Raw genomic sequence first — 56,698 nt, 5'->3', positions numbered from 1 at the left:
TGACCTTGCCGGCAAGAGTGTAGCGAATGGGGAAGGCCTTTGCCGTACCCGAGGGAGAATTTCGATGATGCAATTTCTGGCCAAGGCCGGCCTTGCGACGTTGCTCGTTGTCGGCACGGTTGCCGGGGTGACTGCGCCGGCTTCCGCCCAGGTAGACGTCTATATTGGTAGTGGCCGCCCGCCACCGCCTCCGGGTTACTACCGCCCGCCACCGCCCGACTATAACCGCCCGCCGCCGCGTGGCCGCGGCTGTGACCCGCGGCTGGCAGAAGACATCGCACGTGACTACGGCTTCCGTCGTGCACGTGTGGTCGACGTCACGCCTCGCCGTGTGATCGTCGAGGGCTGGACGCGCCGCGGCGCGGACGAAATCAGCTTCGCCAACGCCCGCGGCTGCCCGGTCCTGCGCCGCTGACGGCGACGATCGCCAGACCCTGAGAAAATAGAAAACCGCCTTCGCAAACGTCTTTCGACTTCGGCAAGGGCGGTTTCTTTTTAGGCTTGAGGAATCGCGTGCGAAGCCGTTTGAGCCGGTTGCTCAATGTCGCCGGTCTCGTCGGTTGAGGTCGCAAGCGACGCCTGATTGTCAGCGGAAACGACCGCCCGCGGCAGCGGCGTGCCGCGTTTCTTTTCACGAGCCAGCGTCAGCAAGCCCGAGCAGATGATGAGAACGATGCCGGCAGCCATAGCAAGGTCGATGGCGTCGTCGAAGATCAAATATCCGAACGCGATGGCCCAAAGCATCTGGCTATACTGCGGAGGGGCAACGAGATTGGCCGGCGCTAGCCGGGCCGCGGTCATCAGCATGACGTTGCCCGCCCCACCGAGCAGGCCGTAGCTTGCAATGAACAGCCATTGGCGCGGAGTTGGAACGACCATCTCCGAGAGCATCAATATGCCGCTGACGGCAAGTGTGCCAAGCAGCGCTGCACCGTACAGCGACAGGCGCTTTTCGGCGGGCCCCATCTTTCGCATGATGACGATCGAGATTGCCGCAACCAGGCCGCCGATTGCCGCCGCAAGGTGACCAGCGGACAACTCGCGAAAACCCGGACGCAGCACGATCAGAACGCCGATGAAACCGACGACCACGGCCGCCCAGCGCTGCCAGCGCACATCTTCGCCGAGAAAGATGACTGACAGAATAGTTACGAAGGACGGCAGAAGAAACAGCAGACAGAAAGCCTCGGCCATCGGGAGCTTTGTGAATGTAATGATCGAAGCTATTGCTCCTATCGCGCCGCAAAAGAATCTCATCAGCCACAGAGTACGGTTCGTGCTCCGGACGATATCGAGCCAGGAATCGTCCCTGCCTTTGATGAAGGGGAGCGCGGCGCAACCGAACAGCGCGCCGATGAAGGCGATCTGATAGGCGGGTACGCCGCCATGCAGGATCTTGATCGATGCGTCACTGAACGCGAACACGGCATAGGCGCCAAACGCGATGAGAACACCGCGCGTTGCTGAAGAGAGGGCTGTCATGAATCAGATTCGTCCGGGAGGAGAGTCTTCCAACTTTTACGGACAGCTGGCGGCAAAGCGATTGCCGATTGCGAATAGCTGCCATGCGCAATCGCAAGCCCAGGCTCTCACCGGCCTTCAGGTCGCATATACCTCCAGCGGGCTCTGCAACCGCCGTCGAAGGAAATCCGCGAGCAGCGGTTGCTGCCCTTTCAGGATCTTTTGCTCCGCATCCGGTAGTGTGAACCATTCGGCTCGGTCGACTTCGGGAAATTCCGCCATCACGCCGGAGCGCGGCGGCCACTCCATCTGAAAGTGATTGCTGGCAATGGCTTTGAGATCGGTGTCGGCCTCGATGGCCCAGGCGACGACAATCTTGCCACCGGGTTGTTTGTATTCCCCGAGATGGTGAAAACTGCCTTCGACGTCTACGCCCAACTCCTCGCGGGTTTCACGTCTTGCGGCATCAAGCTCATCTTCGTCCTCTTCCACGAGGCCCTTGGGGATCGACCACGCGCCGATGTCCTTCTTAGCCCAGTAGGGGCCTCCGGGATGAACCAGGAGGACCTCGTAGCTACCATCGCGGAGGCGGTAGATCAGCAGGCCTGCACTCCGCTTGGCCATCTCGACTGCATCCTTTTGCTCTGGGAGGAACGCTGGGCGTGAAGGCCCAGCGTCCTGCTTTTAATTTGGGGTCTGGCGAAGGGCCACGCCATAGTCGCGGTAAACGCTCAGGCAATCGGTATAGCTAAGCGAGCCGTTCTCGCCGTAAATGACATGGGCGCTGGACGCGCTGGTTGCCGCTTCCTCCGATACGAAAAGGATCGCCTCGCCAAGTGATTTTCCCGTGATCGGGAGTTCGGTGCCATCTTCCTGCATGATACCTTCAATGATTGCCGCTATCTGGCGGTGGCTAAAGACCGCCCGTCTGTCTTCCGGTGTCATCGTTCTTACCTCTGCTTGAAATCAATGGATCTATCTGCCCAGCCGAAGCGGTTTCATGACTTCGTGCGCAGCTCTGGTCGACATAGCTGCTCCGCTCGTCGGAATGCCCTAACAATGAGGGGCGGCAGGCGCGTTACCTGACCATCGCCCGATATCGCCGTGTGCGCAAACCGCAGCTGCCGGCCGACTTGGGTCACGACCGCAATAGGTCGTGATAGGGAACTAGATAGAGTCGGATCATCGACCGACAAGGTGGCTGGCGATAACTATCACCATCTAGTGACACAGTGCTCCGTCCCGGCCATCACGATTGCGTTTGGCAATCGGCATGCGTGTCACTATATCGACGCTCACCACAAAAACAGAAGCGACACGGACATGTTTCAACCTGCGACCATTAATTCCGCCAGCAAGGCCGATTTTTACGGGGAGCTCAGCCAGCAACTGAAGGGCTTGCTGCACGGAGAAAGCGATACGATCGCCAACGCCGCGAACACCTCGGCTCTCATGTTCGAAATGATGCCGGATCTGAATTGGGCTGGCTTTTACTTCCTGAAGTCGGACAGCGAGCTGGTCCTCGGGCCGTTCCAGGGTAAGGCGGCATGTGTCCGCATTGCCGTTGGCCGGGGAGTTTGCGGGTCGGCTGTGGAGAAGGGGACTTCGATCCTCGTGGAGGACGTGCATGCATTTCCCGGGCATATCGCCTGCGATGCTGCGTCCCGTTCGGAACTCGTCGTGCCGCTCCATCACAACGGCAAGATCCTCGGTGTCATCGACCTCGACAGCCCGACTGCGTCCCGCTTCGACGCTGAAGATCAGGCCGGTGTCGAGGCTATAGCGCGGATTTTCGTCGAGGCGAGCTACTGAACCCTTTCGGGCTCAGTGATATTTCTCCCGCTCGCGAACGAGGATTGCCGGAGCATTCAGCCCGGCAATCGATTGGTTGACATCCGCCGGGATATCTCCTGTCAGCTGGAGATCGAGGTAACGCGCGCAGCACACCCTCAGGAAAGACGTGAAGTTCCCGAGATCGTGGCCGGCATCGATGGATTCGTGATGCAACCTGGTAATCAGCTGCGTAACGTTCATGCGGTCTCGCCTGGCGATCTCTTCCAGTTTCGACCAGAAGAAGTTTTCCAGTCGAACGCTTGTCACCATGCCATCAATCCGCAACGATCGAGTCGTGCTCTCCCAGAGCTTCGCGTCCGCCTTGATGAACAGCTCGCACATCTCGTCTCTCCCTCCGTCTCCTCAGGCGGCGTCCGTTTGTAGCAGCGCCGATGCGTCCAGCACAGCCATGAATTGCCGTAACCAGGAGGGATGTGCCGGCCATGCCGGTGCGGTGACGAGGTTGCTGTCCGAGACCGCGTCGCTGATGGCGATATCCGCGTAAATGCCGCCGGCGAGTTCGACTTCCGGGCGGCAAGCGGGATAGGCCGAGCAGGTGCGGCCCTTGAGGACACCGGCTGCGGCAAGGAGCTGAGCGCCGTGGCAGATCGCCGCTACAGGCTTGCCGGCCTCGAAGAAGTGCCGGACGGCTTTGATGACATCAGGGTTGAGGCGCAGATACTCGGGCGCGCGACCGCCAGGGATCACGAGCGCGTCGTAATCTTCAGCGCGAATACTGGAGAAGGTTGCGTTGAGCGCGAAGTTGTGACCGCGCTTCTCGGAATAGGTCTGATCGCCTTCGAAATCATGGATAGCGGTCGCGACTGTCTCGCCGGCATTCTTGCCGGGGCACGTAGCGTGAACCGTATAGCCGCAGGCGAGCAGCGTCTGGAATGGGACCATCGTTTCATAGTCCTCGGTGAAGTCGCCGGTAATCATCAGAATCTTCGAAGCTGGCATCTGTTTCCTCCCAAAACCAACGGGAGGAGCTTAGCAAGGCAGGCGAGCGAACGGGTACTAAGAGAATACTACAGCCGAGATTCCGATGAGGCCGCGCGCGCAAAAAGCAAAGGGGAAGCACCGGTCGAGCGCGTCCCCGTCTGTTCTATTGCCAGGCAGACAAAAAAAGTCGCTATTGCTTCTTCTTTTTTGCCTCGTCGTCCATCAGTTCATACCACATGGCGTTGAGGACGGCGAAGGCGGCGGCCAGAGGCAAGCCGAGGATCCATGCGAAGTACCACATCGTCTTTCTCCTTTAATAAGCGTGGCCGCTCTTGTCGTTGACCGTCCCTTCATCGACCTTGCCCCAGAGAACTTTGTAGACCCAGGAAGTGTAGGCGATGATTATCGGTAGAAAAATCAGCGACACGACAAGCATGACGAATAGCGTCGTGTGGCTCGACGAGGCATCCCACACCGTCAGGCTCGAGTTTGGCTCGAGCGAGGAGGGCAGGATGAACGGGAACATCGAGAGACCGACGGTCGAGATGATTCCGAAGATCGAGAGCTTGCTGAAAAGCAGCGTTGCGACTTCCCACTTCGCCCGCATGGCGACAAAGGCTGCCGCGGCTCCAAGGAAGCCCAGGACCGGCGCAATCATCATCCACGGATAGGTGCCGTAGTTGGCCAGCCACGAGCCGTCATGCGCTGCCGTCTTGAGGAGCGGATTCGACGGACCGGCCGGATCGATCTCGCTGGTGATGTTGTAGCCGTTTACACCAAGCGCCAAAAAGATTCCGCCGAGCGCGAAGAGGGCGATCACGCCAAGCGCGGCCAGGCTGCCGTAGCTTCTTGCACGCTCCGCGACCGGATCGCTGGCTTTCAGGACCAGCCAGGCTGCACCGTGCATGACGAGCATGGCGACCGAAAGCAGGCCGCAAAGCAGCGCGTATGGGTTCAGCAACCCGAAGAACGACCCCTCGTAGAAGATGCGCATGTCAGCCGGATCGAAGCGGAAGGGTACGCCCTGCAGCACGTTGCCGACGGCTACCCCGAAGATCAGCGACGGAACGAAACCGCCGATGAACAGCGCCCAGTCCCAGTTGTTGCGCCAGCGGGCGCTCTCGCGCTTCGAGCGATATTTGAAGCCGACCGGCCTCAGGATGAGCGCGAGGAGGATCGCGAACATCGCGAGGTAAAAGCCGGAGAACGAGACCGCGTAAAGCGGCGGCCAGGCAGCGAAGATCGCGCCGCCGCCGAGGATCAGCCAGACCTGGTTTCCTTCCCAGACAGGGCCGATCGTGTTGATGGCGATACGGCGCTCCGTATCCGTCTTTGCGACGAAGGGCAGCAACGTGCCGACGCCAAGGTCGAAGCCATCCGTGGCGGCAAAGCCGATCAGGATCACGCCGAGAAGCAGCCACCAGATCAAGCGCAGGATTTCGTAGTCTATGAGTTCGTGCAGGATCATGATCGTTACTCCGCGGCTGGAACGAGGGTTTCGGAGATCAGCTCGGCTTCCGGCTCATTGTCCGGCTCAGGTCCCTTTTGGATGGCTCTGATCATCAGCGTCATCTCGACGACGATCAGCACTGTATAGAGCGCGGCAAAGCCGCAGATCGTCAGCAGAACCGTGCTTGCGCCAAGGCTCGACACGGCCATTGCGGTCGGCAGCACACCTTCAATGACCCATGGCTGGCGGCCGATCTCGGCGACGACCCAGCCTGCTTCAATGGCAAGCCAGGGAAGCGGGATGGCGAAGACAGCGATCATCAGCAGCAGTGGATACTTATCCAGGTGGCGCCGTGCCGACAGCCAGAAGAAGGTCGCCGTCAGGACGATGAAGAACATGCCGAGCCCGACCATGACGCGGAACGACCAGAAGAGCGTCGGCACATGCGGAACGGTGTCGCGCGCGGCCTGGGTGATCTGGGCATCAGTCGCCTGGCGCGGATCGTCGACATAGCGCTTCAGAAGAAGGGCATAGCCAAGCTCATGCCCCAGTTCCTCGAAGGAGGTGCGGAGTTGAGGTGCAACCGCGTCCGGCGTTGCGGCGGCACGGATCTGCATCAGCGCGTCGTAAGCCTTGATGCCGTCGCGGATACGCCCTTCAGACTCCCGTTCCAGCTGGTCGATACCGGGTATTTCCGTCGTCAGCGAGCGTGTGCCGATCAGACCCATGACCCAGGGAATGTGAACGGCGAAATGTGTCTCGCGCGCGTCCTGATCGGGGAAGCCGAAGGCGGTGAAGGCGGCAGGCGCCGGTTCCGTCTTCCACATTGCCTCGATGGCGGCGAGCTTCATCTTCTGGTTTTCGGTTGCGAGGTAACCGCTTTCATCGCCGAGGACGACGACCGACAGTGCCGAGGCAAGGCCGAAGGAGGCGGCAACCGTCATAGAGCGCTTCGCCATTTCGAGGTGGCGGCCCTTGAGGAGGTACCAGGCCGAAACACCGAGAACGAAGATCGACGCGCAGACATAGCCGGCCGAGACGGTATGGACAAACTTCGCCTGGGCGACGGGGTTGAAGACCACGTCGAAGAAGCTGGTGATTTCCATGCGCATTGTCTGCGGATTGAGCGCCGAGCCGACCGGGTTCTGCATCCAGCCGTTGGCGACGAGAATCCATAGCGCCGAGAAATTGGAACCGAGTGCCACACACCATGTCGCCATTAGGTGACCGACCCTCGACAGCTTGTCCCATCCGAAGAAAAACAGGCCAACGAAGGTTGCCTCAAGGAAGAAGGCCATCAGCCCCTCGATTGCGAGCGGGGCACCAAAGATATCGCCGACATAGTAGCTGTAATAGCTCCAGTTCATCCCAAACTGGAATTCCATGACGATGCCGGTGGCGACACCGATCGCGAAGTTGATGCCGAAGAGTATGCCCCAGAACTTCGTCATCTGTCGCCAGATGTGGCGGCCCGTCATGACGTAGACGGTCTCCATGATGGCGAGCAGCACGGAGAGTCCGAGCGTCAAGGGTACGAATAAAAAGTGGTAAAGCGCGGTCAGCGCGAATTGGAAGCGCGATAGCGCGACGACGTCTAGTTCCATTGTTTTTCTCCCACGGCCCCATGGGGTATGAAGAGTTTCCGCCAAACCGGATTGCCTGGCGGCCATGTCGTGTGACTCAGTCCGGTCTCAGCCGGTTCAAAGCCTTTTCGAACGCCGTCTCTCCACGGCGTGAAACTTCTGTGATGCGACCATCCTCCATGACCGCGATGGCATCGGCTATCGCGGCTTCGCGACGGATATGTGTGGCGATGACGAGCGAGCGTCCGTTCGCCTTCTCCACCAGACGGCGGATGACGTCGCGCGCGGTGGCGCCATCGAGACCTTCCGTCGGCTCATCCAGCAGCCAGAGCGGCGTGTCGCGCAGGAAGAGGCGGGCGAGGGCAAGGCGGCGCGACTGACCACCCGAGAGCCCCATGCCGCCTTCGCCAAGCGGCGTGTCGAGGCCGCGCGGCAAAGCTGCGACATCCTGCAAGAGGCCCGCCGCGGCGAGCGCCTCGCGCAGGGCGGTGTCTGGTGCATCGGGGCTTGCAAGCAGGAGATTGCCGCGAAGGCTATCTTGGAAAAGCTCCGTTCGCTGCGTCAGCAGGGTGGCGTCGAGGCACTCGACGCTTCCTTGGCTGGCGCGCATTTCGGCTGCGAGGAGGGAAAGAAGTGTTGATTTTCCGGCGCCGCTGGTGCCAACTAGGGCGAGCTTCTCCCCCAATTGCAGATCGAGATCGATATTGTGAAGCACGGGTGTTTCCGTGTCGTGTCCCGCGCTGACGCGGCTCAGGCGAAGCGCAAAGCCGGGAAGTGGCGCGGCGCTGTGGTGTAGTTCTTCAGCATCTGCCGACAGGCGGGGCGCGATGCGGCGGGCAGCAATAAGCGTACGGCCAAGTTCCATCGCCCCACGGCGCAAGGCACCAAAGGGCTCGACAGCGGCGAAGGCGATCAGGATTCCAAGCACGGCGACTGGTGGGCTGACTGCGCCCCCATGGGCCAATGCCGCGACTGCCAGCAGCGCACCGGTCAGCAACGCAGTGGCGGTGAAACCAAGGCCGATTGTGATGCCGGCTTCGATGCGGTTTAGGCGGTCGTCGGTGGCCGCGGCGTAGTGGTCGGCATCGGCAATCGCCGTACGCTGCGCGTCGAGGCGTCCGGCCATCAGCAAGTCGGTCTGCCCGGCAACGAGATCGATGGTGCGGGCGCGAATGGCTTCGATGCCATGGGTGCGTCGACGGGCGTGCTTCGTTGCCCGGCGTCCAGCAAACAGCGGAATGCCGAGACCTGCGACGAGCAAGACACTGCCGGCAGCCAGTCCAAAAAGCCGATCCATGAGACCAAGCGCGACGCTTGTTGCAAACGCTGCGACAATAGCGACGCCCGCGGGTACCAGCACGCGTAGGTAAAGGGAATCGAGTGCATCAATGTCGCCCGTCAGGCGGAAGAGCAGGCGGGCCGGTCGGCGTGCGAGCTCGCGTGCGGCACCGGGCGCGGCCCATCCACGGAACAGCCGTTCGCGCAGAGCTGCGAGGACGCTCAGCGTTGCGTCATGAGTGGCCAGCCGTTCGCCGTAGCGTGAGGCGGTTCGGCCGAGTGCAAGCAGGCGAATGCCGGCCGACGGCATGAAGATGTCGAAGGTGGCAATCGTTGCGGCCGAAAGTCCGGCGATGCCGGTTGCGGTGATGAACCAGCCGGAGAGGCCGAGCAGGGCAATCCCCGCGGAAACGGTGGTCGCGGAAAGTGCGGCCCCAAGAAGCAGACCGCGGCGGCGTGCGGTCAGGAAAAGCCTAACGATCGGCTTGAGGCTGGAAAGCGATGTGCTCACTCGGCGGCCTCCCGTGCAATTTCGCGATCAAGGACGACCGTCCGGCCCATGCGTGCGGCAAGCTGTGGGTCATGGGTTGCGACGACAAGGGTGCGGCCCTTGGCCAGAGCGAGCAGGCTCTCGGTGATGTCGCGTGCGGTTTCGGCGTCGAGATGGGCGGTCGGCTCGTCCGCAAGTACGATGCAGCCCTCCGCATTACAGGCGGCGCGGGCGATGGCGATGCGCAGGGCTTCGCCGCCGGACACTCCCGTGCCTCCATCGCCAAGCGGACGGCGAGCGTGGCTGCGGGCGAAGCGGCCGAGCTTTGCGAGATCAAGGGCTCTTGCCACGGCCTGCATGGAGACGCCGGGCCGGCCGAGCGAAATGTTACCGGCGACCGTGCCGGCAAAAATATGCGGCTTCTGGCCGACCCAGGAGATCTTGGCCTGAAGGGCGGGGCTGGCTGGTTGTCCGTCGAGGGTGACGCCGCCGGTCTCACAGGCGGCGTGGCCGGCGATCAGTGCGAGCAGGGTCGATTTGCCGGAGCCGCTGGCGCCGAGCAAAGCAACATGCTCGCCGGGGCGAATGCTCAAATTGAAGGTATCGATGGCGGCGTTGCTGCCCTCGCTGTAGCGGAAGCCGATATTCTCCAGGCGGATGGCACCAGCTGCAGTTTGGGGTGCGGATGTATCGCTTACGATGGGCAGTTGGAGTCCATCCGCGCTCAGCGCTTCGATCGCCTTGATCGCCGCTTCGCCGGCGGCACGGTCATGCCAGACAGCCGAGAGCTCGCGCAGCGGCTCGAAGAAGGCGGGTGCAAGCAGCAACACGAAGAGACCGCTCGTCAGGTCGAAACCACTGGCCCAGGCACCGAAACGGATCTCGCCGAGCAGGGAGAAGCCGACATAGACGGCGACCAGCGCGACGCCCAGCGCAGCGAAAAGCTCGAGAACCGCCGACGACAGGAAGGCGATTTTCAGAACGGCCATGGTGCGGGCCTTCAGCGAGTCTGCATCGGCTCTGAGCCTCGTCGCGGTGGCATCGACGGCACGAAGCGAACGGATCGTGGCCATGCCACGCAGGCGATCGAGGAGGAAACCGTTAAGGCCGCCAGTCGCCGCCAACTGCTTCTCACTCACCGCCTGCGCACGCCAGCCGATCAATGCCATGAAGATCGGGATCAGCGGCATGGCAAAAAGGAGAATGAGAGCTGCAATCCAGGAAATGGGGAACACGCAGGCAAGGATGACGAGCGGCACTGCACTCGCCTTGAAGCGGGCGGGTTGGAAGCGCGAGAGATAGGGAACGATCATATCGGCTTGCTCGCCGATGATGCTTGCGGCTTCGCCGGAGCTAGGTCTTTTGCTGTCGATCGGCGAGCGTCGGGCGAGGGCTGCGACGGCCAGTTCACGCCGCATCGACAATTCGGCGCGCGCTGCGCGAAATGCCATACGGCCACCGGTGGCCTCGAGGCAGCTTTTTACTATCCCGAGCAGTGCAATATAGATGGCGAGCCACAAGACGTCGTTGAAGCCGCCACCGTTCGCGATGCGGCCGACTGCCGTTGCGAGAAGCGCTGCCTGCGGGATCCAGATGAGCGATGCCAGGGTCTGGACAGCCGCTGCCTTGCGTAGCCCACCATGTCTGGGCACAGGTTTCGACGGCTTGCCGAAAGCCTGCTTTCCGTTTGCGTCTAAGCAAGCACTTGCCATAGCGCTAACTCTTGTTCGCAGGATTGGGCCGGCGGCCGCGGCCGAGCGAAACGACTCGGTCCTTGGCCTCTAGCAGCTTCGTCACTTTCGCACCTAAGGAGAGTAACGTTGCAAGCCGCTCTGTTTCAAGTTGTTTTACGTCTTCGTACCAATGCGTTAGCTGCTCGATCAGGGCGTGCATCTCGCTCATGCGCTCTTGGGCATGGCGCTCGGCATCGCTTGCCGGGCGCTGCATCAGGATTTCCCGCAGCACCGAGAGCGTCGGATCGACCTCGCGTTTCTTGCGCTCTTCCGCCAGCGTTCGCAGGATCTGCCAAACGTCGTCCGGGGTGGTGAAGAAGTCGCGCCGGTCATCCGGTTTGTGTTTCAGCAGGACGAGGTTCCAAGTCTGCAGTTCGCGCAGGCTCATCGAGACGTTCGAGCGCGAAATGCTGAGGGCATCGGCAATTTCCTCGGCACAGAGCGGTGAAGGCGACACGTAGAGCAGGGCGTAGATCTGGCCGACCGTGCGGTTGATGCCCCAGCGCGAGCCCATTTCACCGAAATGCAGAACAAAGGATTGAACCAGTGGTGGGAGATTCATATCGGTCTCCGTAATGTCTGTAATTTCAGAAATTTCTGAAATCACTATAATCCGGTCGGCTGTCTGGGCAATCGGCAAGTGAGGCCTGCGGCAATTTGGTGCCTCGATAGGGGTCAGGAAGCAGAAGCCGGCCGATCGCTGGGGAACGGCGTAGCGCGCCGCTGCATCGTGACACTTTGACCACGATCAAGAAATTGCTGTTCTCTCGCCATGGCCGTGGTCTATGCTTTTGCGCGGAGCTGATTTTGATGCGCAAAGACATACATAATTCAAACATACCAGTGCGTTGCATGAGCTGTGAGATCCGCCACAAGGGCGTGTGCGGTGCGCTCAGCGCTGAGGAGCTGCTGATGCTTTCCGCGCATACACGCCTGGTCAATTATCAATCCGGCGACGAGCTCGCTGGCGAGAAGATGCCGGCCGAATCCTATGCCACCGTGATCCGCGGCGTCGTGAAGCTTACTAAGAGGCTGGAAGACGGACGACAGCAGATCGTCGGCCTGCAGTTCGCTCCTGACCTTCTCGGCAGGCTCAATGCGAATGAGAATGCCGTGTCGGTGGAGGCTGCCTCCGACGTCAACCTCTGTCGCATTCCGAAGGCCGCGCTGGAGCGCATGGTCAAGAGTAATCCCGCACTGGCCGAGCGGCTGATGGCGCAGGCGCTGCGTGAGCTGGACGAAGCGCGGGACTGGATGGTAACGCTCGGACGCAAGACGGCCGCCGAGAAGGTTGCTAGTTTCCTGTTGCTGATCGCCACCCATCTCGATCCCGAAACTGTCGGCGAAAAGCGCCGGTTCGAGCTGCCTTTGTCGCGGGCCGACATTGCCGACTTCCTGGGGCTGACCGTCGAAACGGTTTCCCGCCAGCTGTCGAAGCTGAGAACCGACGGCGTGATCTCGATCGTCGCCAACAGGCATATCGAGGTGCCGAAGCTGTCAAAGCTCAAGGCCTGTTGCGGCTCCTGACGATCCCTGTGCGGCATTCTTGAATGCAGGTTGCCGAGCAAGCCCATTCCGTGCAGGAGTGATGGTTCACCTCGTTCGAGAAGAGATCTGCATGTCTGCCTTGGCCAATCCGCTTGTTTCCCGCCTGTCTCCGCCACCCATTCCCTCGGTTCTCGCCTGGGCTCGCGAATACAAGGGCGGCAAAGGTCCACTGGTCGATCTCTCGCAGGCGGTGCCCGGTTATCCAGCCCATCCCGAAATGTTGCGGCTGCTCGGCGAAGCGGCATCTTCGCCGAAGACGACGGGCTATGGGCCGATCGAGGGCGAGGGCGTGCTGAGAGACGCCTATGCCCGGCATATGTCTGACGTCTATGGGGCGTCCGTTGCTGCCGCCAATATCCATATCACTGCGGGCTGCAACCAGGCCTTCATGTCGGTGGCCATCGCGCTCGTCGGTTCCGGCGATACCGTGGCGCTGACCAACCCGTTCTATTTCAATCAGGAGACGACGCTGTCGATGCTCGGCATCAAGCGCGTTCTCGTCGACTGCAATACGGAAAATGGCTTCCTGCCTGAGGTGCAGCCGGCCGAAAAGGCGCTCGCGGCCGGCGCCAAGGTCTTGGCGGTGGTCACGCCGAACAATCCGACGGGCGCTGTCTATCCGCCTGAATTGCTGCTGGAACTGTTTAACCTCTGCCGCAAGCATGGGGCGTGGCTGATCGTCGACGAAACCTATCGCGACTTCCTTCCCGAAGGCTATGGCGCCCCGCATCCGTTGCTTGGCATCCCCGGCTGGGAAGACACGCTGATCCTGCTCTACAGCTTCTCGAAGTCCTTCTGCATTCCCGGCCATCGTCTCGGAGCGATCACCGCCGGCGTTAACGTCGTTGCCGAGATTACCAAGGTCATGGACAACATGCAGATCTGCGCGCCGCGCGCTGCGCAGGTTGCCGTTGCCGAGGCAATGCCGATCCTTGCGGACTGGCGGGCGGGAAATCGCCTGGAGATTGCGCGCCGCGCGGATGCGTTGCGGGCCGTCATGTCCGGATTGCCTGGCTGGGAGATCGGTGCGCTTGGCGCCTATTTCGCGTTCATCCGCCACCCGTTCGCGGAGCTCAGCTCAGCCGCTGTCGCAGGGCGTCTGGCGAAGGAGGCCGGTGTTGTTTGCCTACCTGGGAGCTATTTCGGGGAGGGGCAGGAGCACTATCTCCGCCTGGCTTTCGCCAATGCCGATGCGGCTTCGATCAGTTTGCTCGCGGATCGTCTTCGGTAGTTTTGAAATGATGAAGGCCCGCGCTAGCGGGCCTGCATTGTTCAACTCCTGTGGCGTATCGAAGCGGATGTCCCATCCGTCGTCACCCCGGCCCATGAGCCAGGGTCCAGCGCGCGCAAGTCCTTGCGCGCGAAAGATCTTTTCGCACCGCGGACGCCGTGCGGCTGGATGCCGGCTCAAGGCCGGCATGACGGAGACAGTCGTATGAATGTCCGCATCAAGGTGCCTGGCTTTTTCGCAGGTGCCTTTGTCAGACCACGACGGTCAGCGGCGGTATCCGCTTGTCTGCCGGGCTATCCTGCTCGGAGGCCTCCAGCAGATTGAGCTCCCGCCGCTCCTTCTCCGACACGATCGCAAGGTCGAGGACCTTCTGCAGATTAGCGGCGTGGCGGAAGGTCGGGTCGTCCTGCTTTCCGGTTCTGACGGCTTCCGCAAAGCGCTGATAGTTGGTCAGAACAGCCGGGACCTCGATGTCGCGCCAGGTGGCGGTCTCGATATCCTCGCCGAAGCAGCCGCGCAGTTCGGAACCGTCAGGGCGATGGATGACCTCAAGGCTGCCCTTTTCGCCATAGACGCGAAGTTTCAGCTCATTGAGATGGCCGGTTGCCCAGCGGGTCGCATGGATGACGCCGAGTGCACCATTGGTGAAATCGACCGACATGGTGAAGCTGTCGTTGGCATCCAGCAGGTACTCGCCGATCTGGCCGCCCGGTGCCTTGTTAAAGGTCTTAAGGCGGGCAAAGACGTGGTCGATATCGGTCGCCGCGCCATAGGCGGCGAAGTCGAGGATGTGGATGCCGACGTCGCCGAGCACGCCGTTCGAGCCGTGACCGGTCGACAGGCGCCACAGCCAGCGCGATTCCGTGCGCCAGTCGCCCCAGGCGCGCGAGACCAGCCAGCTTTGCAGGTAGGAGGCCTCGACGTGCCTGATGGTGCCGAGTTCTCCCGCCAATACCATTTCGCGGGCCCGCTGCAGCGGAGCGACGTTGCGATAGGTGAGGTTGACCATGTTGATGACGCCGGCAGCCTCTGCCGCTTCCGTCATCTCCAAGGCGTGGTCGTAATGCTCGGCCAGCGGCTTTTCGCAGAAGACGTGCTTGCCGGCTGATATCAGCGCCAGGCTCGTCGCGTGGTGGATGCGATCAGGCGTGACGTTGGTGGCCGCGTCGAATTCACCCCATGCGATCGCTTCCTCGAGCGTCTGGAAGCGCTTCTCGATGTGGAAGTGATCGGCAAATTCGGTGAGGCGCGCCGGGTCGGTATCGACGGCGCCGACAACTTCCACGCCGTCGATGGCGAGGAAGTTGGCAACCTGGTTTCTGGCCATCGAGCCGGTGCCAAGAACGAGTAGTCGCATATGTGTGCTCCTCAGCGGTAACCGGCTTCGCCGGCCTGATGCAGTCGCGGGCCGCGTTCGACGATCGGCTCGAGAGCCTTTTCGACCGGAACATTCGGGGCATCGGTGATGTTCTTCAGATCGCCCTGTGGGTTATAAGCCCATTTCACGCCGTTGATGAGTACCTTCTGAACGTTGGCATCATGATAGGTCGGATAGGTTTCGTGGCCAGGGCGGAAGTAGAAAATGTTACCGGCGCCACGACGCCAGGTAAGTCCCGAACGGAAGACTTCGCCGCCCTGGAACCAGGAGATGAAGACGGTTTCCAGCGGCTCCGGCACGGAGAACTGCTCGCCGTACATTTCCTCGTTCTCGAGAACGAAGTTTTCGTCGATGCCGGCTGCGATCGGGTGGCGCGGGTTGATCGTCCACAGACGCTCGCGCTCGCCGGCTTCGCGCCACTTCAGCGCGCAGGGGGTGCCCATCAGACGCTTGAAGATCTTCGAGAAGTGGCCGGAGTGCAGGACGAGAAGGCCCATGCCTTCCCAGACGCGCTTGGCGACGCGCTCGACGACAACGTCGGAGACCGCGCCGTGATCCTTGTGGCCCCACCAGGTGAGGACATCGGTTTCGGCAAGGCGGGCTTCCGTCAGGCCGTGCTCGGGCTCCTGCAGCGTGGCGGTCGTCGCCTGGATCGCCGGATCGGTATTCAGCGCGTTGGCGATGGTGGTGTGCATGCCTTTGGGATAGATGCCCCGAACGATGGCATTGGTGGTCTCGTGGATGTTTTCACCCCAGACAATGGTGCGAATAGGCAAGGTCTTGCTCCTTCATGCAGATGGTGGATCGACCTCGATGGGAGGCGAGGCGGATCCTGTGGTTTTGGGTAGATGTCAGGCCGCGCCTTTAAGGAACACCCTCTCGAGCGCGCGTCCGGATTGGTCGAAGCGATGAACACGGTCAGCCATCGGGGAAACCCCGAGTTTCTGGCCGGGCTGGTGGCCGGAGACGCCCGTTTCCCGCACGACAAGCGGCTCTGATGTGCCGATGTCGAGATAAACGAAGCTGTCGGAGCCGAGAATTTCGGAATGAATGACGGTGCCGCGCCAGGCGGCGTCCTGCTGAACGATTTCCATATGCTCGGCGCGAACGCCGATGGTGTGGGCATTGTAGGGTGCCGAGAACTCACCGGTCAGGAAGTTCATCTTCGGCGAACCGATGAAGCCGGCGACGAAAACAGAATTCGGCGTCTCGTAGAGTTCGAGTGGCGTGCCGACTTGTTCGACGACGCCGTCCCGCAGAACGCAGATGCGGTCGGCGAGCGTCATCGCCTCGACCTGGTCGTGGGTGACGTAGATCATCGTCGTGCCGTGCATGCTGCGGTGAAGCTTGGCGATCTCCAAACGCGTCGCGACGCGGAGGGCTGCGTCGAGGTTCGACAGCGGCTCGTCGAACAGGAACACCTTGGGATCGCGGACGATGGCGCGACCGATCGCGACACGCTGGCGCTGGCCGCCCGACAGTTGGCGTGGCAGACGCTCCAGGTAGGGCGACAGCTGCAGCATGCCGGCTGCTTGTTCGACACGAGCCTTGCACTCTTCCTTCGTGCGTCCCGAGAGCTTCATTCCGAAGGCCATGTTTTCGAACACGGTCATGTGCGGATAGAGCGCATAGGATTGGAAGACCATGGCGATGCCGCGCTTCGACGGCGCGTAGCGGTTGACCGCCTCGCCATCGAAGGAAAGCGTGCCCGAGGTGATGTCCTCCAGCCCGGAGATCAACCGCAGCAGTGTGGACTTACCGCAGCCGGACGGGCCGACGAAGACCATGAACTCGCCCTTGCGGATATCGAGCGAGACGCCCCTGATGACTTCAAGCGCACCGAAGCTCTTGCGGATATTGTCGAGTCGAATCTGTGCCATATCGTGCTTTCTTCAACCTTTGACGCCGCCGGCGGTCAGGCCGGAAATGATGCGCCGCTGGAATATCAGGACCAGGACAACGACAGGGACCGTAACAATGACGGATGCTGCCATGATGTTGCCCCACGGGATTTCGAACTGGCTGCCGCCCGAAAGCAGGGCAATGGCAACCGGCACCGTTCGCTGAGCGTCCGATGAGGTGAATGTTAGGGCGAAGAGGAATTCGTTCCAGGCTGTAATGAAGGCAAGCAGACCGGTCGTGACTAGAGCCGGCCACATCAGCGGCATGAAAACCTGGGTGATGATGACCCACGGCGAGGCGCCGTCGACGATCGCCGCTTCCTCGATTTCGATCGGCAGATCGCGCATGAAGGTGGTCAGAACCCAGACCGTGAAGGGCAGGGTGAAGATCATATAGGAGAAGATCAGCGCGAAGGGCGTGTTGAAGATGCCGATCCAACGGATCAGCTCGAACAGGCCAGCGAGCACGGCGATCTGCGGGAACATCGAGACCGACAGGATCGTCAGCATCAGCAGCGCGCGGCCGCGGAAATTGACGCGGGCAAGCGCATAGGATGCTGTGACGGCCAGCAGCAGCGAGGCTGCGACAACGAGGATGGCGACGAGCAGCGAGTTTCCGAGGCTGCGGATGAAGCTGCCGGTGGTCAGCACCGACGTGTAGTTGGTGAGCGAGATCGAGGTCGGCCAGTAGTTGACCTCGAAAAGGGCAGTGCCGGCTTTGAAGCTCGTCAGGATCGCATAGTAGAACGGGAAAACCGCGATTATGACGATGACGGTGACGAGCAGATAGAAGAGCGTGTTCTTGGTCAGGGTCAGCAGCATCAGCGGTCGCTCCCACCGAGTTTGACGCGACCGAGCCACATGTAGAGCACGGTGATCGTCGCGATGATAAGGAAGAGCACGGTCGACGCCGTCGCCCCATAGGCGAACTTGTCGAAGTCGAAGAGGTTTTCGCGCGCCATGACGGACATGGTCTTGGTCTGAGCATTGTTCGGCGTCAGCACATAGATCAGGTCGAAGATGCGCAGAGCGTCGAGCATGCGAAAGATCACGGCGACCATGATGGCCGGGCGGACCAGCGGCAGGGTCAGGCGCCAGAATACCTTGATCGGATTGATGCCGTCGATCTTTGCCGCCTCGTAAATATCGGCAGGTACCATCTGCAGACCGGCGAGGATGAGAAGCGCCATGAAAGGCGTCGTCTTCCAGATGTCGACGATCAGCACCGCGATCATTGCCGTCTCGGGATTGGCGGTCCAGGCGATCTTCTGGCTGATCAGGCCCATGCCGAGCAGGATGTCGTTGAGGATGCCGAACTGGTCGTTGAGCATCCAGGCCCACATCTTGGCGGAAACGATTGTCGGGATTGCCCAGGGAATGAGGATGGCGGCCCGGACGATGCCACGGCCAGGGAAATTCGCGTTCAGTACCAGGGCGACGATGAGGCCGAGGATGGTTTCGATGGTCACCGACAGGAACGCGAATTTCATCGTGTTCCAGACCGCCTTCCACCAATTCGGGTCGGCGAGCAGGCCGCTATAGACCGTGCGCCCGCTCTTCAGCGTGATCCAGGAGAGGTAGTTCTTGAAGCCGACGAACTCGGCGCCGCTGAGGTTGGTGAGCGATGCGTTCGTGAAGCTGAAATAGATCGTCCTGAAAAGGGGCCATCCGGCGACGACGGCAAGAATGAACAGGGTGGGGGCCAGGAATATCCAGGCGGAACGGATGCGCTCGGCGCGCAAGTCCGACGAGGTATTGACGGCGCGCGCTCGCGATCCGACGCTTTGGGAAACTGCGGCTTCAGTCATGTGGTACCCGCTTCTTGAGGCGATTGACGGTGGCGTCTCAGGGAAGGGCAGCGGCGGGACGTCCGCCGCTGCCGATGCCTTCGATTACCAGTTCTCGCCCTTCAGCGATGTCAGGTCGGCCTCGAGAAGCTCGAGGTTTTCTGCGGACGTGCCGTTGCCCGAAAGCGAGTTGTGAACGGCGGTCCAGAACTTCGAGGAGACTTCGTTGTACTTGACCTTGGCGGATGCCGACGGACGCGGAACGGCGTTCTGGAAGATTGGTTTCCAGTTCGGCATGAACGGCTGTGCCGTGGCGATGTCCTTGTCGTCATAGAGCGCCGACAGCGTCGGCAGGTTGGAGAGCTCGATCGCCCGCTGTTTCTGGCTCTCCTTGGAGGTCAGGAACTTGGCGAGCGCGATCGCGGCGTCCTGGTTCTCAGAGTATTTGGAGACTGCGAGATTCCAGCCGCCGAGCGTCGATGACGGCGAGTCGCCTTGCTTGGCAACCGGAAGCGTCATTACATCGAACTTGCCCTTGACGGCACTGTCTGCGCCATTGCCGAGGGAATAGGCATATGGCCAGTTGCGCATGAAGACGGCATTGCCGGTCTGCCAGACGCCGCGGGACTCTTCTTCCTGATAGGCGAGGACGCCGCCGGGCGAGATCGTCCCGATCCATCCCTTGGCGCGGTCAAGCGCTGCCGCGGCATTCTCGTTGTTAATGGAGATCGTGCCGTCCGGTTCGATGATCTGGCCACCGCCCGACGACTTCACCCATTCGAGCGCGTTGCAGGTCAGGCCTTCGTAGGCATTGCCCTGGAAAACATAACCCCAGAGGTCTTTCTGGCCGGCGGCGCGTTCCTTTTCCTGGATTTCCTTGGCGGTTGCCGCCATTTCGTCCCAGGTCTTCGGCGGCTGCTTGCCGTATTTGTCGAGCAGGTCCTTGCGGTAGTAGAGCGCCGGCGCGTCGGTGTAGAGCGGTAGCGCCACGAGGCGACCGTTCACGGTCTGCGAAGCGATGATCGACGGGAAGAAGTCGCCGACGACATCCTTGGCGGCATCCTTCAGGTCGACGAACTGATCCGCCAGCTGCGGCGCCCAGATGACGTCGGTCTGATAGATGTCGACGTCCTTGTTGCCGGCGGCGAGCCACAGGCGGTATTGCGAGAACTGCTCGGTCGAGGAGGACGGCATGGTCACGATGCTGACCTTGTTGCCGGTCTCCTTCTCGAAGGCGTCGAGCTGCTTGCGGAGGAGCTCCAGGTTCTTGCCTGTGGAGCTGGCGGAAATGCTGATATTTGCGGCGAAGGACGGTTGTGCGACGCCAATCAACGCGGCCGCGACGGCGACCGCTGTGAAACGAAACTTCATATCTTCCTCCCAAAAGAACCAAACATTGGAAAAATTGAAAACGGTTTGGCTGGAAAAAGTTGTCAGAAGGTCGATATTGAGTCAAGCGGGCACTCGTGCCAAAGTCGCACAACCGCAATCACATATTGATAACAAAGCAAAATCATAGAGATGCTGCTCAATTTGGTTGTGGGTAAAGGTCGAAATACCTCTTCGGGGAATATCCAAAATTGAAAACGGTTTGGTTGCTTGTAAGCTGCTATGCTTAGGCCATAAGCAAGACCAGCACTTGGCGGCGATCAGCCAGATGGACCAGCACGAAAGACGCAATGTTGAATGAAGCTTAAAGAGTTCGCGAAACAGGTCGGATTGTCTCCAACGACAGTCAGTCGTGCGCTGAGTGGTTATCCTGAGGTGAGCGAGACCACGCGTGCACGCGTTGCGGAAGCCGCCGTCAGACTGGGCTACAGCCCGAACGTCAACGCGGTGCGGCTGAAGACGGGTCGGGCGGGCGCGATCGGCGTAGTGATGGGGCGTGCCGGCGAGTTCCACTTCGCCGAATTCATGGCCGGCATGGCGGAGCGGCTGGTGGCGGAAGAAACCGACATTCTCGTCATCCCGATGGCGGATCCGAACCAGGAAGACGAGATGCAGCTTTACCGCCGACTTGTGGAGAGCCGGCGCGTCGACGCGATCATCGTGCATTCGCCGAAACCGAATGACGAGCGCATCGCGCTGCTCCACGAGCTCGGCATGCCCTTCCTCGTGCATGGCCGGTCGGCCATTGACGTGCCGCACGCCTGGCTTGATATCGATAACGAAGCTGCGATCATGCGCGCGACCTCGCACCTGATCGATCTCGGCCATCGGCGAATTGCGATGATAAACGGTCGGCCGGGCGCGACCTATGCCCTTCACCGGGACAGCGGCTTCCGCAAGGCTCTTCAAAGCCATGGCATCGAGCCCGATCCGCAGCTGATGGCGAGCGGGAATTTCACCGACGAGCTTGGCTTCCGCTTCGCTCGATCTTTCCTCGAACAACCCAACCCGCCAACTGCCTTCGTCGCCGGATCCATGATGACGGCGCTCGGCGTCTATCGGGCGGCCCGCTCGCTCGGGCTGCAGATCGGCCGGGACGTTTCGGTCATCGCTCACGACGACGTCTTTCCGTATCTGACGGCGGACAACATGGTGCCGTCGCTTTCGGCAACGCGGTCTTCGATGCGCGCGGCAGGAACGCGATGCGCCGATCTTGTCCTGCAATTGCTGTCAGGACGGTCTCCGCTGGAGATCCACGAATTGTGGCCCGTCGAACTGATCCTGCGCGAGTCGACGGGGCCGGCCAGGCAGTCTACGTCCTGACGTCATAACTACGGATGCCGCTTCCCCCGGGACGGTTGCTGGTAGAATATCGCGCGTTTTTCCAAAACGATGGAAAGATGATTTCCGCCTCAGCGGAATTTCGGTGCCTAGTTGATTGAGCGGACGGCGCCAAAATCGCATATTGACGGCAGTTGCTCACGCATGTCGACCATCCTCCCGGTCGATGGGCAACTGTTCCCTCTGGAGGTTTTGACCTTCGAACTCCCAGCCACCGTGAATAGCGGTGGCTTTTTTTTGCCTATCGCGCCGTCGACGTGCCTCGGAACATTCGGTTGCGGCCGCTCGTTTCCTCCGGAAGAAGAGTTGAAGGAGAGCGTCATGCAGGTCGTCGGCACGCAGGTCATTCCCGAGAAGGGTGGCAAACTCGGTTTCACAATTGAATTCGTGGGCGATGGAGGGGAGATCGTTTCCGTCCAATTGCGCAATGACGAGAAGCAAACCCTCAACTCAAGGAACGCGGTTGAACGAGCCCAGGCTGTCATGGCGGAGATGGCTACGGCCGACACGGAAGAGGCCAGCGTCGGCCGATTGAAGGCACGGCCGAGCGCTCGTGCCGCCGGCGATCAGACCGCAATGGAAGAACAGCTGGACGAGGGATTGGAAGGCACATTTCCAGCCAGCGACCCAGTCTCGGCAACTGGTTCCAGCATTCCGACCAGATCGGCAAAACACTGAGGACAGCGCCTGAAGGGCGTCGGCGGTTCCGCTTTGGCCCGATCAGGTTGCAAACGAGGAAAAAATCTGGCGCTCGCGGCGGTGCGCCGGAACTTTTTCGCTTCCAATCCATTGAATCCCTTCGTTGCCGAAGCAGGCGGGTGATCAGGTGCCTCAGATCCGGAAAATTGATCGCAAGAGCAAGCAGGTGGATGCCCGGGATAGGCTGATCATCGCGCTTTATGCTCAGCTCAAGGCCGAGCGTCAGACTCGCGAGACGCTGGAATGGGTTATTCGGAATGGGGGACTCTCGGACGAAGTCCTGGAGGCGATCGCGTCCGATCCGGTTCCAGTCGTCACCAGCGACGACATCGCCTCCGTCGAGAAGATCATAGCCATTGACCAGCGACGCAAACGCAAACTGCAAAACGACAACTGAGGGGGAATGTCATGGCAGCGCGGGCAAGCTGGAAAGGCCATCTCAAGGTCGGAGACCTTGTCTGCAGCGTAGGATTATATACGGCGGTTTCGACCTCGGACCGCATCTCGTTCAATATCATCAACCGGAAGACCGGCCATCGGGTGGAACGGCAGTTCGTCGATAGCGAGACGGGCAAGGCGGTTGAGCGGGATGACCAGGTCAAGGGATACCAGCTGGACAATGGCGAATACATCGTCATCGAGGGCGAGGAGATGGCTGGCGTCATGCCGGAAAGCGACAAGGTCCTCAACGTCCAGAATTTCGTACCCTACAGCGAGATCAACAAGCTCTATTTCGACAAGCCCTACTACCTGGCGCCCGTCAGCGAGGATGATGAGGAGGCGCTCGGTCTGATCGCCCGCGCCATGCGCGATCAGAAGGTCGCCGCGATCGCGGAAGCAGTGCTCTTCCGCCGCAACCGTACCGTCCTGATCCGGCCGCAGGACGACTATATCATCGCAACGACGCTGAGCTTCGATTACGAGGTGCGCAAGCCGGAGACGGTCTTCAAGGACATTCCGGAGATGAAATTCGACAAGGAAATGCTCGAACTGGCCGGGCACATCATCGGCACAAAGAAAGGCACCTTCGTTCCACAGGAATACGAGGATCGATACGAGATGGCGCTCTCGGAGCTGGTCAAGGCGAAGATCGAGGGCAGGGAGCTACCGAAGGCCAAGCCGAAGCCGCAGGGCAAGGTCATCGATCTCATGGACGCTCTGCGCCAGAGCGCCAAGCTGAGCGCCAAGCCGCGAGCCCGAAAGGCAGCGCGGGCAGATAGCGGACAGACGAAGGCGAGCTGACGATGGCTCTGCAGGCCTATCAAGCCAAACGCAATTTCAAGGTAACACCGGAGCCGCGCGGGAGCAGGCGTGTCGGCAAGCCTCCAGCGCAGGCCGCGCTCCGTTTTGTCATTCAGAAGCACGACGCGTCGAGGCTCCACTATGACTTCCGGCTCGAGCTCGACGGCGTGCTGAAAAGCTGGGCCGTTACGCGCGGTCCAAGCCTCAACCCCGATGAAAAGCGCCTTGCCGTCCATGTCGAGGACCACCCGCTTGATTATGGCGACTTCGAAGGCATCATCCCGAAAGGCCAGTACGGAGGCGGCACGGTGCTGGTTTGGGATCGCGGCACATGGACGCCAAATGGCGATCCGCACAGGGGCTATAAGAAGGGCCATCTCGAATTCGACCTTGACGGCGAGAAACTGAGCGGCCGCTGGCATCTGGTCCGCATGCATGGCAAGCCGGGTGAACGCCAGGAAAACTGGTTGCTGATCAAGGCTGAGGATGCCGAGGCCAGCCACAAGGGCGACATTCTCAAGCAGCGACCTGAATCGGTGAAAACGGGCCGCAAGATCGAGGAGGTGGCGAAGCACCCTGACGCCACCTGGAACTCCCATCCCAAGGGAGCGTTAAAGTCCGCCTCTTCAAAGCCCGCAGCGAATCAAGCAAGACCGAAACGTCAGGTGTGGCCGAAGGGGGCCGAGAAGGCGGCGTTGCCTGCCTTCATCGAGCCTGAACTTGCCAAGCTCAAGGCCAAGCCTCCGTCGGGAGAAGGGTGGATTCACGAGATCAAGTTCGATGGGTACCGGTTGCAGGTTCGGCTTGAGAAGGGCAAAGCCACTCTGCTGACCCGCAGCGGGCTCGACTGGACCGACAAATTTGGCCCGGAAATCGTCGCGGCCTTCACGGCACTGCCGGCGAAGGCGGCGATCCTCGACGGTGAAATCGTCGTCGAGCGTGAAACCGGCGCCTCGGACTTTTCGGCCTTGCAGAATGACCTTAGCAAAGCCCGGCACGATCGGTTCGTGTTCTATGCCTTCGATCTGCTTTACCTCGATGGATACGACCTGCAGCAAGTGTCACTGACCAATCGCAAGGCCTTGCTCGCGGACCTGCTCGCCGACGTCGACGCGCGACTTCGCTATAGCGAGCATTTTACCGAGAAGGGTGCCGTTGTGCTGGAACACGCGCGCCAGCTCGGGCTCGAAGGCATTATCTCGAAACTGGCTGACAGCGAGTACGTGTCGGGACGTACCAGCGACTGGGTCAAATCGAAATGCCTGCAACGGCAGGAGCTGGTGATCGGCGGCTATGTGCCTTCGAGTGCGATGAACAACGCGATTGGCTCGCTGGCAATGGGCGTTTACCGCAAGGGAAAGCTGGAGCATGTTGGCCGGGTCGGAACGGGCTTCAGCGTCAATGTCGCGCACGAACTCTATGACACGCTGTCGGCGATGGAGCAGACGGAGAGTTCTTTCGACGACGAGCTCACCCCCGAGGAGCGTCGCGGGCTGGTCTATGTGAAACCGAAGCTTGTTGCCGAGGTTGAGTTTCAGGCATGGTCGGCGGACAACAATTTGCGGCACGCCGCGTTTCGCGGGTTGAGAGAAGACAAGGCGCCAGAAGAAGTTATGCCCGAAGCAACAACGACGACTGCGCAGGAACTGCCTCAATCCAGCGTCACGCTCACCCATCCCGATCGGATCTATTGGCCGGAGGAGGGGATCACCAAACAGGGACTGGTCAGCTATTACGCACGGGTATGGCGCTTCATTGAGCCCTATGTGACCAAGCGGCCATTGGCATTATTGCGTTGCCCCGACGGCATTGCCGGCCATCAGCGGTTTTTCCAGAAGCATGCCTGGAAAGGCATGAACGCCAATATCGAGCAGATCACCGATCCGAAGGACAGGGGCGGCGAGAAGTTGCTGCGCATCACCGACTTCGACGGGATGGTCGCGCTCGTCCAATCGGCCGTGCTGGAGATCCATCCCTGGGGGGCGACGACGGCGAGTTGGGAGCGACCGGACATGATCACGATGGACCTTGACCCGGCCGAAGACGTTAGTTGGGCCGAGGTGATCGCCGCTGCCTACGAATTGAAGGAGCATTTGGAAGCCGCGGGCCTGGCGGCCTTTGTCAAAACCTCCGGCGGCAAGGGGCTGCACGTCGTAAGCCCGCTCAAACCGAAGGCCGGCTGGGCGCCGGTCAAGGCTTTCGCCAAGGCGCTGGCCGACGGCATGTCCAGGGATCACCCCGACAAGTATCTCGCGACCGCCACGAAGGCGAAGCGGAACGGCAAGATCTTCATCGATTATCTGCGCAACGGTCGCGGCAACACGGCCGTCGCCGCCTATTCGACGCGTGCGCGGCCCGGCGCTGCTGTTTCGATGCCGCTTGAGTGGAACGAACTGACCGATGAAATCGGTCCGGCCTATTTCACGGTCGACAACGCTCCGGCACGTCTCGATGCCTTGCGCAGCGATCCATGGGCGGATTTCTTTGCCGCCGCCGTTCCCCTTGAGAAGCGAAAGTAGCGGAGGCGGCTGCGGTCTCTCAATGAGATTTCGGGCGTCCCGTTTCCTTGGCGAGGCTCTTTTTCAGGGCGTCCATGATGTTGACGACATTGCCCGTCGGCTTGGATGCCGGCCGCTTGGATGAAGGCGGTGTGGCTTTGACAAGGCTCTTCTGCTTCGCACGGATCATGGCTCGCAAGCGCTTCTGGATCGGATCCTGCACCATGGCGGGCTGCCAATCCTCCGTTCGATCCTTGACCAGCTTCTTCATCATGGAGAGCACCGTGTCATCCACTTTGCCGTGGCTATCAAGTGTCGCGGCCGGCGGGCGAACTTCGTCGCCGAAATGCAGTGTCCAGAGGATGATGCCCTTGCCCTGCGGCTCCAGGAGGACGGCGCGCTCACGTCGGTAGAGAACAAGTCGCGCAACGCCGACGACATCGTTTGCCTTCATCGATTCGCGGATCACGCAGAAGGCTTCGGTGCCGACCTTGTCCTCCGGCGTCAGAAAATGTGGTTTGTCGTACCAGATCCAATCGATCGAGCCGCGCGGCACGAAAGTGTCGATGTCGATCGTCTTCGTGCTTTCGAGCCCGACTTCATCGAGTTCCTTGTCCTCGAGAATCACATAGTCGTCCTCGCCACGCGGATAACCTCGGGCCTGATCCTTGTCGGCGATCGGCTTGCGGGTGACGCTGTCGACGTAGCGGCTTTCGACGCGGTTCTTCGTCTTTCGGTTCAGGACGTGAAATCGAAGCTGGTTGCTATCCGTCGTCGCCGGTGTCAGGGACACTGCGGCCGTGACGAGTGACAGTTTGAGATAACCCTTCCAATACGTCTGACGTGCCATTCGCGCCCTGGCGCCCCGGCGCCATCTCCCGTGGCCGCATTCGCGGCAATCCTCCATAACGGTGTGAGCAGCCGTTTGGTTCCATTGCGCGCGGACAGATAGAGTCAGTGCCCATTGAGCGCCTTGAGCCAGCGGAGCACGGCGATCTCCTCCTGATTCATCCAGCGCAGCAGTCGCACGCTTCGGCTCGGTCGGGTGTTGGCGAGACTGGCAAGGTCGCCGGTCTCAAAGCTTTCGAATATCTTTGGATGGATATAGGACGACCGGCATACTGCGCGCGTGTTGACCAGGCGCGCGGCAATTGCGTCGATGACTTCATTCACCTGCCGGGCGCGCCCTCGCTGGCTTTCGTGTGGTTCAAGCGAAGCCAGCCCGGTCGCAGCCATTTGCGTTGCTCCCCAAGTGCGGAATTGGCGGGACGTGAAATCGGCTCCGGATGCTTGCCGTATGTAGCTGTTGACGTCCTGTGATTGGATGGGGTGGCAGACACCATCGTCATCGATGTACTGGAAAAGCTGTTGCCCGGGCAGCTCCTGGAGCATCTGCACGGCGCGCGTGATGCGACGGTCGCTATGACTGAGGCGCCATTCCTTTCCTGACTTGCCCTTGAAGCGGAAGTGAATGCTCGACCCTGATATTTTCACATGCTTGTTGCGCAGCGTCGTCAGGCCATAGGAAGCGTTCTCCGCGGCGTAGCTCGCATTGCCGACGCGGATGAAGAGATTGTCGAGCAGCCAGACGATTGTTGCGAGCGCCTTGTCGATGTTGGGTGCCCGGCGTCGGAGGTCTGAATCCACCTTCTTCCGGATCGCGGGAAGCGCCGAGCCGAAGTCGGCAAGCCGCTCGAATTTGCTCTTTTCCCGCTCGGCAGTCCATTTGGGATGGTAGCGGTATTGCTTGCGGCCGCGAGCGTCGCGGCCAGTGGCCTGCAGGTGGGAATGGGGGTCGGCAGAAATCAGGACCTCGGTATAGGCCGGGGGAATGGCAAGCGCGGAGATGCGATCGAGCTCCGATGGCTCCGTGATACGGATGCCACCGGCGTCGTAATAGACAAATCCCTTTTTGCCCGCCTGCCTGCTGATGCCGGTCTCCAGGCTCGCTGTGAAAACCAAGCCGTCGGCAGTCGACGCCCCATTAAGTTGCGACGTCGCCGGTTCGTTGCGGGGTTGCGATTTATGAGTCGTTCTCTGATCCACAGTGAGCACGAAACGCCGTTGTCGTCGCTAGGTTCCGCTGCCGGCTAGGTAAGACGGCGGAACGGCGGCGAACGCGGCATTGAGTGAAGGTGGCGCGCTTGGCCCGGATTACCAATAGGACTTGGTATCTGGCTATAATCTCCCTCTACTTTCAAGGGCTTCGGTGCGCCGGGTGTGACCGACGCGCGGCACTGCCGATTCGATTCGCAAGATGGCGGCGAATTCGTCAGACCTAAGTCCAACTACCCAAGCATTGGGCCAGCGCTAACTGACCCTTGTCCTTCTGCCCCGAAGGATGAGGGAGGCTTTAGGATGTCGCGGACCAACCCTCCTGCAGCCTCCCTCCTTCCGATCGGACCTTGGTCCAACTTTCCAAGCGGGCATGCTCTGTCTAAGTTGTTCTCGTCCTTCCGCCAAAAAGGACACGCAAGGGCGCCTTCGGGCTCCCCGAGGGCTCGAGAGGATCACCAACGGGTAGGCTGACCTCTCGGCTCTCCCGTGTGAGGCAAGAGCTTCCTGCTTGACCCGGCCTGATGGCATTTGAGACTGGTGGGCAGGAGGGAAGACCCCGATGACGCCACGCAGCACGAGATTGTGCTTAGGTACCCACTCGCCTCGTCGGTTCTCCCGCACACGGCCTTGTCGAAGCGCCCAGCGACGGCCGCTACGTGATTGAGCACCCAACCGGCGACATGGAGGTGTTCCTCGATCTAGGCCCAGACGGCAGAGTGAAGGGCGCAGGGACGATCAGGACGTCAAGGAAGCTTTTTGACGGCATTGTCTTCCCCAGTTGATACTGACAAGCTTCGAAGAAGGCCGCCCAACGGTAAACCCAGACACCAGACGGTGAGCGGAAAACCGCGATGACTCTTGCGCGCCCTTCTTTAGCCGAAGCCAAGAACACGGCGGGTCGAGCATCAAAACCCTCATGAACTTAACTAACGTGCCAACCTTGGCGCTCGCCATTTATTGCGTCAGCTAAAGGGTTTTGGCTGGTTTGCTTGTAGCCCAACCCGATTAAGAGCCCGACAAACAAGGGAGCTAGCGTATCGGCGATAGACCGGCCGACAACGTGCCTAACGGAATTTCTTTACGACCTCGTACTTCCCGGCTTCCCAAGCTCTCATCTCGCCACCTTCGCAAGAGTAGTTTTCGTCAGTCTCCGCTATCCCGATCCCAATGCCCTCAACCTGGGGATCGTCGAAGGTGACGTATATGTCCGCCTTCTTGATCTTCCGCTCTTGAAAGTCCTCCAAGATTTCCTTGTAGCACGCGACATTGGGTTTCAGATTGTCGCGTAGAATTCGGGCTTCGGTTTTCTTGGTTATCTCTGAGAGCGGGCGTGTCTCAGCGAGAGCAGTAGGAGAAACTGACAGCGCCAACAACAAAGTAGGCGCAAGGGCCAAAAGAAGCTTGCTCATCTCATCGTCCGTTTGACGTCACAAAGCTGGGCATAAGGGCCGCGTCCATGAAGTGAGCCGCGCGGCGATTGTGCATATCATCACAGAGATAGGTAGGGTAGTGCATAGCCAAGCCGCGCAAGAACGAGACATCGGTCTGGTGCACGACGGATGCTGGCCTTGCGGTAGCCGTTCAGTCTACTGCGCGCCGATCACGATGTCGTCGCGGATCAGGTCCGAAAGTTCCCGTTCATCCGTGACGCCGAGTTCGATCCATTGGAGCAGGCTGTTTGCCTTTCGGCGTGCTTCAACACTTCCGGTGTGATGTCCATGTTCGTCGCACCAGCACTCCAGGATGCGATCGATCAGGTCGGTAATTTTCGATGTCAGCATCGGTCGGTGCCACGAAATCCATTGCATCGGCCCGTCTCCCTTCGAGACTGGAGCCTATGTGCAGCTGCATCGGCGTGGCAACCTCTCTAATATAAGAATCCACTCATATTGCGCTCCTAAACGCCGCTGCGTTGCAAAATGGCAATAGTCGGTGCGTCGGACTAGCGCCGAAAAGGATCAAATTTCGGCTCTCCGAGGCTCGGAAACGTCGTTGAAATCGAAGCCAACGGTGTGCGATTGTGGAAGGGAGATATGTCGGCGGATGGGATCGGAAGATGCCCGACCTGAGAGATAGGTGACGTTTTGTACCGGAGACATGGGTAACACTTTTCGCTTTTGGCGGGAGGTGTTGATGCCGTGGAGAGAGACTTCGGTGATGGAGGAACGTCTACGATTTGTCGCCCGCCTGCTGGAGGGCGAAGGCATGAGCGATGTGTGCCGGGAGTTCGGCATCTCGCGCAAGACCGGCTACAAAATCTTCAATCGCTACGAGGACGACGGCCTGGAGGCGCTGACGGATCGGTCTCGACGGCCGGTGCGTTACGCCAACCAGTTGCCCGAGCCGGTCGAGGCAATGATCGTGCGGCTCAAGAAGGAGAAGCCGCATCGGGGTGCCAGGAAGAGCAGAGAACTGCTGGTGAAGCGTCTGGCCGACGATGTGCGCGTGCCGTCGAAGAGCGGTGCTTGACCGGCACGGGCTGGTCGCTCATGCCCGCCAGCGGCACCGTTATCGGGCAGAAGGAACGGCCTTATCACAGGCCCTTTCGCCGAACGACCTGTGGTGCGCCGACTTCAAGGGCGAGTTCAAACTCGGCGATGGCCGCTACTGTTACCCGCTGACGGTCACCGACCAGACGCCACGCTACCTGCTTGCCGGTGAAGCCTTCGAATCGACAAAGGAGGTGGGGGTGTTCGAGGCGTTCCGCCGATTGTTTGCCGAACATGGCCTGCCAAGCGCGATCCGCAGTGACAACGGCCTGCCGTTCGCCAACCCCAACGGCCTCTACAATCTGTCGAAGCTGTCAGTCTGGTGGCTGCGGCTCGGCATCGCGCTCGAGCGCATCAGGCCGGGCCATCCGCAAGAGAATGGCCGGCATGAGCGCATGCACCTGACGCTGAAGAAAGAGGCGACCAGGCCACCTGGCAGAAATATCCTGCAGCAACAGGCCCGCTTCGATGCGTTCGTCAGCGAATTCAATACCGAGCGGCCGCATGAAGCCCTGGCGATGAAGGTGCCGCTCGATCTCTACACGCCATCGGCGCGCCGATATAACGGGCTGCCGGAGATCAATTATCCGTTCCACGACCGTGACGCGCTGGTGACCCATTGCGGCCGCATCTGCATCTACCGCAAGACGATCAACATCTCGACCGTGCTGGCCGGACAGAAACTGGGAATCAAGGAGGTCGACGACGGCATTTGGCTCGTCAGCTTCATGCACTATGATCTCGGATATATCGACCTCGAGCAGAGGACCTTGCAAACCATCGGCAACCCGTTCGGCACGAGGTTGTCACCCATGTGGTAGGTACGTTTTGTTACCTATGTCTCCGGGCTGGACAAGAAAGAACTGGTGGGCCCGGAGGGACTCGAACCCCCAACCAAGCGGTTATGAGCCGCCGGCTCTAACCATTGAGCTACAGGCCCGGCGACAGCATGGCTGCCGTGTCCGGCGCAATGGTTCCCCGGAACGGGTTTCGCTCTAACGCAATTCTTGAGCGCTCACAAGGGACTGCCGCAATAGCTTCACAATCAATCGGCAAGACGGCAATCGAGACTTCACAATCAGGGAGTTAAACACCGTGCTGCCGAACACCAGAACCATTGCCTTCAGCCTTTTGCTTGGCCTTCCGATCGCCACCATGGCGTTGCCGACACTGGCTGCTGATTCGCAGCCGCGCGAGGCCGTGATCTCCGTCAGTGGCGAGGGACAGGCGAGCGTCGCGCCCGACATGGCGGTGCTCAACCTTTCCGTCGTGAAGCAGGCAAAGACCGCACGCGAAGCGCTCGACGAAAACAACAAGTCGATGACTGATGTCCTGGCGGCGCTGAAAAAGGCAGGCATCGCCGAGCGCGATCTCCAGACGTCGGGCTTTTCAGTGCAGCCGCAATTCACCTACCCGCAATCCAACGATGGTCAGCCACAGCAGCCGCAGTTGGTCGCTTACCAGGTCTCCAACTCCCTGAGCGTGCGCGTCCGCGACCTGTCCAAGCTGGGCGCCATCCTCGACGAAGCCGTCACGCTCGGTGTCAATCAGGGTGGCGACATTCAATTCACCAACGACAAGCCGGAAAAGGTGATGGAGGAGGCTCGCAAGAATGCCGTCGCCAATGCCATCGAGAAGGCGAAGACGCTGGCCGGGGCAGCTGACGTGAAGCTCGGGCGCGTGATCGAGATCAGCGAGACGTCGCCGCGTCCACAGCCGGTGCCGGTCGCTCGGGCCGCCATGATGAAGGCCGCGGCAGACTCAGCCGTCCCGGTCCAGGGCGGTGAAACCAGCTACAACATCACCGTCAACATGACGTTCTCGATCACGCAGTGATCCTCCAACAGTTCAGAAATCTCTAATTTTGACGCCGGGTGGCCATTGATATTCTCTGCAATATCAATGGCCTGTTTGTTTCTTGTCGGGCGCGGTGGAGCCGATGCGCCGATAAAGGGCTTTATCACGCGTATATTACACTATAACATCGATCGTGTTTTCGGCCTCGCAGGGGAATCTTGAGTTCTGTTTCCCGAGCTCTGCCGGCCGAAGAGGAGGAATGGCACTAGCCCCCAAAGAGGAGACAGACATGACGAATGCCTTGCCGCCGCTTCACGATGGACATGCCCCGTTCACCCTTCAGGAACTCTTCCGCGAAGCACTCTACGCCTTCGAAGAGTGGGATACGGAGCTCACCGAGCCGATTGTCACTTTCGAGGGACGTGTTGTTCCCATCAGCCAGGTCTTCGAGGCGATGCGCCACTGCGACGACATCGTTCCGATGAACATCGTCGGAGCCGTCACAGAACGGCTTACCAAACCCTGGGAGGGCGAAGGACCGCTCGACCAGATGAGTTTTTCGACGGCTGCCCGCGTCATGGGCGTCCTCGTCCGCAAGCGTCTGCTTGCCAATGGCACGGCTGACATTGTCGCCGTTGCAGAACAGCCAGCCGAGCGCCGCTCCGGCAACTGAACGGTTGGATTGCGGTCGTAGGGCCGCAATCCCGCTTCCCGTATAAAACTTGCTATGGTTCGAAGGCTTCCTTGAGGCCGACGCTCTTGCGTTCGCGCAGGTCGAGATCGGCCTCGATATGCGCAATGTGGTGCAGCATCAGCCTGCATGCCTCGTCGAGATCGCTCCGCTCGATCGCGACGAGGATGTCGCCGTGCTCGGAATGGCCGCAACTCGATATGGTCGATTGGCCGTAGAGGGCGATCACTAGCGATGAGCGGGCAACAAGCTCATCCATGAAACGCTGCATGATGGCGTTGCCGGATATGGCAGCAAGCGTCAGATGGAAGTCGCCTGATGCCTTGATCTCGGCACGCCGGGCCGTCTGGCCGCGCTCGCCCATCAGGCGGCCTTCCTCGAGCAGCAATTGCTTCAGATGCTGGATTTGCGAAGGCGTGACTCTGGCCGCGGCCTCCCGCAAGATCCCGGGCTCCACGAGACGGCGGGCGGCAAAGATCTGGCGCGCCTCATCGGGCGAGGGGTAGGCGACGAAGGCGCCACGATTCTTTTCGACGCTGACCAGACCTTCATAGGAAAGAGCCTGCAAGGCGGCGCGCGCAAGCGTGCGACTGACATTGAACAAGTTGCCGACATCGCTTTCAGACAGCTTCGTTCCCGGTGACAGACGCCGCTCGACGATCGCATCGCGGATCGCGTCGCGGATTTGTTGTGTGCCTGTATCGGCTGGATCCTCTGCAGTCTGCAGGGCCGTTGCGGTGGGCTTCATGAACACAAATACCTTTTGACCGGGAAATGATATCTGCGTTTCCCGTAAAAGTTAAACGGAATTTGCGCGCAAAGTGAAGGCTAAATTGTATACGATATTTTGCACGAATTGCAGACGATGGCCTATTTTGTGTGCATGTGACGCCGCTGCCTGAATTTTGATATATGACGTTGCATCGATCGGAAGTCTTTGATTTCCCGACGTTTTGTGCGCCGCAAAAGAAACTGGCACGGCAGATGCATTGTCTTTCTCAAACAGGGGAAGACCAATGTCGAAAGCTGCAGAGATCGATATCATATCCGTTTCCAAGGTGTATGGCGCCACGACGGCGGTCCATTCCATCAGCCTGAAGATTCCGGCCGGCTCCTACTGCTGCTTTCTCGGGCCTTCCGGCTGCGGCAAGACCTCGACGCTGCGCATGATCGCCGGGCACGAAAGCATTTCCTCAGGCGATATCAGGCTCGGGAATACCGTCGTCACCGATTTTCCGCCGGCCAAGCGCGGTACCGCGATGATGTTCCAGTCCTATGCGCTCTTCCCGCATCTTGATCTCATCGACAACGTCGCCTTCAGCCTGAAAATGAAGGGCGTCGAGAAGGAGGACCGGCGCGCCAAGGCGCTTGACATGTTGAAGCTGATGCAGATGGACGCCTATGCGACGAGGCGACCGGCACAGCTCTCTGGCGGCCAGCAACAGCGCGTGGCGCTGGCGCGCGCGCTGATCACAGATCCCGAAGCGCTGCTGCTCGATGAACCGCTCTCAGCCCTCGATCCCTTCCTGAAGATCCGCATGCGTGCGGAGCTGAAGAAGCTGCAGAAGAGTCTCGGCATCACCTTTGTGCACGTGACGCACAGCCAGGAAGAGGCGATGGCGCTCGCCGATATCATCGTCATCATGAACGACGGCAAGATCGAGCAGGCGGCAACGCCGCGCAAGGTCTTCGAGGAGCCGGCCACCGCCTTCGTCGCTCGCTTCATGGGCGATCACAATGTTCTTTCCGGCCGCGTTGTGTCTTCAAATGGCGGTGTCACTACGCTCGAGGTTCCGGAAGGGCAGACCTTCTCGGTGCGCGGCAACGGCAAGCATGCCGGCGAGAGCGTCGATATCGGCGTCCGCACGGATCGTGTGCGCCTCGAAAAGGCTTCCGACAAGACGCTCGGCTTCAACGGTGTCGTCTCCAATATCGAATATCGCGGCGCCTCGGTGAAGCTCACGGTGGCCGGCGCGGGCAGTGACGACTTCACTGTTATCGCGAGTGACGGCGATTATTTCGCCAAACCCGTATCGGTCGGCGATGCGGTGTCTCTGAGATGGGCTCTGGAGGACGCGGTCCTCCTCGGCCGTGCATGAACCTCACCAGCAAAAAGAAGGGGAACTGACATGACAACTGAAAAGAAGACGACCAAGACTGAGGTCGGGATTTCCCGCCGCAGCCTGCTGAAAACTGGCGCCGCCGCGCTCGGCGCTGCTGCAGGCTCGGGCCTCATCACCGGCTTCCCGACGATCTGGGCGCAGTCCAACATCACGCTACGCCAGTTCGGCACGGGTGTTTCCAACATCAACGCCATTGCCGAGCAGTGCAAGAAGGACCTCGGCATCACGCTGGAGATGACGGCGACCGATTCCGACGCCGCCGCCCAGCGCGCCGTGACGCAGCCTGACAGCTATGACATCGCCGACATCGAATACTGGATCCTGAAGAAGGTTTACCCGACCGGCGTCATCCAGCCGATGGATGTGAAGAAGCTGAAGTACTACGACAAGGTCGTTCCGTTGTTCAAGAACGGCAAGCTGAAGCCGGACAGCGTCATCGCGCAGGGCACGGCGCCGCACACGGTCGGCTATGTCGAGAGCGCGGACGCCAAGACCTTCGCCAAGGGCGAAACCGAGCTCTTCACCATGATGCCGACGATCTACAATGCCGATACGCTCGGCATTCGTCCGGATCTCGTCGGTCGCGATATCACCACTTGGGCCGATATCATGGACCCGAAGTTCAAGGGCAAGACCTCGATCCTCAACATTCCGTCGATCGGCATCATGGATGCCGCGATGATCATGGAAGCGCTCGGCAACATCAAATACGCCGACAAGGGCAACATGACCAAGGAAGAGATCGACAAGACGATCGAGTTCCTCATCAAGGCCAAGCAGGACGGCCAGTTCCGCGCCTTCTGGAAGAGCTTCGACGAGTCGGTCAACCTGATGGCCTCCGGCGAAGTCGTCATCCAGTCCATGTGGTCGCCGGCTGTCGCGGCCGTCCGCTCCAAGGGCATCGCCTGCAAGTATCAGCCGCTCAAGGAAGGCTACCGCTCGTGGGGCGGCGGTCTCGGCCTTGCCTCGCACCTCAAGGGCGCGCAGCTCGACGCGGCCTATGAATACATCAACTGGTACACGTCGGGCTGGGTCGGCGGCTACCTCAACCGCCAGGGCTACTACTCGGCCTGCATGGACACCGCCAAGAACTTCATGACGGCTGACGAGTGGGGCTACTGGATCGAAGGCAAGGCCGCCCAGGGCGATATCCTCTCGCCTGAGGGCAAGGTCATGGAGAAGGCCGGCGCCGTTCGCGACGGTGGTTCGTTCGAAGAGCGCATGGGTCATGTGGCGTGCTGGAACTCCGTCATGGACGAAGACCGCTACATGGTTCGCCGCTGGAACGAGTTCATCGCTGCCTAAGGCAACCGCTTCTGCCAGGCCCTCTCCCCAGTTCCTTTGGGGGGGAGGGCGTCTATAACGGAGAGACCGGAAACATGGCGACGATCGCGTCTTCGCAGGCCGAGCACCAATCGGAACAGACAAGCCGCCGACGGATCGGATGGCCGACATGGGCAGCCTCTTATCTGCAGGCGACGCCGCTAATCCTCATTCTCGGTTTCTTCTTCATCCTGCCGATCGCCATGATCGCCGTCGTTAGTTTCTGGGACTACGACTTCGCCGGTCTCTACCCTGATTTCCTGACCATGAACTACACCGACACGCTCGGTTCATGGGTCACCTGGAAGACCTATCTCAACACGTTGAAATTCACGGTGATCGTCTGGAGCCTGACACTCTTCATCGGCTTCTGGGTCGCCTATTTCCTCGCCTTTCATATCCGGCGCACGTCGACGCAGATGATCCTGTTTCTGGTCTGCACAGTGCCGTTCATGACCTCCAACATCATCCGCATGATCTCGTGGATCCCGGTGCTCGGCCGCAACGGTCTGGTCAACTCCGCGCTGGTGCAGATGGGCATCGTGCCGCAGCCGATCGAATGGCTGCTCTATTCCGATTTCGCCGTGGTTCTCGCCATGGTGCATCTCTACACACTCTTCATGGTGACGCCGATCTTCAACACGCTGATGCGCATCGACCGGTCGCTGTTCGAGGCGGCGCGAGACGCCGGGGCCACCGGCTGGCAGATCCTCTGGAATGTCGTGTTGCCGCTGGCAAAGCCCGGTATCGCGATCGGTTCGATCTTCGTCGTCACCCTCGTCATGGCCGACTTTTCGACCGTGCAGGTCATGTCCGGTGGCCAGAGCGCTTCGGTCGCGCTGATGATGAAGAACCAGATGTCGCTGCTGCAGTATCCGGCCGCTGCCGCGAATGCCGTCGTGCTTCTGATCGTTGTCCTGATGATGGTCGCCGCCATCCTGCGCGTCGTCGATATTCGTAAGGAGCTTTGAGATGAACCACGAGAAGCGCACCTTTGAATTCTACGTGCTCGCTGCCTTCTTCCTTGTCTTCGTGCTGTTCCTCTACGGACCACTCTCGGCGATCCTGATCCTGTCCTTCCAGGGGCCCGACGGGGGCCTAACATTCCCGCTGAATGGCGTTTCCGTTCACTGGTTCTACAATCTCTTCGAGAAGCAGGCAGTCGGGGATTTCGGCGCATCCTTCCGCCGCTCGTTCACGCTCGGGCTGATGGTGATGGTGGTCACCGTAGTCGTCTCGCTGTTGGCCGGCCTGGCGTTCCGCCGCCGCTTCCGGGGCGCGACCGTGCTTTTCTACGCAACGGTCGCGAGCCTGGTGGTTCCGTCGATCATCATTTCGCTCGGGATCGGCGTGGTCTTCCAGCAGGGCGGCCTTAAGCCTGCCTGGTACTCGTCCGCCTTCGGCGCGCACCTGACATGGACGCTGCCCTTTGGCGTGCTGATCATGTTTGCCGTCTTCAACCGGTTTTCGCCAGCCTACGAAGAAGCTGCGCGCGATCTTGGCGCGAATTCGTGGCAGACCTTTCGTCATGTCGTGTTGCCGATGATTGCCCCCAGCCTGATCGGTGTCGGCCTGTTCGGGTTCACGCTCTCTTACGACGAGTTCGCCCGCACGCTGATGACGTCAGGAAGTTACAACACGTTGCCGCTCGAAATCTACGGCATGACCACCAACGTCACCACGCCGGTGCTCTATGCGCTCGGCACGGTCACGACGTTGTTTTCCTTCACCATCATCCTCGTCGCGCTCGGCATCATGCTCATGCTGCGTCGGCGCCAGGCAAAGGTAAGCTAACCCCTAATGCGCATTCTTCTGGTCAATCCCAATACGACTGAAACCATGACCGACAAGGCCGCCTTTGCTGCCCGCGCGGTCGCGGCGTCCGGCACCGCCATCATTGCCGCCACCTCACGCATGGGGCCGGTATCGATCGAAGGACATTATGACGGAGCGCTCGCAATCCCGGGACTTCTCAGCGAACTCAAGGAGCGGGCTGGCGAATACGATGCCGCCATCATCGCCTGCTTCGACGACACGGGATTAGATGCGGCGCGCAGCTTTGCCGACGTGCCGGTGCTTGGGCTCTGCGAATCTGCGGTCGCCACCGCAGGCTTCCTGGCGCAGCGATTTACCGTCGTGACGACGCTGGAGCGTTCGCGCGTCCTGATCGACAACCTCGTGCGGCGCTACGGCATGGGAGGCCGCGCGAAGGTGCGCGCCTCCGATATTCCGGTTCTTCAGCTCGAAGATCCCGCCTCGGGTGCTATCGGCAAGCTCCGGGCCGAGATCGAGCGTGCTCTTGCTGAGGATGGCGCCGAAGCGATCGTGCTTGGTTGCGCCGGGATGACTGATCTGGCTCGCGAGCTGCAGGATATCTACGGGGTGCCCGTTGTCGACGGCGTAGCCGCGGCGGTGAAGCAGGCGGAAGCGCTGGTGTCACTTGGGCTGTCGACCAGCAAGCGCGGCTCCTACGCGTCGCCGCTGGCCAAGCCCTTTACAGGCGCGATGAGTGTTTTTGCGCCGATGCGGGCAGCAGGCTGACCTGTGACGGCGATACCTGTTCGACGATCCGTGACCGTTTCGAAATGCTGACGCCCCAATTGTAAGCTTCCGGGCAGCGCCACGATTCCGCTTTACTTTTCACCTCCGCTTGCATTTGTTCAAACAAAAGCATTGCAGGAGAGGAAGCACACGTGACCATGCCGGACGACGACCTTAAGCGGATTGCAGAACAGGAGAAGGTGCTGAGTTTCGACACCTTCGATCTCACGACAGCATGGCAGCTCGGCAGGCTCCTGCAGGAACTTGGAACCGAGCGCGGCCACGGGATCGCGATCGACATTACGCTGCATTCGATGCCCGTCTTCTATGCGGCACTGCCCGGTGTCACGCCCGACAACGTCCAGTGGGTGCGGCGCAAGCGTAATCTGGTGCTGCGCTACTTCAAGAGCAGCTACGCGATCGGTCTCGATCTTAAGGAGAAGGGCAAGACGGTTGCCGACAATGGTCTTTCGGATGCCGACTATGCGCCGCATGGCGGCAGCTTTCCGATCAATGTGAAGGGCACCGGCTGCATTGGCGCGGTCACCGTATCCGGCTTGCCGCAGCGAGACGACCACAATCTTGCGGTCGAGGCGCTGGCATTGATGCTGGCGAAAGACATCGACGCCCTTCGCCTGGCGTGATTGCTGTTTCACCTGGCGTGTCTTGGCACGCCAGGTTTACGCTGCGAGCGATCGGATGGGGAGGACGGCTTCAGCTGGACCCAATCGAGGTATGCGAAGCCCCCATCAACGGCAGCCGCTCAGTTCGAGCCGAAGACAACGTCTTCCAACCACGGGTTAGAGAACCTCCGTTCCGGATCCATCCTGTCGCGAAGACGGACAAACTCGGCAAGCTTTTCATATTTGGCGCCGATGTTGCGCTCCGTAAAGACCTTGCCCCAATGCGGCAGGGCTGCGAAGGGCGAGAGTGCCTGCTCGATATGCCCCACGGCCGCATTCACGGCCTCCTGATCCCGAACCCAGGTAAAGTGGAACGACAGCGTATCGCGGTGATACTGAGGACTGAGCCATAGCTCGTCCGCCGCGACAGTCCGGAGTTCGCCCGCTTGCACCAAGTGGGCAAATTTATCGCGGATCGACAGCAGCGCTTCGATCGCTGCCGCGCCGTGTTTGCGTGGAAGGTGGAACTCGGACTGTATCTCTTCGCCATTGCTGGGCGTGAAGCCCATCTTGAAGTGCGGGAGCCTGTCGGACCAGCGGCCATATTGCCCCAACTGATCCGTGGAGTTTTGCGCGTCCAATTCGCTTATGGGGTGCCTGTTGACCATCGCGCGTGTTGCGCCGTGGATGTCGGCCGGCCAGTCCTCGGCGGACGCAGTTCTCTTGACCCAAATCGATCCTGCTTGTTGACCCCATTGCGTGAACACGCTGACGCTGTAGCCCAAGGCCATGATCTCATCGAGGTTGGCCAAAAGCTTGTCCCAGGCCAATCCTTCGTAGACGCACTGTGCGACCTGAAACTCCGGCTGAACGTCAAGCGTCACGCGCGTTACGACGCCAAGCGCGCCCAAATGCACCACCATGCCCGCGAAATCGGCATCGCCGCGGGTCACCTTCACGAGGCGGCCGTCGCCTGAGACGATTTCCAATCCCGAGACCGCTGTCGCCAGATTGCCGTTCCGGTCGCCTGAGCCATGCGTTGCCGTGGCAATCGCGCCAGCAATGGAGATGTGGGGTAGGGAGGCTAGATTGTGTACGGCAAGACCATGGCCATGGAGGAAAAGCGCAAGCTCGCCATAGGTGCAATGACCGCCAACGGAAACCTGTCTCCCATCGCCTTCGATGACGGGGTCGATTGGCACATCGGCAAGCGCCAGGGCAACTTCGCCATCGGCAATCGCATTGAATGAGTGGCTTGACCCCACCGTCTTTATCTTTGGCGCTCGCATCACGACTTCGCGGACCGCTTCCACCGAAGACGGATAGAGGCAGTCTCGAAAGCCATAGTGAAAGCTTCCCGCCCAGTTAGCCTTTGGAACCCGCGTCATAACAAAACCTCGCGCTTCTCTATCGCACAGCCATTCCAACGACGTACTTTGCGACGCTGTGCCGGGTCTCAGCTCAAGTTACGGCGTCGACGCGACGCCACTTGATGATCGAGCGCCACTGAAGCGGCGCTCGCTCTATATCAGATCTTGCCGCCCGCCTCGGGAATGACCTTGGTTAGGCTTCCGGTTGCGGGGAAGAGGGGGATCAGGCAGGCCTGCAGGGCGTGGTAGATGTCGCCCTTGCCGGGGAACAGGCTGTGTGAGGGTACCAGATTTTCCGTCAGCTCCTCGTGCCAACCGCCATTCTTGTGGTCGATGAAGGCGCGTTCGATCACGTTCCAGATCCTGCGGTAATGTTCCTCGTGGTAGTCGCTTGGCAGGTGCTCATTGAGGAAGTGCGCGGCGGCAGCGCCCTCGCAGGCCGGCCACCACAGCTTGTTGCGCTTGGCCGGCTTGTCTTCCCAGTCGAGTGTATAGAAGAAGCCGCCCTTGTCGTCGTCCCAACCGAGGGCGATCGACTGCGAGAACAGGCTCTTCGCCGCATCTGGCATCCACTCCTGCTTCTTGCCGCCAAGCACCCAGAGCTGGAGAAGGAGGCGCGCCCACTCCAGCCAATGACCAGGAGTAGTGCCTGCCGGGCGGAACATTTCGTTCGGATGATAGTAATCCTTGTCGAGGCCCCAATCGGTGGTGAAGTGCTCGGCAACGCGCCAACCGACGGAGCCGGCGGCTCGACGAATGACGAGATCAGCAATGCTTTCAGCCTTGGCGAGATAGTCGCGGTCGCCGGTTGCCTCGAAGGCCGCCATCAGCGCTTCGGTCAAATGCATGTTGGAGTTCTGGCCACGGTAGTTGCCGCCGTCGAGAGCCTGCCAGTCGGCGGTGAACTCTTCGGCAATGGCGCCGTGCTTGGCTTCCCAGAACTTGGTATTCAGGACCTCGGCAATATCGGCAAGCATGCCGTCGGCAAGCGGATGGCCGACCGTCTTGGCGGAGGACGCTGCGAGCAGGACGAAGGCGTGGCCATAACCCTGCTTGTTTGAATCGACGGGGCCCTTGTCATCGAGCGACCAGAAGTAACCGCCGTTCTTGGTGTCACGGTGATGGTTCCAGATGTACTGCATGCCATGATCCACGACGTCGGAGGCACCGGGACGGCCGAGCAGCGTGCCGATCGCAAAGCAATGAACGGCGCGTGAGGCTATGTGGATCGGACGGACCTGACCGGCGGCATTGAGCGGTTTGCCGGCATCGTCGAGATCGAAGAAGCCGCCTTTCGGGTTGACGGAGTTGTGCTGGAAGAAATCGAAAAGGCCGTTTGCCTGTGCGAGAAGCCAATTGCGGTGGTAGGCGCGGGTGGTCCAGTTTCCAAGCGCGGCGTCGCCGATTGCTAGTACCATGATACTCCTCCAATTTCGTGCACAAAGCCTTCGTAACCGCCTATATAGGGGTCGCCCGAGTCTGTCATCTGCCCAGCGCCGCAAAGGCGCCACATGATGGGCATATATTGACATAAAGATATCTTTATGTGATTTGACCAATTGGCCTGTAACGACGTCAAGGAGTCCGCCCGTGTTTGATACTCTGTTTAGTCCCGAAGGGACAAAGCGCGACGGTAGCGAAGTGTTTGCGGCGCTCAAGAAAGCTGCCAGTGAACGTATCCTCGTTCTTGACGGCGCCATGGGCACGCAGATCCAGGGGCTTGGCTTCGACGAAGACCATTTTCGTGGTGATCGCTTCATCGGTTGTGCCTGCCATCAGAAGGGCAACAACGACCTGCTGATCCTGACGCAGCCGGATGCGATCGAAGAGATCCATTACAAATACGCAAAGGCCGGCGCCGATATTCTGGAGACCAACACCTTTTCGTCGACCCGCATCGCACAGGCCGACTATGCGATGGAAGGCGAAGTCTATGCGCTTAACAAGGAGGGCGCCGAGATCGTGCGCCGCGCCGCGATCCGTGCTGAGCGCGAGGACGGCCGTCGTCGTTTCGTCGCCGGTGCCATCGGCCCGACGAACCGCACCGCGTCGATTTCGCCCGACGTCAACAATCCGGGCTTCCGCGCCGTCAGCTTCGACGACCTGCGCATCGCTTATGGCGAGCAGATCGACGGCCTGATCGATGGTGGCGCCGATATCATCCTCATCGAGACGATCTTCGACACCTTGAATGCGAAGGCCGCGATCTTTGCCTGCGAGGAGCGCTTCGAGGCGAAGGGCATCCGCCTGCCGGTCATGATCTCCGGCACGATCACCGATCTTTCCGGCCGTACCCTGTCCGGCCAGACGCCGTCGGCGTTCTGGAACTCGGTGCGGCACGCCAACCCGTTTACGATCGGCCTGAATTGCGCACTCGGCGCCAACGCCATGCGTCCGCACTTGCAGGAGCTGTCGGGCGTTGCCGATACCTTCATCTGCGCCTATCCGAATGCTGGCCTGCCGAACGAGTTCGGCCAGTATGACGAGACGCCGGAACTGATGGCGGCGCAGATCGACGAGTTTGCACGCGAAGGCCTCGTCAACATCGTTGGCGGCTGCTGCGGCTCGACGCCTGAACATATCAAGGCGATCGCTGAGGTGGTGGCGAAGTACAAGCCACGCCCGATTCCCGAGCATCGCCCCTTCATGTCGCTGTCGGGTCTCGAACCGTTCGAGCTGACCAAGGACATTCCCTTCGTCAACGTCGGTGAGCGCACCAACGTCACGGGCTCCGCCAAGTTCCGCAAGCTGATCACCAATGCCGACTACACGGCAGCGCTCGATGTGGCACGCGACCAAGTTGAAAACGGCGCGCAGATCATCGACATCAACATGGACGAGGGCTTGATCGATTCCGAAAAGGCGATGATCGAGTTTCTGAACCTGATCGCCGCCGAACCGGATATCGCTCGCGTGCCTGTGATGATCGACTCCTCGAAGTTCTCGATCATCGAGTCCGGCCTGAAGCGTGTCCAGGGTAAGCCGATCGTCAACTCGATCTCGCTCAAGGAAGGCGAAGAGAACTTCCTGGCGCAGGCGAAGCTGCTGCACGCTTATGGCGCGGCCGTCGTGGTCATGGCCTTCGATGAGACGGGGCAGGCAGACAGCTACGAGCGCAAGGTCGAGATCTGCACGCGCGCCTACAAGATCCTGACTGAAAAGGCGGGCTTCCCGCCTGAGGACATCATCTTCGATCCGAACGTCTTTGCTGTCGCGACCGGCATCGAGGAGCACAACAACTATGGCGTCGACTTCATCGAGGCGACGCGGACGATCCGTAAGACGATGCCGCTGGTGCATATTTCGGGCGGCGTCTCGAACCTGTCCTTCTCGTTCCGCGGCAACGAGCCGGTGCGCGAGGCGATGCACGCCGTGTTCCTTTACCACGCCATCCAGGCGGGGATGGACATGGGCATCGTCAATGCCGGTCAGCTGGCGGTCTATGACAATATCGACCCGGAGCTGCGCGAAGCCTGCGAAGACGTCGTGCTGAACCGCCGCGCCGACGCGACCGAGCGGCTGCTTGAAGTGGCAGAGCGTTATCGTGGTGCCGGCACCCGGGAAGCGAAGGTGCAGGATCTCACCTGGCGCGAATGGCCGGTCGCAAAGCGGCTGGAGCATGCGCTGGTCAACGGTATCACCGAATATATCGAAGCCGACACCGAGGAAGCCCGTCAGCAAGCGGAGCGGCCGTTGCATGTCATCGAAGGCCCGCTGATGGCCGGCATGAACGTGGTCGGCGATCTCTTCGGCTCCGGCAAGATGTTCCTGCCGCAGGTCGTCAAGTCGGCGCGCGTGATGAAACAGGCGGTCGCGGTACTCCTTCCCTACATGGAAGAGGAGAAGCGACTGAACGGCGGCGACGAGCGCAAGGCTGCCGGCAAGATCCTGATGGCGACCGTGAAGGGCGACGTCCACGATATCGGCAAGAACATCGTCGGTGTCGTTCTCGCCTGCAACAATTACGAGATCATCGATCTCGGTGTCATGGTGCCAGCAACGAAGATCCTCGAGACTGCCGTCGCCGAGCAGGTGGATGTCATCGGCCTCTCCGGCCTGATTACCCCGTCGCTCGACGAAATGGTGCATGTCGCCGCTGAAATGGAACGTCAGGGACTGGACCTGCCGCTCTTGATCGGTGGCGCGACGACCAGCCGTGTCCACACGGCAGTCAAGATCCACCCGGGCTACAACAAGGGCCAGACCGTCTATGTGACGGATGCCAGCCGCGCGGTCGGCGTCGTTTCCTCGCTGTTGTCACCTGAAGGTCGCGACGGTTATGTGGCCGACATCCGCGCCGAATATGCGAAGGTCGCTGCAGCGCACGCCCGCAGCGAGGCGGAGAAGGTGCGCCTGCCGCTGGCACGTGCCCGTGAAAATGCCGCTGCGGTCGACTGGGCGGCCTACAAGCCGACAAAGCCGAGCTTCCTCGGCACCAAGGTATTCGACGGCTACGATCTTGCCGAGATCGCCAAGTACATCGACTGGACGCCGTTCTTCCAGACCTGGGAGCTGCGTGGGCGGTTCCCGGCAATTCTCGAAGACGAAAAGCAGGGCGAGGCGGCTCGCGCGCTGTGGGCCGACGCGCAGGCCATGCTGAAGAAGATCATCGACGAGAAGTGGTTCAACCCGCGCGCCGTCATCGGCTTCTGGCCGGCGAACGCGGTCGGCGACGATATCCGGCTGTTCAAGGACGATAGCCGCAAGGAGGAGCTTGCCACCTTCTTTACGCTGCGCCAGCAGCTTTCGAAGCGCGATGGCCGGCCGAACGTCGCATTGTCGGACTTCGTGGCGCCAGCCGACAGCGGCATTCACGACTATGTCGGCGGCTTCGTCGTTTCAGCCGGTATCGAAGAGATCGCTATCGCGGAACGCTTCGAACGTGCGAACGACGACTATTCGTCGATCCTCCTGAAGGCGCTGGCCGATCGCTTCGCGGAGGCCTTTGCGGAATGCATGCACGAGCAGGTTCGTCGCGAATATTGGGGTTATGCCAAGGATGAGCATCTCTCCAACGAGCAGCTGATCAGCGAGGAATATGCCGGTATCCGTCCGGCGCCGGGCTATCCGGCGCAGCCCGATCACACCGAGAAGAAGACGCTGTTTGCTCTGCTCGATGCCGAAAAGGCTGCCGGCGTGCAGCTCACCGAGAGTTATGCGATGTGGCCGGGTTCGTCGGTCTCCGGCATCTACATCGGCCATCCCGAATCCTACTACTTCGGCGTCGCCAAGGTGGAGCGGGACCAGGTCGAGGACTACGCAGCCCGGAAGGGCATGGACGTAGCCGAGGTCGAACGTTGGCTTGGACCGGTCCTCAACTACGTACCGCGCAAGCGTGACGAGGAAATCGAGGACGCTGCCTGATCGGCGGCGTCTTCAGTATTTGATTCAAGGACCAGAGGGATTGATTTAGCTCTTGGTCGCAACGCACTGAATCTGAATCGAAAATCGCCTCAGGCGCTGGGTGTCAACTCGACAAGCAACGCCGTGGTGTCGTCGCTCTGCTTGTAGCGTGGATAGCGGAGCCCTTCGGGATCAATCTCGCGTTCGAAGCGCCGAAGTTCGTCGAGCATCGGCCGCAGACCCTTGGCGAGTGCAGTGCGCACCAAGCTTGTAGAATCATAGGTCGCGTAAAGGACCGCGAGGTCTGAAAAACCGTCGCTGCAGACGATGGCGTGCGCTTTGCCCCTGATATCCAGCCGCTCTGAAACCAGATGATCGGCCGCCTCCGGCACGAGGCCGAGGGTCCAGACGCCGCTTGCCGGCGTGTTCTGGCGCTCTCGGTGCTGGCGCAATAGGGCGAGCGTTTCGGAATTGCCGAGCGCGCCACCTTCCTTGGTAATGCCGCCCGTGCGTGCAATGTGCTTTCGCGCCTGGTTCTGTTCATACTCATAGGCACCGGGAATAGCCATGTGCATCGCTGCCGAGCCGTCTTCCTGCAACAGAAAGAGGCAGGAGTCGCCAAGGCCGACGAAGTGGAAACCGTCGCGCGTGTGGTGCAACATGGCAAAGGCGGTCAGCGGCCACGCGTAGCGCGGGACGCTCTCGTTGTGGGCTAAGAACTCCGTGCGGGCTGCCAGAGACAGGCTGCGAGCAATCTCCGAGACGCTGCTGTCACGGGTAATCCGATCCTGAAAGCCACGGGCGAAGTGCTGGGCGATCCAGGCGGCGTCGCTACCTCCCTCATCCATATATTGGCGATCGCCGAGGCCCGTCGCACCGTCGATTACGAAGGCGCAGGCGTCGTTATGGCCGAAGCTGTCGTCGTTCGGCTTTGCGGGATTGCCGGGATCGGAGATGGTGTCGAGGATAGTGATGCGACTTGTCATGGGTGCCATCAATAGACGGGCATTGCCGTCCATTCAATGCGACAAGGAATCACGACGGACCGATCGTCAGTTCGGCGACAAAATCATAGGCATCCCCGCGGTAGAGCGAGCGGGTGAATTCGACCGCGCGTCCCGAACCAAGGTATGAAATACGCTCGATCGACAGCCCTGCGGCGCCGACGGGAACGCCGAGAAGATGGGCATCGACCTCTTTCATGTTGGTCGCCGAAATTCTCTGCACCGCGCGGACGGGCCGGACCTGGCGACGCTCGAGCTCCTCATAGAGCGACGTTGTCACCACGAAAGGATCGGGCAGGAACTCGCCGGAAACACTGGCATTTTCGATGGCCAGCGGCTGGTCGTCGGCGATGCGCAATCGGCTGAGGCGTGAGACCCTGACATCGGTCGCGAGACCGAGAATCATCATTTCGTCGGGAGAGGGCGTGTGGATACCCTTGTGCAGCCATTCGGAGCGGGAGGTCATGCCGCGACGGGCCATATCCTCCGTAAAGGAGGTGAGCTGCGAGAGGCGCTGTTCGACCTTCGATACCGGCTTTGTCACGAAGGTGCCGGAACCGTGGCGGCGGATGAGCAACCCGTCCGCGACAAGCTCATCGATCGCTTTGCGCACGGTCACCCGGCTGACGGTCGCCAGTTCCGCGATGTCGCGCTCAGGCGGCAGGGCATCGCCATGACTGAGCGTGCCAGTGCGAATGGCATCTTCCAGCGTGCGGCGCAGCTTTACATAAAGCGGGCCTGTGCCGCCGGCTTGAAGACGTTCGGGGGAAAGGAGGCTTGCAAAATCGTCGGTCATGCCGCGCCTCTTCCTTCCTCGTGGAGAAACTTCACTGCGAGATCAATGGCGCCCTGCAGGACGTCGCCCTTCGGCTCACGCAGCAGGACAGCGTGACGTTCAGCAAGCCATGGACGATAGGCCTTTGCCAGTCCGCCCAACAGGCAGATCACCTCGCATTCCGGCCAGAGCAACGCATCCAGGCTCTCGCCGATCGAGGCTGCTGCGTTCTGCACGATCGCCGTCGCGACCGAGTCGCCCTTGGCAGCGGCCTCGAACACAACGGGCGCGTAGCGGGCGAAGTCATTCGGGCGGGAGACGTGGGCGAACTTGACGACGCGCTCAGGATCGTCGCCATATTCAGCCATGACGGTCTGGGTGACCGGGGAGGAGGGGCGCACCCCGTCATGGGCCAGCAAAGACTGCTCCAGCAGGTCCCGGCCGAGGCGAGCGCCACTGGCCTGGTCGCCGACGACGAATCCCCAGCCGCCAATGCCGTAGAGCTTTCCGTTGCGGCGCGCATTGTAGACCGAGCCCGTTCCGAACGCTCCAATCACACCGTCGGAATCGCCGAGCGCTCCTTGGAGTGCCGTCGTCGCATCTGTTACGACACGGCGCCGGGCAAAAGGCAGGGCACGCTCGATGCGTTCGGCATAGTCGCCCACATTCGCGCCGGCGACGCCGACGACGGCAGAGACGCTGGAAACGGTTTCAGAGGAAAGGCCGGCGTCATTCAACGCGTTTTCGGCTGACGCTACGATATTGAGCAGCGAGTTTTCGAGGTCGGACAGGATGTTCGACGGGCCGGCCGTGCCACGGCCCAGAATGCGCCCTGTCGCATCCGTGACTGCGGCGCGGCAGCTGGAGCCTCCGCCGTCAATGCCGATCGCAAGTTCTGTCATTGAACCACCAAATCCGCCCATTCCCCTTGTTTTCACTACAATACCAAAAAAATACCATTTACCAAGTCAAAAGCGTGGCGAAAAATCATCTTTTTATCTATCTGATTTTTATGAATAAAATTTTTTTGACGACTTTTCTGTCGTTCGAGTGTTAAAATCGGCTGGACAATTGGTATTTTTTTGGCCTTAATTCAACTCAAGGGAACAGCGCATCGAGCAGCGATAAACGGCAGGATAGAGATAAGCCGGGTCACTCGATGAAATGCAGATCCGGCCGTAGCGACACCGTCGCTCTCGATCCGTTCATTTGCCGTCAGCTTTCCCTTTCATGGCTGCGCCGGATCGGTTTCTTGTTCGGGTGCGCCGTCTGGTCGACAGGTGTTATCTGTCGCGCCGATTTTGAGCTTTCGGGCCGGCAGCTGCTGACGGCCCTCGAGTGGCGTTGCGTGTCACCTCATGCACGCGAACGCTGGTTTCAGGTCAGGAACAGCGCCTCACCGGCGCATAAAACAGGAGAGGGAAATGAAGAACACCGCACTTAGAGGCTTCCTGCTGGCGTCCAGCCTGCTGACATCAGTGGGCTTTGCTCATGCCGCCGACGTTACGCTGACGGTCGAGAGCTGGCGTAACGACGACCTGCAGATCTGGCAGGAAAAGATTATCCCGGCGTTCGAAGCCAAGAACCCCGGCATCAAGATCGTCTTCTCGCCGACCGCGCCGACCGAGTACAACGCTTCGCTGAACGCCAAGCTCGATGCCGGCTCCGCCGGTGATATCATCACCTGCCGGCCGTTCGACCCTTCGCTCGGAATCTTTGATAAGAAGCAGCTCGCCGATCTGACGAGCCTGCCGGGCATGGAGAACTTCTCGCCCGTCGCCAAGGCCGCCTGGACAACCGATGACGGCAAGTCCACCTTCTGTGTGCCGATGGCCTCGGTCATCCATGGCTTCATTTACAACAAGGATGCCTTCGACAAGCTCGGCATCTCCGTTCCGAAGACCGAAGAGGAATTCTTCGCCGCCCTCGACAAGATCAAGGCGGACGGCACCTACATTCCGCTCGCCATGGGCACGAAGGATCTCTGGGAAGCCGCAACCATGGGCTACCAGAACGTCGGTCCGAACTACTGGAAGGGCGAAGACGGTCGTCTGGCGCTGATCTCAGGCAAGCAGAAGCTGACCGATCCGGAATGGGTCCAGCCTTTCGAACAAATCGCCAAGTGGAAGCCCTATCTCGGTGACGGTTTCGAAGCCCAGACCTATTCGGACAGCCAGAACCTCTTTACGCTCGGCCGCGCCGCCATCTACCCGGCCGGTTCCTGGGAAATCTCGCTGTTCAACAGCCAGGCCCAGTTCAAGATGGGCGCTTTCCCGCCGCCGGTTCCGAAAGCTGGCGACCAGGGCTACATCTCCGACCATCCGGATATCGCTGTCGGCCTGAACGCCAAGAGCACCCATGCCGAGGAAGCCAAGAAGTTCCTCACCTGGGTCGCCTCGCCGGAATTCGCCGAAATCTACGCCAACTCGTTGCCGGGCTTCTTCAGCCTGAACTCGACGCCGGTGAAGATGGCTGATCCGCTGGCCCAGGAATTCGTTTCCTGGCGCGGCCCGTTCAAGTCGACGATCCGCTCGACGTACCAGATTCTGTCGCGTGGTACGCCGAACCTCGAAAACGAAACCTGGGTTGCTTCGGCGAACGTCGTCAACGGCACCGTGACGCCAGCCGATGCCGCCAAGAAGCTGCAGGACGGCCTCGACAGCTGGTTCAAGCCTGCCAAGTGATTGAGATGTGAGGGGCGGCGTTAGCCGTCCCTCATTCCGGCTCAAAGCCAATTTCGTATCCGCTCTTTTTCTCCCCGCCGCCTTCGAAAGCCGAAGGGCGGGGAGATGACTAGAGGGAAAGGGCGTTCTGCCCGTTGTGTCAGACGCGCTGCGCCATAGGTGCAGCTAAGAAGAACAGGCAAAAGCCATGAGCGTAGCCGAATCCGCTGTCGATGTTGTTCCCATTAAGCGCCCTGTGCGCTGGCACGTCGGCGTCTTTCTCTTCCCGGCATTTGTCGTTTATTCGGCGATCATGATCCTGCCGCTGATCGAAACGCTGAGGCTTTCGTTCTACAACACTGTCGACGGCGCGCCTGTCTTCGTCGGGCTCGCGAACTACAAGGTGTTGTTTGGCGATGCGCGCTGGGCACACGACTTCTGGAACGCGCTGGTCAACAACTTCATATTCTTCGTCATTCACATGTGCGTGCAGAACCCGATCGGCATCGCGCTGGCGGCGCTGCTGTCGACGCCACGGCTGCGGTTCGTCGCGTTCTACCGCACCGCAATCTTCCTGCCGACGCTGCTTTCCTTCGTGATCGTCGGCTTCATCTGGAAGCTCATCCTTTCGCCGATCTGGGGCGTTGCCCCGTGGCTGATGAGCCTTGTCGGCATGAAGAGCCTGTTCGCGCCGTGGCTAGGGCAGTCCGGGTCGGCGCTGATTGCCGTGTCGCTGATCTCGAATTGGCAGTACATCGGCATTCCGATGATGCTGATTTACGCTGCGCTGCTCAGTATCCCGGAAGAGGTGATCGAAGCTGCCGAATGCGACGGCATCACCGGCTGGGCTCAGTTCTGGAAGATCAAGCTACCGCTCATCCTGCCCGCCATAGGCATCATCTCGATCCTGACTTTTGTCGGCAACTTCAACGCCTTCGACCTGATCTACACCGTGCAGGGCGCACTTGCCGGGCCTGATATGTCGACCGACATCCTGGGTACGCTCCTCTACCGCACCTTCTTCGGTTTCCAGCTTCAGCTTGGCGACCGCTCGATGGGCGCCACGATCGCGACGGTGATGTTCCTGATCATCCTCGCCGGCGTGTCGTTCTACCTTTTTGCCATCCAGCGGCGCATGCGCCGGTACCAGTTCTGAGGAGTGTGCCATGTCCAACAGAGCACGCACATCCCCCATCCGCACCAGCTTCGTCCACCTGGCGCTCATCGGCTATACGCTGGTTGCCATCTTTCCGGTGTTCCTGACGATCATCAACTCGTTCAAAGACCGTAACGCGATCTTCCGCTCGCCGCTGCAGGTGCCGACGCCCTCGACCTTCAGTCTTGTCGGGTATCGAACAGTGCTGGGGCAGGGTGATTTCGCCACTTACTTCCAGAACAGCTTCATCGTCACCATCGTTTCGATCGCGCTGGTGCTGCTCTTCGGCGCGATGGCCGCCTTCGCGCTCTCCGAATACCGTTTCCGTGGCAACACGTTGACCGGCCTCTATATGGCGATCGGCATCATGATCCCGATCCGCCTTGGTACGGTCGCAATCCTGCAGGGCATGGTGGCCGCCGGTCTCGTGAACACGCTGACGGCGCTGATCCTCGTCTACACTGCGCAGGGCATTCCGCTGGCGATCTTCATCCTGTCGGAATTCATGCGGACCGTCTCCGACGACCTCAAGAATGCCGGCCGCATCGATGGGCTGTCGGAATATGCGATCTTCTTCCGGCTCGTCATCCCGTTGGTGCGCCCGGCAATGGCTACGGTTGCAGTCTTCACGATGATCCCGATCTGGAACGATCTCTGGTTCCCGCTGATCCTGGCGCCCGCTGAGGCGACGAAGACCGTCACCCTCGGGTCGCAGATTTTCATTGGGCAATTCGTGACCAATTGGAACGCCGTGCTTGCCGCGCTTTCGCTGGCGATCCTGCCGATCCTCGTTCTCTACGTCATCTTCTCGCGGCAGCTCATCCGCGGCATCACTTCGGGAGCGGTCAAGTGAGTTCGACGACCAAGCCAATCCGCGTTCTCGTCGCCGGCCTCGGCAACATGGGACGCAGCCATGCGCTGGCCTATCACAACAATCCCGGTTTCGAGATTGTCGGGCTGGTCAATCGCTCGACGCCTGATCTGCCGGAGGAACTACGGGGCTACAAGATCTATTCGGATTTCAAGGCCGCTCTTGCCGAGCCGAAACCGGATCTCTGTGCGGTCTGCACCTATTCGGACACGCATGCGGACTATGCGGTCGCTGCCTTCGAGGCTGGTTGCGACGTTTTCGTCGAGAAGCCGCTCGCAACAACCGTTGCGGATGCGGAGCGCGTCGTGGTGGCGGCGAAGAAGGCCGGCCGGAAATTGGTGATCGGCTATATCCTTCGCCACCATCCATCCTGGATGCGGCTGATCGAAGAGGCGCGCAAGCTCGGTGGGCCGTATGTGTTCCGCATGAATCTCAATCAGCAGTCCAGCGGTCCGACCTGGGAAACACATAAGTCGTTGATGCAGACGACCTCTCCGATCGTCGATTGCGGTGTGCATTATGTCGACGTCATGTGCCAGATCACGGACGCTAAACCGGTGGAAGTGCGCGGCATGGGACTGCGTCTATCGGACGAAATCGCGCCCGATATGTATAATTACGGCCAGCTCCAGGTGCTTTTCGAGGATGGTTCAGTCGGCTGGTACGAGGCCGGCTGGGGCCCGATGATCTCCGAGACGGCGTTTTTCGTGAAGGACATCATGTCGCCGAAGGGATCGGTCTCGATCGTGATGGATCCGAACGCCAAGTCCGACGATATCGACGCTCACACCAAGACTTCAGTCATTCGCCTGCACACGGCGGAGACAGGAACCGACGGCAAGTTCATACGGCCGGACCAGGACATGACGATGGCGGGAGAACCAGGCCATCAGGAACTCTGCGACCGCGAGCAGGCCTTCATGCTGAAGGCCATTCGCGAGGATATCGACCTTAACCGCCACATGGCAGACGCCGTCGCTTCGCTGCGCATCTGCCTCGCCGCCGACGAAAGCGTGCGTACCGGCCAAGCCGTCAAGCTCCAAGAGCCGGTCAAACTGTAAGGATTACGACTAGTGGGATCGCTTCAACTCAAATCCATCCGCAAGACCTACGGCACGCATGAGGTGCTGAAGGGCATCGACCTAGAGGTCAAGGACGGCGAGTTCGTCATTTTTGTCGGACCTTCGGGCTGCGGCAAGTCAACCCTCCTGCGCAGCATTGCGGGATTGGAGGATGTCACCTCGGGCGCCGTTTTCATCAATGGCAAGGAAGAGACGCTGACGCCTCCCGCCAAGCGTGGCATCGCGATGGTGTTCCAATCCTATGCGCTCTACCCGCACCTGACGGTCAAGGACAACATGGGCCTCGGCTTGAAGCAGGCCGGCACGCCGAAAAATGAGATCGACAAGCGGGTGACCAAGGCGTCCTCGATGCTGTCGCTTGAGCCTTATCTGGCGCGGCGCCCGGCGGAGCTTTCCGGTGGTCAGCGCCAGCGCGTCGCTATTGGCCGCGCGATCGTGCGCGAGCCGGCGCTCTTCCTCTTCGATGAGCCGTTGTCGAACCTCGACGCAGCCTTGCGCGTTCAGACGCGTCTTGAGATCGCGCGCCTGCACCGCAGCCTCAAGGCGACGATGATCTACGTCACCCACGACCAGGTCGAGGCGATGACGCTTGCCGACAAGATCGTGGTGTTGAATGCCGGTGCGATCGAGCAGGTCGGCTCGCCAATGGAGCTCTACAACCGCCCTGCAAACACCTTCGTTGCGGGCTTCATCGGTTCGCCGATGATGAACTTCATTCCGGGTGACAAGGTTAGCGATGCCGCGGCAAAGACTGTTGGCGTGCGCCCAGAGCACTTGACCCTTTCGCGCGAGCAGGGCACGTGGCGGGCGAAGGTCGTCCACGTCGAACATCTCGGCGCGGACACGATCATCTATCTCGAATCCGAGCAGTGCGGCCTGATCACCGCGCGCCTTTTCGGTGAGCATCAGTACGAGCCCGACGAGATCGTCTATGCGACGCCGGACATGGCCCACATGCATCGGTTCGATGCCAATGACAAGGCGATCCGCTAGAGCCCAACGTCAAACTGAAAGCCCCGCCAGAGCGGGCCCGCCAGAGCGGGGCTTTCCATTTCTATCGATCAGCCAAGAACAGGGCGCATGAAGCTGCGCTCGTAGCTGATGATGCTGCGATTTCGTTTGTCGAACGCGGCCTGGCATTCGGGTTCGCTTGCCATGCGCGTGCGATAGTCTTCGTAGGCCGCGAGGCTCGGAAACGAAAACAGCGCAATGGCAATGTTGTTCGCGCCCTCGGACGGCAGGAAATAGCCGTGATGCGTGCCTCCCATTCGATTGACGATCGGAATCCAGAGGCGCGCATACTCCTCGAATTCGGCCACCTTGTGTGGGTCGATCGTGTAACGCAGATAGCAGGTAATCATTGAAGCGTTTCTTTGAAGCAAAGCCGGACGGCGGCCACACGCCTCCGACAGCTAGGCGGCGAGGCGCTCGGCGAGTTCCTCGATGCCGACGTCTGCCTCGACGCTGTCTCCCTTGGCGATCAGATAGAGCCCTAGCACGAAGGCGAGGGCGGCGATGAAGAGCAGGTAGTAGGCATGAGCCATCGGATTGATTGGCAGCAGCGATGCGACTGCAAGAGGCGTCAGGCCGCCGAAAATCGCGTAGGAGACGTTGTAGGAGAAGGAGAGGCCGCTAAAGCGAACGCGGGCCGGGAAGGCGCGGACCATTACGTAGGGCACAGCTCCAACCATACCGACCGATAGCCCCATGATCGCATAGAGCACGAAAAGAACGGTCAGCGAAACGGCGGCATAACTGTAGAACGCGAAGGTCGCAGCACCAAAGAAGATACTTGAGACAACGAAGAAGCGGCCTGAGCCAACGCGATCGACGATCGCGCCGGCGGCGGCAGTTCCGAAGATCAGGAACAGCGTGCCGAAACTGGTGGCGGCAAGCGACTGCTGCGCGGTGTAGCCATAGAGCTTCTGCAGGAAGGTTGCCGTCATCAGTGTTGTCACGACGATGCCGGCCGACAGGATCCAAGTCAGCAGCATGGAGATGATGACGCCACGCGGGTAGTCGCGCAGCACGGCCTTCAGCGGCAGTTCCGGCGCAAGCGAGCGGGCCTGTTTCATTTCTGCGAAGACGGGCGTCTCCTGCAGCCAGCGGCGGAGGTAGACGGCAACGAGGCCGAAGATGCCGCCGAGGAAGAACGGGATGCGCCATGCATAGGCGACGACATCATCTTGCGTGAAGACGGAGTTGATGATCGTCGCGATGAAGGATCCGAGCAGGATGCCGAGGGTCAGGCCGGAGCAGAGGAAGCCGCAGGCAAAGCCGACGCGGCGGAAGGGGACGTGTTCGGCCACGAAGGTCCAGGCGCCGGGAACTTCACCGCCGATCGCCGCGCCTTGCAGGATGCGCATGAGCACGAGGAGGATTGGAGCGGCAACGCCGATGGTAGCATAGGTCGGCATCGCCGCCATGCCGAGCGTTGAGAGCGCCATCAGCAGGATCGAGAAAGCAAAAACGCGCTTGCGGCCAAAGAGGTCGCCGAAATGGGCGAGGACGATGCCACCGAGCGGGCGAACCAGATAGCCGGCGGCAAAGATCCCGAAGGTCTGGATGGTCACCAGCCACTCCGGCATATCGGGCGGAAAGAACAGCTTGCCGATCACCGCCGCGAAGAAGACGAAGATGATGAAGTCGTAGAACTCAAGCGCACCGCCGAGGGCCGAGAGGCCAAGGGTGCGGAAATCCTGCGCGGTGAGGTGGCGGGGCGGTACGGCTGTTGTGGTAGGGGACATGATGCTGACTTTGCTGAATAAAAATGCTTCAGCCGTCGTTACGCATCGAGGTCGCACTTTCAAGCAATTTCCGGCGCCGCAGAGTGGGGCGCCGGAAATGCGGAGGCAAGTGTGGCAAAGCCGCAAACGTGAGCGCAGCGCTGCCGCGATCAATCGCGGATGACGAGGAGGTCGGCTGCCATGAAGCGAAGCGTGACGGTCTCGCCAGCAGCCGGTGGGGTCACGCCCGGGCTGTTGAACATGTCGAAGGAAATGACA

The 56,698-nt window shown here is 60.5% G+C and carries 53 protein-coding genes, 1 tRNA gene and 2 pseudogenes (1 of these 56 only partly in view); 25 read left to right on the top strand and 31 right to left on the bottom strand.

The window, feature by feature from the left end; translation table 11 throughout:
* The first annotated feature begins 64 nt into the window (after window positions 1-64).
* A complete protein-coding gene (locus AF71_RS12620; RefSeq protein ID WP_018116228.1) occupies window positions 65-415 on the top strand; it encodes a hypothetical protein in 351 nt (116 codons plus the stop codon).
* Between the two features lie 80 nt (window positions 416-495).
* On the opposite strand, the gene AF71_RS12615 is transcribed toward AF71_RS12620, so the two are convergent.
* From AF71_RS12615 to AF71_RS12605, 3 genes are all read right to left on the bottom strand, one after another.
* Entirely contained in the window at window positions 496-1,482 is a 987-nt protein-coding gene (locus AF71_RS12615) for a DMT family transporter (protein WP_112666962.1), read from the bottom strand.
* Between the two features lie 117 nt (window positions 1,483-1,599).
* A complete protein-coding gene (locus AF71_RS12610; protein ID WP_018857163.1) occupies window positions 1,600-2,085 on the bottom strand; it encodes an NUDIX domain-containing protein in 486 nt (161 codons plus the stop codon).
* Between the two features lie 60 nt (window positions 2,086-2,145).
* Window positions 2,146-2,406: a hypothetical protein gene (locus AF71_RS12605; RefSeq protein ID WP_018116204.1), complete on the bottom strand. Its 261-nt coding sequence runs from the start codon at window positions 2,404-2,406 to the stop codon at window positions 2,146-2,148.
* Window positions 2,407-2,784: 378 nt separating this feature from the next.
* Between AF71_RS12605 and AF71_RS12600 the strand changes: the two genes are divergently transcribed.
* The gene (locus AF71_RS12600) at window positions 2,785-3,273 is read left to right on the top strand and encodes a GAF domain-containing protein (RefSeq protein ID WP_169681517.1); all 489 of its coding nucleotides are present in this window, start codon (window positions 2,785-2,787) and stop codon (window positions 3,271-3,273) included.
* Window positions 3,274-3,285: 12 nt separating this feature from the next.
* On the opposite strand, the gene AF71_RS12595 is transcribed toward AF71_RS12600, so the two are convergent.
* The 8 genes from AF71_RS12595 to AF71_RS12560 all read right to left on the bottom strand — a co-directional run bounded on the left by AF71_RS12595 (window position 3,286) and on the right by AF71_RS12560 (window position 11,332).
* Window positions 3,286-3,636: a ribbon-helix-helix domain-containing protein gene (locus tag AF71_RS12595; RefSeq protein ID WP_169681515.1), complete on the bottom strand. Its 351-nt coding sequence runs from the start codon at window positions 3,634-3,636 to the stop codon at window positions 3,286-3,288.
* Window positions 3,637-3,657: 21 nt separating this feature from the next.
* Window positions 3,658-4,254: a DJ-1/PfpI family protein gene (locus AF71_RS12590; protein WP_018857159.1), complete on the bottom strand. Its 597-nt coding sequence runs from the start codon at window positions 4,252-4,254 to the stop codon at window positions 3,658-3,660.
* 172 nt (window positions 4,255-4,426) lie between these two features.
* Window positions 4,427-4,537: a cytochrome bd-I oxidase subunit CydX gene (gene cydX / locus AF71_RS12585; protein ID WP_018857158.1), complete on the bottom strand. Its 111-nt coding sequence runs from the start codon at window positions 4,535-4,537 to the stop codon at window positions 4,427-4,429.
* A 12-nt stretch (window positions 4,538-4,549) separates the two neighbouring features.
* The gene (cydB, locus tag AF71_RS12580) at window positions 4,550-5,704 is read right to left on the bottom strand and encodes a cytochrome d ubiquinol oxidase subunit II (protein WP_169681513.1); all 1,155 of its coding nucleotides are present in this window, start codon (window positions 5,702-5,704) and stop codon (window positions 4,550-4,552) included.
* A 5-nt stretch (window positions 5,705-5,709) separates the two neighbouring features.
* Complete coding sequence (locus tag AF71_RS12575) at window positions 5,710-7,290, bottom strand: cytochrome ubiquinol oxidase subunit I (RefSeq protein WP_169681511.1); 1,581 nt, start codon at window positions 7,288-7,290, stop codon at window positions 5,710-5,712.
* Window positions 7,291-7,366: 76 nt separating this feature from the next.
* Window positions 7,367-9,058 carry a thiol reductant ABC exporter subunit CydC gene (gene cydC, locus AF71_RS12570; protein WP_169681509.1) on the bottom strand — a complete coding sequence of 564 codons (1,692 nt, stop codon included), beginning with the start codon at window positions 9,056-9,058 and terminating at the stop codon, window positions 7,367-7,369.
* Window positions 9,055-10,749: a thiol reductant ABC exporter subunit CydD gene (cydD, locus tag AF71_RS12565; RefSeq protein ID WP_169681507.1), complete on the bottom strand. Its 1,695-nt coding sequence runs from the start codon at window positions 10,747-10,749 to the stop codon at window positions 9,055-9,057. The genes cydC and cydD overlap by 4 nt, the downstream gene beginning before the upstream one ends.
* Before the next feature lie 4 nt (window positions 10,750-10,753).
* Complete coding sequence (locus AF71_RS12560) at window positions 10,754-11,332, bottom strand: GbsR/MarR family transcriptional regulator (RefSeq protein ID WP_018857153.1); 579 nt, start codon at window positions 11,330-11,332, stop codon at window positions 10,754-10,756.
* Window positions 11,333-11,649: 317 nt separating this feature from the next.
* On the opposite strand from AF71_RS12560, the gene AF71_RS12555 reads away from it, so the two are divergent.
* Together AF71_RS12555 and AF71_RS12550 are read left to right on the top strand one after the other, a co-directional pair.
* Entirely contained in the window at window positions 11,650-12,297 is a 648-nt protein-coding gene (locus AF71_RS12555) for a Crp/Fnr family transcriptional regulator (RefSeq protein ID WP_112645367.1), read from the top strand.
* Between the two features lie 91 nt (window positions 12,298-12,388).
* Window positions 12,389-13,549, top strand: coding sequence for an aminotransferase (locus AF71_RS12550; RefSeq protein ID WP_169681505.1), 1,161 nt, complete (start codon window positions 12,389-12,391; stop codon window positions 13,547-13,549).
* Window positions 13,550-13,799: 250 nt separating this feature from the next.
* Here AF71_RS12550 and AF71_RS12545 read toward each other — a convergent pair whose 3' ends face one another.
* The 6 genes from AF71_RS12545 to AF71_RS12520 form a co-directional block, all read right to left on the bottom strand.
* Window positions 13,800-14,906, bottom strand: coding sequence for a Gfo/Idh/MocA family oxidoreductase (locus AF71_RS12545; protein ID WP_018857150.1), 1,107 nt, complete (start codon window positions 14,904-14,906; stop codon window positions 13,800-13,802).
* A gap of 11 nt (window positions 14,907-14,917) precedes the next feature.
* Window positions 14,918-15,703, bottom strand: coding sequence for a ThuA domain-containing protein (locus AF71_RS12540; RefSeq protein WP_169681503.1), 786 nt, complete (start codon window positions 15,701-15,703; stop codon window positions 14,918-14,920).
* A gap of 75 nt (window positions 15,704-15,778) precedes the next feature.
* Entirely contained in the window at window positions 15,779-16,807 is a 1,029-nt protein-coding gene (locus AF71_RS12535) for an ABC transporter ATP-binding protein (protein ID WP_113471559.1), read from the bottom strand.
* Between the two features lie 12 nt (window positions 16,808-16,819).
* Complete coding sequence (locus AF71_RS12530; protein WP_018116605.1) at window positions 16,820-17,650, bottom strand: carbohydrate ABC transporter permease; 831 nt, start codon at window positions 17,648-17,650, stop codon at window positions 16,820-16,822.
* Window positions 17,650-18,636, bottom strand: a complete 987-nt coding sequence (locus AF71_RS12525; protein WP_018857147.1) for a sugar ABC transporter permease — start codon at window positions 18,634-18,636, stop codon at window positions 17,650-17,652. The genes AF71_RS12530 and AF71_RS12525 overlap by 1 nt, the downstream gene beginning before the upstream one ends.
* Before the next feature lie 84 nt (window positions 18,637-18,720).
* On the bottom strand, window positions 18,721-19,986 hold the full coding sequence (locus AF71_RS12520; RefSeq protein WP_169681501.1) for an ABC transporter substrate-binding protein: 1,266 nt from the start codon (window positions 19,984-19,986) through the stop codon (window positions 18,721-18,723).
* Window positions 19,987-20,301: 315 nt separating this feature from the next.
* Between AF71_RS12520 and AF71_RS12515 the strand changes: the two genes are divergently transcribed.
* From AF71_RS12515 to ligD, 5 genes are all read left to right on the top strand, one after another.
* On the top strand, window positions 20,302-21,327 hold the full coding sequence (locus tag AF71_RS12515; RefSeq protein WP_018857145.1) for a substrate-binding domain-containing protein: 1,026 nt from the start codon (window positions 20,302-20,304) through the stop codon (window positions 21,325-21,327).
* Window positions 21,328-21,666: 339 nt separating this feature from the next.
* Window positions 21,667-22,023, top strand: a complete 357-nt coding sequence (locus AF71_RS12510) for a hypothetical protein (RefSeq protein ID WP_026371786.1) — start codon at window positions 21,667-21,669, stop codon at window positions 22,021-22,023.
* Between the two features lie 148 nt (window positions 22,024-22,171).
* Window positions 22,172-22,441: a hypothetical protein gene (locus tag AF71_RS12505; RefSeq protein WP_026371785.1), complete on the top strand. Its 270-nt coding sequence runs from the start codon at window positions 22,172-22,174 to the stop codon at window positions 22,439-22,441.
* 11 nt (window positions 22,442-22,452) lie between these two features.
* Window positions 22,453-23,286 (top strand): Ku protein, encoded by an 834-nt coding sequence (locus AF71_RS12500; protein WP_169681499.1) that lies wholly within the window; start codon window positions 22,453-22,455, stop codon window positions 23,284-23,286.
* A 2-nt stretch (window positions 23,287-23,288) separates the two neighbouring features.
* A complete protein-coding gene (gene ligD, locus AF71_RS12495; RefSeq protein WP_169681497.1) occupies window positions 23,289-25,805 on the top strand; it encodes a DNA ligase D in 2,517 nt (838 codons plus the stop codon).
* A gap of 19 nt (window positions 25,806-25,824) precedes the next feature.
* Here ligD and AF71_RS12490 read toward each other — a convergent pair whose 3' ends face one another.
* From AF71_RS12490 to AF71_RS12470, 4 genes are all read right to left on the bottom strand, one after another.
* Window positions 25,825-26,634 carry a Ku protein gene (locus AF71_RS12490; protein ID WP_018857141.1) on the bottom strand — a complete coding sequence of 270 codons (810 nt, stop codon included), beginning with the start codon at window positions 26,632-26,634 and terminating at the stop codon, window positions 25,825-25,827.
* A 104-nt stretch (window positions 26,635-26,738) separates the two neighbouring features.
* Window positions 26,739-27,746: a DNA topoisomerase IB gene (locus AF71_RS12485; protein WP_169681495.1), complete on the bottom strand. Its 1,008-nt coding sequence runs from the start codon at window positions 27,744-27,746 to the stop codon at window positions 26,739-26,741.
* Between the two features lie 1,160 nt (window positions 27,747-28,906).
* Window positions 28,907-29,251, bottom strand: a complete 345-nt coding sequence (locus AF71_RS12475) for a hypothetical protein (protein ID WP_018857139.1) — start codon at window positions 29,249-29,251, stop codon at window positions 28,907-28,909.
* Window positions 29,252-29,428: 177 nt separating this feature from the next.
* Window positions 29,429-29,650 (bottom strand): hypothetical protein, encoded by a 222-nt coding sequence (locus tag AF71_RS12470; RefSeq protein ID WP_018116593.1) that lies wholly within the window; start codon window positions 29,648-29,650, stop codon window positions 29,429-29,431.
* A 325-nt stretch (window positions 29,651-29,975) separates the two neighbouring features.
* On the opposite strand from AF71_RS12470, the pseudogene AF71_RS12465 reads away from it, so the two are divergent.
* Window positions 29,976-31,152 (top strand): annotated as a pseudogene (locus AF71_RS12465) (integrase core domain-containing protein).
* A gap of 43 nt (window positions 31,153-31,195) precedes the next feature.
* Here the strand turns inward: AF71_RS12465 and AF71_RS12460 are convergent.
* Window positions 31,196-31,271: transfer RNA gene (locus AF71_RS12460), tRNA-Ile, on the bottom strand.
* Between the two features lie 215 nt (window positions 31,272-31,486).
* Here AF71_RS12460 and AF71_RS12455 point away from each other — a divergent pair.
* Together AF71_RS12455 and AF71_RS12450 are read left to right on the top strand one after the other, a co-directional pair.
* Entirely contained in the window at window positions 31,487-32,167 is a 681-nt protein-coding gene (locus tag AF71_RS12455; RefSeq protein WP_246733641.1) for an SIMPL domain-containing protein, read from the top strand.
* Window positions 32,168-32,417: 250 nt separating this feature from the next.
* Window positions 32,418-32,801 (top strand): hypothetical protein, encoded by a 384-nt coding sequence (locus tag AF71_RS12450; RefSeq protein WP_018116585.1) that lies wholly within the window; start codon window positions 32,418-32,420, stop codon window positions 32,799-32,801.
* Between the two features lie 52 nt (window positions 32,802-32,853).
* On the opposite strand, the gene AF71_RS12445 is transcribed toward AF71_RS12450, so the two are convergent.
* Window positions 32,854-33,567, bottom strand: a complete 714-nt coding sequence (locus tag AF71_RS12445; protein WP_041912273.1) for a GntR family transcriptional regulator — start codon at window positions 33,565-33,567, stop codon at window positions 32,854-32,856.
* 268 nt (window positions 33,568-33,835) lie between these two features.
* Between AF71_RS12445 and AF71_RS12440 the strand changes: the two genes are divergently transcribed.
* From AF71_RS12440 to AF71_RS12410, 7 genes and pseudogenes are all read left to right on the top strand, one after another.
* Window positions 33,836-34,918 carry an ABC transporter ATP-binding protein gene (locus AF71_RS12440; protein WP_169681491.1) on the top strand — a complete coding sequence of 361 codons (1,083 nt, stop codon included), beginning with the start codon at window positions 33,836-33,838 and terminating at the stop codon, window positions 34,916-34,918.
* Between the two features lie 30 nt (window positions 34,919-34,948).
* A complete protein-coding gene (locus AF71_RS12435) occupies window positions 34,949-36,247 on the top strand; it encodes a PotD/PotF family extracellular solute-binding protein (protein WP_018116582.1) in 1,299 nt (432 codons plus the stop codon).
* Between the two features lie 74 nt (window positions 36,248-36,321).
* Window positions 36,322-37,236, top strand: a complete 915-nt coding sequence (locus tag AF71_RS12430) for an ABC transporter permease (protein WP_018116581.1) — start codon at window positions 36,322-36,324, stop codon at window positions 37,234-37,236.
* 1 nt (window position 37,237) lies between these two features.
* Window positions 37,238-38,059 carry an ABC transporter permease gene (locus tag AF71_RS12425; protein WP_169681489.1) on the top strand — a complete coding sequence of 274 codons (822 nt, stop codon included), beginning with the start codon at window positions 37,238-37,240 and terminating at the stop codon, window positions 38,057-38,059.
* Window positions 38,060-38,065: 6 nt separating this feature from the next.
* A complete protein-coding gene (locus tag AF71_RS12420; RefSeq protein ID WP_113471565.1) occupies window positions 38,066-38,806 on the top strand; it encodes an aspartate/glutamate racemase family protein in 741 nt (246 codons plus the stop codon).
* A pseudogene (locus tag AF71_RS31635) lies at window positions 38,788-38,871 on the top strand (flavin reductase family protein); the annotation flags it as partial. The gene AF71_RS12420 and the pseudogene AF71_RS31635, both read left to right, overlap by 19 nt.
* An 87-nt stretch (window positions 38,872-38,958) precedes the next feature.
* Window positions 38,959-39,450: a heme-degrading domain-containing protein gene (locus AF71_RS12410; protein WP_026371782.1), complete on the top strand. Its 492-nt coding sequence runs from the start codon at window positions 38,959-38,961 to the stop codon at window positions 39,448-39,450.
* Between the two features lie 119 nt (window positions 39,451-39,569).
* Here the strand turns inward: AF71_RS12410 and AF71_RS12405 are convergent, their stop codons facing one another.
* Both AF71_RS12405 and AF71_RS12400 read right to left on the bottom strand, forming a co-directional pair.
* Entirely contained in the window at window positions 39,570-40,817 is a 1,248-nt protein-coding gene (locus AF71_RS12405; protein ID WP_113471566.1) for a D-arabinono-1,4-lactone oxidase, read from the bottom strand.
* Between the two features lie 140 nt (window positions 40,818-40,957).
* Entirely contained in the window at window positions 40,958-42,217 is a 1,260-nt protein-coding gene (locus AF71_RS12400; RefSeq protein WP_169681487.1) for an AGE family epimerase/isomerase, read from the bottom strand.
* Window positions 42,218-42,389: 172 nt separating this feature from the next.
* Between AF71_RS12400 and metH the strand changes: the two genes are divergently transcribed.
* Window positions 42,390-46,163 carry a methionine synthase gene (metH, locus tag AF71_RS12395; protein WP_113471568.1) on the top strand — a complete coding sequence of 1,258 codons (3,774 nt, stop codon included), beginning with the start codon at window positions 42,390-42,392 and terminating at the stop codon, window positions 46,161-46,163.
* 89 nt (window positions 46,164-46,252) lie between these two features.
* Here metH and AF71_RS12390 read toward each other — a convergent pair whose 3' ends face one another.
* From AF71_RS12390 to AF71_RS12380, 3 genes are read right to left on the bottom strand one after another with little or no spacing between them, the layout of a single operon-like run.
* A complete protein-coding gene (locus AF71_RS12390; protein WP_112645365.1) occupies window positions 46,253-47,128 on the bottom strand; it encodes a protein phosphatase 2C domain-containing protein in 876 nt (291 codons plus the stop codon).
* 49 nt (window positions 47,129-47,177) lie between these two features.
* Entirely contained in the window at window positions 47,178-47,942 is a 765-nt protein-coding gene (locus AF71_RS12385; protein ID WP_018857128.1) for a GntR family transcriptional regulator, read from the bottom strand.
* Window positions 47,939-48,823 carry an N-acetylglucosamine kinase gene (locus AF71_RS12380; protein WP_169681485.1) on the bottom strand — a complete coding sequence of 295 codons (885 nt, stop codon included), beginning with the start codon at window positions 48,821-48,823 and terminating at the stop codon, window positions 47,939-47,941. The genes AF71_RS12385 and AF71_RS12380 overlap by 4 nt, the downstream gene beginning before the upstream one ends.
* Window positions 48,824-49,345: 522 nt before the next feature.
* Between AF71_RS12380 and AF71_RS12375 the strand changes: the two genes are divergently transcribed.
* The 5 genes from AF71_RS12375 to ugpC all read left to right on the top strand — a co-directional run bounded on the left by AF71_RS12375 (window position 49,346) and on the right by ugpC (window position 54,686).
* Window positions 49,346-50,605 (top strand): ABC transporter substrate-binding protein, encoded by a 1,260-nt coding sequence (locus tag AF71_RS12375; protein ID WP_113471569.1) that lies wholly within the window; start codon window positions 49,346-49,348, stop codon window positions 50,603-50,605.
* 187 nt (window positions 50,606-50,792) lie between these two features.
* A complete protein-coding gene (locus AF71_RS12370) occupies window positions 50,793-51,740 on the top strand; it encodes a sugar ABC transporter permease (RefSeq protein ID WP_018116212.1) in 948 nt (315 codons plus the stop codon).
* A 10-nt stretch (window positions 51,741-51,750) separates the two neighbouring features.
* The gene (locus AF71_RS12365) at window positions 51,751-52,593 is read left to right on the top strand and encodes a carbohydrate ABC transporter permease (protein WP_018857125.1); all 843 of its coding nucleotides are present in this window, start codon (window positions 51,751-51,753) and stop codon (window positions 52,591-52,593) included.
* A complete protein-coding gene (locus tag AF71_RS12360) occupies window positions 52,590-53,672 on the top strand; it encodes a Gfo/Idh/MocA family oxidoreductase (RefSeq protein WP_169681483.1) in 1,083 nt (360 codons plus the stop codon). The genes AF71_RS12365 and AF71_RS12360 overlap by 4 nt, the downstream gene beginning before the upstream one ends.
* A 12-nt stretch (window positions 53,673-53,684) precedes the next feature.
* Complete coding sequence (gene ugpC, locus AF71_RS12355) at window positions 53,685-54,686, top strand: sn-glycerol-3-phosphate ABC transporter ATP-binding protein UgpC (protein ID WP_018857123.1); 1,002 nt, start codon at window positions 53,685-53,687, stop codon at window positions 54,684-54,686.
* Between the two features lie 68 nt (window positions 54,687-54,754).
* On the opposite strand, the gene AF71_RS12350 is transcribed toward ugpC, so the two are convergent.
* The 3 genes from AF71_RS12350 to AF71_RS12340 all read right to left on the bottom strand — a co-directional run.
* On the bottom strand, window positions 54,755-55,054 hold the full coding sequence (locus AF71_RS12350; RefSeq protein WP_169681481.1) for an NIPSNAP family protein: 300 nt from the start codon (window positions 55,052-55,054) through the stop codon (window positions 54,755-54,757).
* A gap of 51 nt (window positions 55,055-55,105) precedes the next feature.
* Complete coding sequence (locus AF71_RS12345) at window positions 55,106-56,440, bottom strand: MFS transporter (protein ID WP_113471571.1); 1,335 nt, start codon at window positions 56,438-56,440, stop codon at window positions 55,106-55,108.
* Window positions 56,441-56,589: 149 nt separating this feature from the next.
* Window positions 56,590-56,698: the final stretch of an ABC transporter ATP-binding protein gene (locus tag AF71_RS12340; RefSeq protein WP_113471572.1), read on the bottom strand. 953 nt of this gene lie beyond the right edge of the window; 109 of the gene's 1,062 nt are visible here — the last part of the coding sequence; the start codon falls outside the window, past its right edge — the gene reads right to left on this strand; it ends in the stop codon at window positions 56,590-56,592.

This window comes from Rhizobium sp. 57MFTsu3.2, from assembly GCF_012932765.1.
Classification (GTDB): domain Bacteria; phylum Pseudomonadota; class Alphaproteobacteria; order Rhizobiales; family Rhizobiaceae; genus Rhizobium; species Rhizobium altiplani.
Note: the sequence above shows the minus strand (reverse complement) of the source record. Positions and strands in the feature narration are given on the sequence as shown.

Coding starts and splice junctions, on each gene's coding strand:
- AF71_RS12620 (WP_018116228.1), top strand. CDS start 65: ATGATGCAATTTCTGGCCAAGGCCGGCCTTGCGACGTTGCTCGTTGTC.
- AF71_RS12615 (WP_112666962.1), bottom strand. CDS start 1,482: ATGACAGCCCTCTCTTCAGCAACGCGCGGTGTTCTCATCGCGTTTGGC.
- AF71_RS12610 (WP_018857163.1), bottom strand. CDS start 2,085: ATGGCCAAGCGGAGTGCAGGCCTGCTGATCTACCGCCTCCGCGATGGT.
- AF71_RS12605 (WP_018116204.1), bottom strand. CDS start 2,406: ATGACACCGGAAGACAGACGGGCGGTCTTTAGCCACCGCCAGATAGCG.
- AF71_RS12600 (WP_169681517.1), top strand. CDS start 2,785: ATGTTTCAACCTGCGACCATTAATTCCGCCAGCAAGGCCGATTTTTAC.
- AF71_RS12595 (WP_169681515.1), bottom strand. CDS start 3,636: ATGTGCGAGCTGTTCATCAAGGCGGACGCGAAGCTCTGGGAGAGCACG.
- AF71_RS12590 (WP_018857159.1), bottom strand. CDS start 4,254: ATGCCAGCTTCGAAGATTCTGATGATTACCGGCGACTTCACCGAGGAC.
- cydX (WP_018857158.1), bottom strand. CDS start 4,537: ATGTGGTACTTCGCATGGATCCTCGGCTTGCCTCTGGCCGCCGCCTTC.
- cydB (WP_169681513.1), bottom strand. CDS start 5,704: ATGATCCTGCACGAACTCATAGACTACGAAATCCTGCGCTTGATCTGG.
- AF71_RS12575 (WP_169681511.1), bottom strand. CDS start 7,290: ATGGAACTAGACGTCGTCGCGCTATCGCGCTTCCAATTCGCGCTGACC.
- cydD (WP_169681507.1), bottom strand. CDS start 10,749: ATGGCAAGTGCTTGCTTAGACGCAAACGGAAAGCAGGCTTTCGGCAAG.
- AF71_RS12560 (WP_018857153.1), bottom strand. CDS start 11,332: ATGAATCTCCCACCACTGGTTCAATCCTTTGTTCTGCATTTCGGTGAA.
- AF71_RS12550 (WP_169681505.1), top strand. CDS start 12,389: ATGTCTGCCTTGGCCAATCCGCTTGTTTCCCGCCTGTCTCCGCCACCC.
- AF71_RS12545 (WP_018857150.1), bottom strand. CDS start 14,906: ATGCGACTACTCGTTCTTGGCACCGGCTCGATGGCCAGAAACCAGGTT.
- AF71_RS12535 (WP_113471559.1), bottom strand. CDS start 16,807: ATGGCACAGATTCGACTCGACAATATCCGCAAGAGCTTCGGTGCGCTT.
- AF71_RS12530 (WP_018116605.1), bottom strand. CDS start 17,650: ATGCTGCTGACCCTGACCAAGAACACGCTCTTCTATCTGCTCGTCACC.
- AF71_RS12525 (WP_018857147.1), bottom strand. CDS start 18,636: ATGACTGAAGCCGCAGTTTCCCAAAGCGTCGGATCGCGAGCGCGCGCC.
- AF71_RS12520 (WP_169681501.1), bottom strand. CDS start 19,986: ATGAAGTTTCGTTTCACAGCGGTCGCCGTCGCGGCCGCGTTGATTGGC.
- AF71_RS12515 (WP_018857145.1), top strand. CDS start 20,302: ATGAAGCTTAAAGAGTTCGCGAAACAGGTCGGATTGTCTCCAACGACA.
- AF71_RS12510 (WP_026371786.1), top strand. CDS start 21,667: ATGCAGGTCGTCGGCACGCAGGTCATTCCCGAGAAGGGTGGCAAACTC.
- AF71_RS12500 (WP_169681499.1), top strand. CDS start 22,453: ATGGCAGCGCGGGCAAGCTGGAAAGGCCATCTCAAGGTCGGAGACCTT.
- ligD (WP_169681497.1), top strand. CDS start 23,289: ATGGCTCTGCAGGCCTATCAAGCCAAACGCAATTTCAAGGTAACACCG.
- AF71_RS12490 (WP_018857141.1), bottom strand. CDS start 26,634: ATGGCACGTCAGACGTATTGGAAGGGTTATCTCAAACTGTCACTCGTC.
- AF71_RS12475 (WP_018857139.1), bottom strand. CDS start 29,251: ATGAGCAAGCTTCTTTTGGCCCTTGCGCCTACTTTGTTGTTGGCGCTG.
- AF71_RS12470 (WP_018116593.1), bottom strand. CDS start 29,650: ATGCAATGGATTTCGTGGCACCGACCGATGCTGACATCGAAAATTACC.
- AF71_RS12455 (WP_246733641.1), top strand. CDS start 31,487: ATGGCGTTGCCGACACTGGCTGCTGATTCGCAGCCGCGCGAGGCCGTG.
- AF71_RS12450 (WP_018116585.1), top strand. CDS start 32,418: ATGACGAATGCCTTGCCGCCGCTTCACGATGGACATGCCCCGTTCACC.
- AF71_RS12445 (WP_041912273.1), bottom strand. CDS start 33,567: ATGAAGCCCACCGCAACGGCCCTGCAGACTGCAGAGGATCCAGCCGAT.
- AF71_RS12440 (WP_169681491.1), top strand. CDS start 33,836: ATGTCGAAAGCTGCAGAGATCGATATCATATCCGTTTCCAAGGTGTAT.
- AF71_RS12435 (WP_018116582.1), top strand. CDS start 34,949: ATGACAACTGAAAAGAAGACGACCAAGACTGAGGTCGGGATTTCCCGC.
- AF71_RS12430 (WP_018116581.1), top strand. CDS start 36,322: ATGGCGACGATCGCGTCTTCGCAGGCCGAGCACCAATCGGAACAGACA.
- AF71_RS12425 (WP_169681489.1), top strand. CDS start 37,238: ATGAACCACGAGAAGCGCACCTTTGAATTCTACGTGCTCGCTGCCTTC.
- AF71_RS12420 (WP_113471565.1), top strand. CDS start 38,066: ATGCGCATTCTTCTGGTCAATCCCAATACGACTGAAACCATGACCGAC.
- AF71_RS12405 (WP_113471566.1), bottom strand. CDS start 40,817: ATGACGCGGGTTCCAAAGGCTAACTGGGCGGGAAGCTTTCACTATGGC.
- AF71_RS12400 (WP_169681487.1), bottom strand. CDS start 42,217: ATGGTACTAGCAATCGGCGACGCCGCGCTTGGAAACTGGACCACCCGC.
- AF71_RS12390 (WP_112645365.1), bottom strand. CDS start 47,128: ATGACAAGTCGCATCACTATCCTCGACACCATCTCCGATCCCGGCAAT.
- AF71_RS12385 (WP_018857128.1), bottom strand. CDS start 47,942: ATGACCGACGATTTTGCAAGCCTCCTTTCCCCCGAACGTCTTCAAGCC.
- AF71_RS12380 (WP_169681485.1), bottom strand. CDS start 48,823: ATGACAGAACTTGCGATCGGCATTGACGGCGGAGGCTCCAGCTGCCGC.
- AF71_RS12375 (WP_113471569.1), top strand. CDS start 49,346: ATGAAGAACACCGCACTTAGAGGCTTCCTGCTGGCGTCCAGCCTGCTG.
- AF71_RS12370 (WP_018116212.1), top strand. CDS start 50,793: ATGAGCGTAGCCGAATCCGCTGTCGATGTTGTTCCCATTAAGCGCCCT.
- AF71_RS12365 (WP_018857125.1), top strand. CDS start 51,751: ATGTCCAACAGAGCACGCACATCCCCCATCCGCACCAGCTTCGTCCAC.
- AF71_RS12350 (WP_169681481.1), bottom strand. CDS start 55,054: ATGATTACCTGCTATCTGCGTTACACGATCGACCCACACAAGGTGGCC.
- AF71_RS12345 (WP_113471571.1), bottom strand. CDS start 56,440: ATGTCCCCTACCACAACAGCCGTACCGCCCCGCCACCTCACCGCGCAG.